Source organism: Pseudarthrobacter sp. O4 (assembly GCF_050157025.1).
Taxonomy (GTDB): domain Bacteria; phylum Actinomycetota; class Actinomycetes; order Actinomycetales; family Micrococcaceae; genus Arthrobacter.
Genome location: NZ_CP189591.1, coordinates 2,214,904 through 2,270,160 on the forward strand (window position 1 = coordinate 2,214,904; position 55,257 = coordinate 2,270,160).

A 55,257-nucleotide genomic window follows, 5' to 3' on the forward strand; every position below is an offset into this window, starting at 1 on the left:
CACTTAATGCGTTAGCTACGGCGCGGAAAACGTGGAATGTCCCCCACACCTAGTGCCCAACGTTTACGGCATGGACTACCAGGGTATCTAATCCTGTTCGCTCCCCATGCTTTCGCTCCTCAGCGTCAGTTAATGCCCAGAGACCTGCCTTCGCCATCGGTGTTCCTCCTGATATCTGCGCATTTCACCGCTACACCAGGAATTCCAGTCTCCCCTACATCACTCTAGTCTGCCCGTACCCACCGCAGATCCGGAGTTGAGCCCCGGACTTTCACGGCAGACGCGACAAACCGCCTACGAGCTCTTTACGCCCAATAATTCCGGATAACGCTTGCGCCCTACGTATTACCGCGGCTGCTGGCACGTAGTTAGCCGGCGCTTCTTCTGCAGGTACCGTCACTTTCGCTTCTTCCCTACTGAAAGAGGTTTACAACCCGAAGGCCGTCATCCCTCACGCGGCGTCGCTGCATCAGGCTTGCGCCCATTGTGCAATATTCCCCACTGCTGCCTCCCGTAGGAGTCTGGGCCGTGTCTCAGTCCCAGTGTGGCCGGTCACCCTCTCAGGCCGGCTACCCGTCGTCGCCTTGGTGAGCCATTACCTCACCAACAAGCTGATAGGCCGCGAGTCCATCCAAAACCACAATAAAGCTTTCCACCCCCCACCATGCGATGAGGAGTCATATCCGGTATTAGACCCAGTTTCCCAGGCTTATCCCAGAGTTAAGGGCAGGTTACTCACGTGTTACTCACCCGTTCGCCACTAATCACCGGTGCAAGCACCGGGTCATCGTTCGACTTGCATGTGTTAAGCACGCCGCCAGCGTTCATCCTGAGCCAGGATCAAACTCTCCGTTGAAGTAAAACAAAAACAGACACAACCAACACCCCCGGGAAAACGGGACGCGAAGGCTGCACAAAATTTGAAACCAGCCAAAAACACCAGACCACACCACGGGGTGGCGGGATCCGGCAAATTCAACCAATCCATATAAACAAATTGGTATCAACAAACTTGGCACACTATTGAGTTCTCAAACAACAGACACACCCGGCACCACCACGACTTATCCAGTCGAGGATCGCTCCGGAGCAACTTTTCAAACTTACCCGGTTCCAGCCCCCGACGCAAATCCCGCTTCCAGGACCACACCAGCAACCAAACCGACCCCACCCGAACCCGCAGCGCACAAAACGCCAACCAGATCCTGGCTTGAAAATTTTAGGGGATTGGCCGCCTCCGGTTCCCAGCATTTCCGCTGGTCTCCCTCGTGGCGACTTAGAAAACAATACACCCATCCAACCCCCACCGCAACTCGGCACTCTCACCGCTCTGTTACCAATCGGCCGCCACCCGAAGGAGTCCGCTGGCTTAAGCTCAGGAAGGGCCGGCAACCAAACGGTTGCCGGCCCTTCTCAAGCCACTGGCTTCAGGAGTCCTGAATTACCAGGAAGACTTCGTGATGCCCGGGAGCTCACCGCGGTGAGCCATATCGCGGAAGCGAACACGGGAGATGCCGAACTTCTGGAAGGTACCGCGCGGGCGGCCATCGATGATGTCGCGGTTACGCAGACGTACCGGTGAGGCGTTGCGGGGCAGCTTCTGCAGGCCGAGGCGAGCAGCTTCGCGTGCTTCGTCGGTTGAGTTGGGATCAACCAGGGCCTTCTTCAGTTCGAGGCGCTTTGCAGCGTAACGCTCGACGATGACTTTACGCTGTTCGTTCTTAGCGATCATTGACTTCTTAGCCATGTGTTTAGCGCTCCTCTCGGAATTCGACGTGCTGGCGGATTTTGGGGTCGTACTTCTTCAGAACCATGCGGTCCGGATCGTTACGACGGTTCTTGCGCGTCACGTAGGTGTAACCCGTGCCCGCGGTCGACTTGAGCTTGATGATCGGACGTACGTCCTTGTCCTTAGCCACTAGAGCTTCACTCCTCGTGCCAGGATGGCGGCTACGACTACGTCGATGCCACGCACGTCGATGGTCTTGATGCCACGTACAGAGACCTGCAGGGTGACGTTACGGCGCAGGGACGGAACCCAGTAGCGCTTCTTCTGGATGTTCGGGTCGAACCGGCGCTTATTGCGGCGGTGCGAGTGCGAAATGCTGTGTCCAAAGCCCGGCTCGGCTCCGGTCACCTGGCAGTGTGCTGCCATGACGACTCTCCTCAAAATAAATGAAACGGTTGGCGGAGTTCCCGCTTAACCGTGCGACAGGCAGCGTCCGCATCCAGCCCCCACCGTGGTCGGTGGCCCGCAGAGTTCAGGCAGACGGCACAAACCGGCTGTTTTCCTCACTGCGGCGAAGATTGTGGGCCACGGGCACTGGCAGCGGAACCTTTCGGAAAGCCACTGCGAAGTGCCGGGATACTGGGCGAATACAGGAGTGCACGCAACTTGAGCCCCTAACTACCGGCCATCGGGACTGTCATTTCTGCAGACACATCCCGCCAACCGGAGCAATTGCACACGCTCCGCGCCACCTAGCGCCTACCAAGTCTACGAGCTAGGCGAATTAAAGACCAATCCGGCGTTGTGGGGTGTATAAGGGCCCCGCCGCAAACCCCGGTCAGTCACATCGGCACCCTAGCCGTTTCACAGCCAAATGATAGGCAGGGAGCGGACTCTGGAGTCATGAATCCACCACTCCAGTCGACTGTTGCGGCCGGACCCCGAGCCCCGGGTGTGACAAACCGTCCACCCGGCTCAGCCGACCCTTTCCGGGCACAGTCCCGCCGAAGGTTACTCAGGGCGGATGTGCTGACCGTGCTGGCGTGGGCCTCCGTTGCCGGCGCCGTGGCGTTGTGGCTGGCCGACGGCGGCGCTTCCGGGTTCTCGAGCCTCTCCGGATCCTTCACAGCAGTTGGAATCGTCGCCGGACTTGCCGGCATGGACCTCGTCGTGCTGATGCTGCTCCTGGCGGCCAGGATCCCGGTCATCGACACCACAGTCGGCCACGACCGCGCCCTCGAGTTCCACCGCAAACTCGGGAAGCCGGCCCTGTACCTCCTGCTGGCCCACGGGATCCTGATCGCGTCAGGCTACGGAATGGCCGAGGGCTTGGACCCCGTCAGCGAGGCAGTGGCCTTATGGGTGCTCGTTCCCGATATGTGGCTGGCATTTGTGTCTGTCGCCCTGTTCGTCGCCGTCGTGGTCACATCCCTCGTAGGTGTCCGACGCCGGTTCCCCTACGAATTCTGGTACGCCGTCCATCTGCTGACCTATGCCGCCGTCCTGACGGCGATCCCGCACCAGTTCAGCGTCGGCGGCCTGTTCGCCCAAGGCACCTGGCAACGCTGGTACTGGCTCGCCCTCTGCATTGCCACCGGCGCCGCACTCCTGCACTACCGCGTCCTGGAGCCGCTCGTGGCCACGTTCCGGCACCAGCTGACGGTGAGCCGGGTGGTTCCGGTGACCCCGGGCGTCGTCAGTATTGAGATGAAGGGGCTCCACCTCCGTGACCTCGCGAGAAGCGGCGGCCGATTCTTCATCTGGCGGTTCCTCGCTCCCGGCCTGTGGTGGCACCCGCATCCCTTCAGCCTCTCCGCAGAACCCGTACAGTTCGACGCTGCGGGAACCGGGGTGCTGCGGATCACCGTCCGCAATCTGGGCCACGGCTCGAGCCAGCTGGCTGCCGTGAAACCAGGAACCAAGGTGGCGGTGGAGGGCCCGTACGGGCTGTTCAGTACCGCGGCCCGCAGCCGTAGCCGGGTGGTGATGATCGGTGCCGGAATCGGGATCACGCCGCTCCGCGCCCTGCTTGAGCGCACCCCGTTCGAGCCCGGCAACGCCACGGTCCTGCTCCGCGGCCACAGTGAGGCCGAGCTGTACCTCGGCGAGGAAATCCTCGAACTCTGCCGGCAACGCGGGGCCACACTGTTCCACCTGACCGGGCCACGGCCCGCGGGTGGACCAAGCTGGCTTCCGGAGACCGCCGCCGGTGCGGGGCATCGGCTGGCCAGCTACGTGCCGGATGTTTCCGATTCCGACGTATATATCTGCGGTCCCGCAGCCTGGGCCCGTAGCGTCCTCCACGACGCCCGCGCGGCCGGTGCCGGCGAGGAACAACTCCACTACGAAAGGTTTGACTGGTGAGAATACGCGCAGCGGTTTCAGCAGCACTCGCGTCCGCCGGAATTCTTCTCGTGGGCTGGCAGTCCGGCGCACAGATCGCCGAAACGGGAAGCACCGCCACCGGCACCTCCGCCGGCTCGGACGGCAGCACGGGAACCACGTCCGGGTCCAGTTCTTCTAGCGGCACCGGGTCCTCGGGCTCTTCCGGCTCGCCACGCGCCGATGGCAGCGCCGGGGCCGCAGCGAAAGCGGCCGGAACGTACGACGGCGCCGTCGTCCAGACCCGCTTCGGCGCAGTCCAGGTGCAGATTACGGTGCAATCCGGCACGATCACGGACGTAACGGCGCTCCAGCTGACCGACGCGGAACGAAAGTCCGTGCAGATCAGCAACCGGGCTGCACCCCTGCTTCGGGCCGAGGTCCTCAAGGCTCAGTCCGCGAGCGTGCAGACCATCAGCGGCGCCACGGCGACAAGCGTCGCCTACCTGAATTCGCTCCAGGCGGCCCTCGATGCAGCGAACCTCTGAGCTCGAGAACCCGGGCGTGACAGACCCCGCCCTGAAAGCCAGGACCTTCGGCTGCATGGGTACGGTCATCAGCCTGACGATGCCGTTCAATGCCGGCCACGCTGGAATTGTTCCCCGAACGAACGGGACCGAACACCCGATCGATGCGGCCGCCGCCGCCGTCGAACGGGTGTTCGCCGGGCTGGACGAAACATTTAGCCTTTACCGCCCGGCGGCAGAGGCAAGCAGGCTGGCTCGCGGCGAAATCACGCTGCGGGAAGCATCCCAGCAGGCGCGGGACAGGTATGCGGAGGCCGCCGGCTGGCGGCTGTTGACGGCGGACGCCTTCACTCCGGAACGGCCGGACGGGGTGCTGGACCTGTCCGGGATCATCAAGGGCCACGCAATCCAGCAGGCGGGCGACACGATCCGGACATCGGGGCTCCGGGACTGGTGCCTGAACGCCGGCGGCGACGTCCTGGTGAGCGGCTCCCCCGTGCCGGGGTCACAGGTGCCGTGGCAGTCCGGGATTGTCGACCCGGAGGACCGGACAGCACTGCTATCAGCTTTTCCGCTGGGCGGTTGCAGCCGTTTCCCCGCGCTGGCGACGTCCGGCTCCGCAGAGCGCGGGAACCATATCTGGACCGCCGGAGCGGGCCGGTCCGCATTCCGGCGGTCCGCATTCCTCCAGGTGTCGGTGGCAGCCGCGGACATTGTCACCGCGGACGTGCTGGCGACGGCGATCGTGGCCGGCGGACGCCCGATGCTGGACCGGGCCACGGACGAGTGGGACGTGGAAATCCTCGCTGTGCTGGGCGACGGCGGACTGCTCGCAACCCCGGGGTTCCGGGCCTAGAGGTGAGCGAGCCGGGCGTACCGCGGCGCCAGTCCGTCGCCGGAGGACTTGCCCGTGACCCGGCGGACCACCCACGGCCCGGCGAATTCGCGGACCCAGCGGGCGTTTGCGCGGATCGTCTCGGCCCGGTTCAGTTCCGGCACCGGCGTCATCGGCGGGACGTCGATCGAGTGCTCGTGCTCGAGGACGGAGAGGACGCGTTTGGCCATGTTCGCGTGGCCGGCCGGGGACATGTGCATCCGGTCGGTGGCCCACATGCCCCAGTCGTAGTACTCGCTGAATCGCCAGTAGTCCACCAGCAGGGCGCCGTGGTCGCCGGCGATTCCGCGGACCAGTTCGTTGTAGATGGCGGTGCGGCCGCGCGTGGTGCCGAAGATCTTCGAGCCGCGGGAGTCGAAACCGGTGAACATCACCACGGTGGCGCCGGTGGCCTTGAGCTTGCGGATGCCGGCGTCGTAGTCCACCAGCAGGTCGTCGATGTCGACCTTGGGCCGGAGGATGTCGTTGGCGCCGGCGTAGATGCTCACCAGCGTGGGTTTGAGCGCGACGGCGGCATCGACCTGCTCGGCCATGATCTGCCGCAGTTTCCGGCCGCGGATGGCAAGGTTCGCGTACCCGAAGTCCGGATCGGCGGCGCCGAGCTGCTCGGCCGCCCGGTCCGCCCAGCCCCGGACGCCGTTGGGACGGGCGGGGTCGTCGTCGCCGACGCCTTCCGTAAAGGAGTCTCCAAGGGCTACATAGCGGGACGTGAAATCCATGGACCCAGTCTGCCAGCAGTTGCCCCAAGCAAACAAAGCAGGGCAGCAAAGCAGGCGCCAACACAGCCGGGCAAACAAAGCCCTACTCCCGGATCCGCACCGCCGATTCGCGCAGGTAGTGCTCCACCCTGGTGTAGGCGTCCCGGGTGAGCGCCTTCCACAAGGCGATGGCCAGCCGCGGGTTGCTGCCTTCCAGTTCTGTGATCGCCTCGGCGCTGAGCACCATCACCCCCACCGCTCCGACCGCCCTGACAGTGGTTTCCTGCCGGCTGCCGCTGCCGAGCGCGAGCTCCCCGAAGGTCATGCCCGCGCTGAGGGTGTTGAGTTTAACCCGCTCCGCGGTGGGTCCCGGGGAGGTACTGCTGACCTTGCCGGAGGTGATGAAGTAAACCCCGCCGAACCGCAGTCCGACGCGGCGGATGACGTCGCCGTCGTCGTACTGCTTTGCCGTCATGAGCGCCGCCAGGGCCTCGGCGTCCGCCACGTCCAGCGGAGCGAGGGCGGGCGAGGCAGTCACGGGGACGTGGTCCGGCAGCAGCAGCTGGGTCCCGTAGCGCTCCAGCAGGCGGTTTTCGCAGTATTCGACGGCGGCGCTCCGGGTGGCGAACGACGGAACCCCGGGCCCGTCCGCTCCCGGGTACTCCTCCAGCGATGCCGCCACCGAGCCGTCCGTTTCGACCAGCACGAGCTCGCGGCCCGCATCGGCCATCCCCTGCCGGGCCAGGGCCAGCATCCGCAGGGCGACTTCGCTCACCTGATCCGTTCGGCGCAGGTCCAGGACGGCCAGTTCGACGTCGTCCTCGAGGTCGCTGAGTTCGCGCACCATGGATTCGGTGCCGGCGAAGAGGAGGTCGCCGTTGAGCTCGATCACCCGGGCACGGCCGCCATTCGCGCGGAGGACATCGGCGGCTTCGTCGTTGCGGCGGATGCCCGACGGTGTCTCGGTGACGTCGTAGGCGGCGAGGATGGCGGAGCGGCCGGTCCGGGCGGCCCGGACAAAGTGCAGTTCCATGTCCCGGGACAGCCGCTGCGCCGTCGCCAGGCCGCGCACGCTGCTGCCGTGTTCATCCAGCGGCGGGGAGTAGACCGCCAGCCCGACCTGCCCTGGCAGGACCGCGATGATCCCGCCGGCCACCCCGCTCTTGCCGGGCATGCCGACGCTGCTGATCCAGGCACCGGCGTCGTCGTACATGCCCGAGGTCATCATCACCGACAGCACACGCTCCACCGGGCCGATCTCCAGGACCCGCTTACCGCTGAGCGGATTCCGGCCGGCGTTGGCGAGCGTAGCGGCCATGATCGAGAGGTCCAGGCAGTTCACCAGCACCGAGCACTGGCGGAAATAGTCCTCGAGGACCGGCGCGGGGTCGTCCTCGATGATGTTGAAGGAGCGCAGCAGGTGGGCCAGGGCCGTGTTGCGGTGGCCGTGCTTGAGTTCGGATTCGTACACTCTCTCGCTCACCGAGAGCTGCCGGCCGGCGAAGGCCGAGTACGTGCTGAGGATCCGTTTGAAGCCGGACTGGCCGCCGGAGCCCTTGATCAGGGAGGTTGCCGTCAGGGCGCCGGCGTTGATCATGGCATTCGCCGGACGCCCGGTACCCTCGGCCAGGGAGATCTCGTTGAAGGAATCACCCGACGGCTCGACGTCCACCTTGGCGTCAACAACCTCATCGCCCAGGTCCTCCAGGGCCAGTCCGTAGGTGAAGGGCTTGGAGATCGACTGGATGGTGAACTCCTCACGGGTGTCCCCAACCTCGTATACCTTCCCGTCCACGGTGGCGAGTGCGATGCCGAAGTTGTCCGGATCGACATTCGCCATCGCCGGAATGGTGCTGTAGGGCTTGCCGTCCCTGAGCTGGGCTATCTCGGCGTGGATCTGGCGCAGGTAGCTCTGGATCGGCGATTCCATAGGACCAACACTAAGCGACGCCGTGCGGCGGGCCCGCGGCTGACCTGCCGGCCGGCTTACTGCCCGCCCTGGTCGCTCTCGCGCAGGATCCAGTGGTCGTCGTCGAGGCGGGCCACGATTTTCTCGCCGATCCGGGCGAGGTCGGCGACGTCTTCCTCGCTGAGGGCATCGAGGAACAGCGAACGGACGGCCTCGACGTGGCCCGGGGCGAGCTGTTCGATCGTGACCATTCCGGCGTCGGTGAGGTGCGCGGTCGTGACCCTGGCGTCCCCGGGGTGCGGGCGGCGCTCCACCCAGCCACGGTTCTGCAGCTTGGTGACCACATGCGAAAGCCGCGACAGGGAGGCGCTGGTGCGCGCGGCGAGTTCGCTCATGGGCAGGAACCGGCCCTCGGTCTCGGACAGCATCGCCAGCACGTTGTAGTCGAAGAGGGAGAGCTTCCCCGCGTTGTGCAGCTGCGTGTCCAGGGCGGCGGGAAGCAGCGTGTTGATGCTGAGCTGGGCCAGCCAGGCCCGGCGTTCGTCGGCGTTCAGCCAGCGCGGTTCGGTCATGGCTCCATTCTAGGAGACGTGAAGCTTGACAGTTCAACCTCGGGGAGCCGCTTCCTTGGCTCCGCCCGGGGGCTCCGCCCGGGTGGGTGCCGCGGGCAGGCGGTAGGCTGACCGTATGTACGTAGTCTCCCTGACCTATAAGGTCCCCGACGAGATCGTTGAATTCCATCTTCCGGCGCACGTGACGTGGCTGCAGAAGGCCTTCGACGACGGCGTCTTTATGGTTGCGGGGCGCAAGATTCCGCGCACCGGCGGGCTGCTGCTCTCCAATGCGGACCGGGCGGTCCTGGATGCATCGCTGGCCCGGGACCCGTTCTACGTCAACGGGGTGGCCCACTTCGAGGTGATGGAGTTCCATGCCAACCGGGTAGCCCCGGGCTACGAGAACCTGCTGGACAGCCCGGCTTAGTCCGCAGGTATTCTGTCGGTCAGTTTCTTCAGGCCTTTCCGGGGAACCCTGACCGGCTCCGGCCAGCGCGGGCTCAGCTCGTCGCCGAGGGTGACGCCGCGGAGCTTGCGTCCGAAAAGCGGCAGCACCCAGTCGTGGACCCAGCGGCGCTGCCGGCGTTCCCAGTCCCGGAGCCCGAGCTTCGCGGGCGCCTCCCGGTCCTTGAGCTTGAACTTGTGCCGCACGCCGAGCTGGTCGAGGACCTGGCCGGCGAGGTATTTGTGGCCCGCCGTGGACATATGCAGCCGGTCCGAATCCCACATCCGGGGATCGTGGAACGCGTCAAAGCACCAGTAATCGACCAGTACGGCCTCGTAGCGGGCCGCCACTTCGCGGACGCGCTGATTGTAGATGGCGTTGCGCCTCTTCAGCGGTTCAAGCAGGGGCGAGACCTTGACGTCAAAGCCCGTGAACAACACCACCGTGGCCCCGCTCGCGGCCAGCGTGGCGACGAGGGTTTCGTAGTCCTTCATGAGGGCGTCGACGTCGGTCCCGAAGTCGAGGATGTCGTTTCCGCCCGCGTACAGGGTGACGAGCGTCGGTTCCATTGCCAGCGCCAGCTGCAGCTGCTCGGCGATGACGTGCCGCAATCGCTTGCTCCGGATTGCAAGGTTGGCGTACTCCCATCCCGGCTCCGCCTTGGCCAGCTTCTCCGCCACCCGGTCCGCCCAGCCGCGCACCCCGTTGGGCAGCCGGGGGCTGTAGTCCCCCACCCCCTCGGTAAAGGAATCCCCCAGGGCAACATAGAGCCGCCGCCCGCCCGGGCCCGGGTTCAGAAGGTTCTCGGCCATGGCGACACGCTATCCCCCCCGAACGACGTCGGGGTTAACAAGCGGGGCACGGCAGGTGAGCCGACCGGTAAGCCGCTGCGGGGCACAACAGGTGAGCCGACCGCACGGCCGGCCGGTGCTTTGCGAAGGAGCGCATCGCCGACCAAAGCCGAACGAGGCCGCCAGCGGCCGAAAGAGGCGTCGGAGGTGTCTAAGCGACGGCAAAGCAGCGGTCGCGGCCGGAAGCCCGGAAGGACCGCGGCCGCAACCTCCAGGCGTCAGAGCTCGGCTTTCCCCTGCCGCCAGTACCCCATGAAGGCGACCTGCTTCCGGTCGATCCCCACGTCCCGCACCAGGTAGCGGCGCAGCTCCTTGATGGCCCCGGCTTCGCCGGCAATCCAGGCGTAGAACGGCATCGCCCCGGCCGGCTTGTCCGGATTCCGGCTGGCACCGAGTGCGGCGGAATCCATCCGGGCCGGGGTTTCCCACAGAATGTCCTGATCCACGTTGACGTCCTCAGGCTCCGGTCCGGCAGCGTTGCCGGTGGTCTTGATGCCCACCCAGCCGGGCACGGGCACGGCGGCGCGGACCGCTTCGCCCAGCAGTTCGCCGTGCGGACGCGAGCGGCCGATTGCCGCACCGCGCGCCAGCCAGGTGATCTCGACGTCGGCGGCAGAGCTGAGGTCCTGGAAGTCACCGGCCTCCGGGACTTCCAGGATGGCGTGCCCGCTCATGTAGGCCGGGAGGCTTTCGAGGATGGCGCCGATCGCCGGAACAGCAGTTTCGTCCCCGGCGAGCAGCACGCGCTGGGCCAGGCCCGGCCGCCATTCGATGCCGGAGTAGGTTTCCGCGGTGACGCAGTGGGCCGCCCGGTTGTTGGGTCCGATGAGCGTGAGGGCATCCCCCGGCTTGGCCGTCAGCGCCCAGTTTGCGGCGGGACCGCCGTTCCCCGAACCGTCGAAGTGCAGCACGAAGTCGACGTCGATTTCCGGGTAGACGGCGTCGAGTCGTTCCCGCCGCACGGTGTAGGTGCGCATGGATCCCCGGGTGGCCGGGTCCATGGCGAGCCATTCCCGGTACCAGCCGGACTCCGCCATCCGGAATTCCGGCAGCGGCACCTGCGTTCCGTCCGCGGCCAGTGAGAGAATCATCAGCTTGACCCGTAGATCCAGGGTGCTGCCGTGGACACCGAAGCCGCGCAGCGAGTAGCCGCCGAAGGTGATCCGGCGGAAGTTGGGGCTCAGCTCCTGGACTGCCGTGACCTGGACATCGAACGCCAGCGTCATCGGTTCGGTGGCCGGTGCGGATATCACGGAGGCGGCCGCGCGGGCCGGGCTGTTGTTGACTGCGCTCATGGGACCAGCTCCAGGGTTGTGGGTACGGTATGCGGGGACTCGGCATGGTGGCGGCCGAGGGGAATGATCAGCGGGGTTCCGGACACCGGGTCCGGGACCACGCGGGATTCGAGTCCGAATACGTCGCGGATCAGCTCCTCAGTGACCACCTCGAGGGAGGTGCCCTCGGCCACGATCCGTCCGGCTTTCATGGCGATGACGTGGTCCGCGTAGCGGGCGGCGAGGTTGAGGTCGTGCAGCACGATCGCCACCGTGGTGCCCCGACGGCGGTTCAGGTCGGTAATGAGGTCCAGCACTTCCACTTGGTGGGCGAGGTCAAGGTACGTGGTGGGCTCATCCAGCAGCAGCACCTCGGTTTCCTGTGCCAGGGCCATCGCAATCCACACCCGCTGGCGCTGCCCGCCCGAAAGCTCATCGACGTTCCGCGCCACGAGATCCAGCGTCTCCGTGGCGGTGAGCGCGTCGTGCACGGCCCGCTCGTCGTCCGCCGACCGGGATCGGAAGAAGCCCTGGTGCGGGTAGCGGCCGCGGCCCACGAGGTCCCTCACCGTGATCCCGTCCGGTGCCGTCGGGTGCTGCGGGAGCAGGCCGAGGGTCCGGGCGACCTCGCGCGCGGGGCGGCTGTGGATGTCCTTCCCGTCGAGGGTGACCATGCCGGAGGCGGGCTTGAGCAGCCTGGACAGGCCGCGGAGGAGGGTGGATTTCCCGCAGGCGTTGGCGCCGACAATCATGGTCACCCGGCCCGCCGGGATGCCGGCGGACAGCCCCTCGATGATGGTGCGCTGACCGTACTTGAGCGTCAGGGCTGAGGCGTGCAGAGCGGCCATCTCAGGCATCCTTTCGGTTGGACGTGACGAGGAGCCACAACAGGAAGGGCGCGCCGAGCGCACCCGTGACCACACCGACCGGCAGGACGGTGCCGACCAGCAGCAGCGGGGCAATGTTCGCGGCGAAGTAGTCTGCCGCGAGGACGATCAGGGCACCGACGAAGGCCGACGCCGGGAGGCTGGCTTTCCGCGTGAAGCGGCGCGCTATGGGACCGGCCAGGAAGGCAACGAACGCCACGGGGCCGGCCGCGGCGGTGGCGACTGAGGCGAGGGCGACGGCGGTGGCCACCAGGCCGAGCCCGGCAGGACCCACGCGGATGCCGAGCCCTGCGGCGGCGTCGTCGCCGAGCTCCAGGATCCGGAGCGGTCCGGCCAGGACAACGACGGCGGGCACCAGGACCAGCAGTGAGAGGCCCAGCACGCCGGCACGGTCCCACGTGGCGGAGTTGAGCGAACCATTCAGCCAGATCAGGGCCTCGGCCGCGGTGCGGATGTCGGTGCGGGTCATGAGGAAATTGACCACGGCGTTCAGCGCGGCGGCGATGCCGATGCCGGCCAGGATGAGGCGGCTGCCGGCGGCGTTGCCGCGGTTGCCGCCGCCGGATCCGAGGGAACCGCTCCTGGAAATTCCGTAGATTGCTGCCGCGACCCCCAGTGCCCCGCAGAGCGCGGCTCCGGAAACGGCCGCGCCCGATGCCCCGAAGATGACGATCGCGGTGACGGCGGCGGCGCTGGCCCCGTAGCTGATGCCGATGACGTCGGGGCTCGCCAGCGGGTTGCGCAGCATGGTCTGGAACACGCCTCCGGACAGTCCGAAGGCAATGCCGATCAAGGTTCCGATGACGGCCCGCGGCAGTTTGTTTTCCATCACGATGAAGCTGGCGCCAGGGATCTTCGGGCCGCCAGTGAAGTGTGCCGCCAGAATCCTGAAGAAGTCTGGAACGGTCACGGTGTAGCTGCCCAGCAGCACTCCCGCGGCAAAGAGGGCCACCACGGCGAGGGCCAGGGCGGCGGTGCGGACTGGCAGAGTCCGGCGCAGGGCTGGCCCCGGCAGGGAGGCGCGAGCGGACACTAGGGGCCCGGTTTCTGCGGATTTCGGGGCCTCAAGTGCCCGCTCGCGCTCAGCGGTGGAGAGGTCGGGGGTGCTCACAGCCCGGCCCCCTTCCCGCGCCGGACCAGCCACACGAACACCGGGGCACCGACGAGGGCCGTCATGATCCCGGCCGGGACCTCGCCGGGGAGCAGGATGACGCGGCCGGTCACGTCGGCCGCCAGCAGCAGAGCCGGGGCAAGAATCATCGACAGTGGCAGGATCCAGCGGTAGTCCGGGCCGGTCAGGAAGCGGACGGCGTGCGGAACGACCAGGCCGACGAAGCCGATGGGGCCCGCGAGCGCCGTGGCCGAGCCGCACAGCAGGACCACGCCCAGGGCGGTGATGCCCCGGACCACCCCCACGCGCTGGCCCAGGCCGCGGGCAATATCGTCGCCGAGGGCAAGGCTGTTCAGGATCCGGCCGGTGCCAAGCACAATCACCGCACCAAGCGCGAGGAACGGCAGCCCGGGCAGGACGACGGACCAGTCACGGCCCGCGATCCCGCCGACCTGCCAGAACCGGAACCGGTCCAGGGTGTCCTGGCTGGAGACCAGGATGACGTTCATCAGCGAATACAGGCCGGCGCTCAGGGCCGCGCCCGCCAGGGCGAGTTTGACCGGCGTCGCGCCTTCCCGGCCCATGGACGCAATCAGATACACCACGACGGCGGCCGCCGCGGCGCCGATGAACGCGAACCAGATGTACCCGGTCAGGGATGAGACGCCGAAGACGTAGATCCCGGTGACCACGGCCAGGGCGGCGCCGGCGTTGACGCCGATGATGCCGGGGTCCGCGAGCGGGTTGCGGGCGACGCCCTGCATGGCGGCACCCGCGAGACCCAGGGCTCCGCCTGCCAACAGGCCCAGGACAGTGCGCGGGATCCGCGCGTGGATGACGGCGTGGTTGCCGTCGGCGGGGTCGAACTGTGTCAGCGCCTGCCAGACAGTGCCCAGGGGAACCCCCCGGGCACCGACCGTCAGCGACGCTGCGCAGACCAGGACAAGTACGACGACGGCGGCCAGCAGCCAGGCGGCCTGCTTTCCGGCCTCCCTTTTCTGCGCGCGAACGGGCAGTTGCGGCCCCATTTCGGGCGTTTTCAGGGCCTCAAGTGCCCGTTCGCGCGGGGTGAGGCGGGCCGAAAGTGCGCTGAGGGCACTGCCGGCGGGCGCCGTCGTCGTACTTTTCGTCATGGAAGCGTACTTACTTCACCGCGGCTGTGACGTTATCCGCTGCGTTCGCCAGCTGCGGCAGGAACGTGTCCAGCGACCACGGCAGGCTCAGGGGCGAGGAAGCGGAGATGGACAGGGTCAGCGTGTTGTCCGAGTCGGCGACCAGGGCGCCGTTCTTGATGGCCGGGATCTGGCCGAGCAGCGGGTCGGCCTTGATGGACCCGGTGGTGGCCGCGTCCGGGACCCAGGTGACGAAGACGTCCGAGTTGAGCTCGTTGGCCTTTTCAGCGGACCACGGGATGAAAAATTCCTTGGAGCCCTTCGAGTTGTCCTCCACAACGGACGCCAGCTTCATGCCGATTTCGGTGAGGAAGCGCGGACGGTTGTCGTTTGCGGTGTAGACGTTGACGCCGTCGCTCTTGTCCGGTTCCAGGTTGCCGTAGATGAAGGATTTGCCGGCGATCTGCGGGTATTTGGAGACCCTGTCCTTGATGGCGGCCTCGGTGTCGGAGACCAGCTTGGCGGCTTCGGCTTCCTTGCCCAGGGCGTTACCGATGATGGCGGTGGACTCCTGCCAGGGCGTGCCGTAGGCCAGCTCCGGGTGCGCCACGACGGGTGCGATTTCGCTGAGCTTCTTGTAGTCCTCTTCGGTCAGGCCGGAGTAGGCGCCCAGGATGACGTCCGGGTTCAGCTTGGCGATCTCGGTGAAGTTGATGCCGTCAGCCTCGGAGAACTGGACCGGGGCCTTGTCCGTGCCGAAGCCGGCGCCGAGCTTTTCCAGCGCGGCGTCCTTCCACGGCGTGGAGCCTTTGTCGTTGCCGCCCCATTCATTCTTGGGGACGCCCACGGGAACCACTCCGAGGGCGATGGCGACGTCGTCGTTGACCCAGGAAACAGTGACAACGCGCTTGGGCTGTTCCTTGATGGTGGTCTCACCGAAGACGTGCTTGACGGTGACCGGGAACTGCGAGCTGGATGACGTGCTGGCGGCCGAGGAGCCCGCGGAGGCGGAGCCGGCGGGGCCCGTGGAGCAGGCGGTCAGGGAGAGTGCGGCTGCGGCGAGGACGGCCGTTGCCTTGCCGGCTGTCTTGAGCAGGGCGCGGCGGGACGGGCCGGCGGTCAGGCCGCGGCGGCCTGCGCCCGGGCCGGAGAAGAGGGGGGAAGTCACGGAACTCCTTAGGTGAGTGATGCAAACCTAAGTAAGGCTAGCCTATCCTACGGCTAATTAAGCAAGGTTAGCGTAACGTAATTGTCTCCATCGCACTCCCGAAGGGGATTCCCGGCCCCAGCAGTGGGCAGCCACACAGCGCCAGGTGTTGATTTCAGGGGGTGAACGATGGTTCACTCGAAGGAGTAAACGAGCGTTCACCACCCCGGAACCGCCGTCGCGCAGCAGGAGGCTCCCGCCCATGACACAAAACAGCACCCGATCCCTGTCCCCGGGAGCCATCACCGCCGTGCTGGCCCTCAGCGGAACCCTTGTCGCCCTGATGCAGACTCTCGTCGTGCCGCTGCTGCCGGACTTCCCCCGGATCCTCGACGTCACCTCCGACGACGCCTCATGGCTGGTCACCGCTACCCTGCTGTCCAGCGCGGTGGCCACACCGATCGTTTCCCGCAGTGCCGACATGTACGGCAAACGGAAAATGATGGTGGTGTGCCTTGCCATCATGGTGGCCGGCTCCGTCATCGCCGCGGTGGGCGGCTCCTTCCTGTGGCTGATCATCGGACGGGCCCTGCAGGGCTTCTCAGCGGCCCTGATCCCCGTTGGCATCAGCATCATGCGTGACGAGCTGCCGAAGGAAAAAATGGGATCGGCGGTGGCACTGATGAGCGCCACACTGGGGATCGGCAGCGCCATGGGCCTGCCGCTGGCCGGGCTGCTGTACGAAAGCCTCGGCTGGGAATCGATCTTCTGGGTGTCCGCCGGCGCGGGCGCCCTGCTGCTCCTGGCCGTGGTGCTGGTGGTGCCGGAGTCCCGCGTGCGTACGCCGGGCCGGTTCGACTACCTCGGCGCGGTGGTGCTCTCGGCCGCCCTGGCGTCACTGCTCCTGGCCATTTCCAAGGGAGGCTCGTGGGGCTGGGGATCGGAGCCTGTGCTGCTGCTGTTCTGTGCCGCCGCATTGCTCCTCGCGGCGTGGGTTCCCTATGAACTCAAGATCGGTCAGCCGATGGTGGACCTGCGCACATCCGCCCGCCGCCCCGTGCTCCTCACCAACCTGGCCTCGCTGCTGATCGGCTTTGCCATGTTCGCCAATATGCTCCTCACCACCCAGCAACTCCAACTGCCTGCCTCCACCGGCTACGGGTTCCAGCTGAGCGTCGTCACCGCGGGCCTCTGCATGGTCCCGTCCGGGCTGGCCATGGTGCTATTCGCACCGGTCTCAGGCGGCATCATCAGACGCTTCGGCGGACAAACAGCCCTCATCGCCGGTGCCGCCGTCATGATCGCGGGATACGTGGGGCGCGTCTTCTTCTGGGACTCAGTCGTCTCCGTAATCATCGGCTCCACCGTCGTCAGCATCGGCACAGCCATTGCGTACGCCGCAATGCCCACGCTGATTATGGGAGCCGTACCGATCACGGAAACGGCGTCGGCCAACGGGCTCAACAGCCTCGTGCGCTCCATTGGAACCTCGACGTCGAGTGCCGCCGTCGCCGCCGTCCTCACGTCAGTGACGCTGACTGCTGGAGCTGTCCGCCTTCCGTCCTTCGAAGCGTTCAGGGACGTGTTCTGGATGGCGGCCCTGGCCTCGACGGCATCCATCGCCGCGGCCGTCTTTATTCCCCGCGCCGCGGCCACCCCCAAAGCCGCAGCCCCGGCCACGGCCGCGCATGAACTCGTGGTCCAGGGCCGCGTCCTGACGGCGGCACACCGCCCCGCGACTCCCGCCGTCGTGACTGTGCTGCAGACCACGGGCGAGCCGGTGGACTGGAGCAGGGTGGACAGTGACGGCAACTACTCGGTGGCGCTGCCCGGCGCGGGCAAGTATCTGATGGTGGCCAACGCCGCCGGCTGGGCGCCCATGGCGGAAGTGTTCGACTTCGACGGCCGTACTCTTCAGCAGAACTTCCACCTGGACAACCGGCTGGAGCTCGACGGCGTGGCCAGCGTCGGGGGGACACCGGTCCCCGGCGCGGTGGTCACCCTGCTCCAGGCCACCGGCGAACACCTCGCCACCACGCTTGCCGACGCGGCGGGCAGGTATGTGTTGCCCCTTCCCGTGGCGGGGCGCTACATCGTGACTATGCTTCATCCCGTGACACATCAAGCCGCGGCCCGCAAGCTCGCCGTCGATAACCGCTCCCTTGCGGCCGATCTCGACGCCGACCCCCTCCGCGCGGAGCCGGTGCACGCGTGAGCAGCCCGAGCCATGCCGCTATCCTCGACGCCGCCGGCCGGCTCTTCGGCGAGCGCGGATACCGTGCCGTGACGGTGCGTGACATTGCCGCCGACGCCGGAGTGTCTGCCGCCCTGGTGATGAAGCTGTTCGTCTCGAAGGACAAGCTGTTCGCCGCCGCGCAGCCGGACGAATCGCTGCTGACGGACCTGGACGTCCCGGCGTCGGAACTCGGCAGCGCCCTGGTGTTCCGTGTCCTGATGCGGCGGGAACGCGGGATGCAGGAGCCCTGGGCCATGATTCCGTTCACCATCCAGGACTCACCGGATCCCGACGCCGCCCGGGGAGAAACGCGCGAACGGTATCTGGCCAGCATTGCGGGCCTGGTCGGGGACTCAACGCCGGACCGCAGGTTCGCCTCGACAGTGATCGCCCTGATGACGGGATTCGGCGAAACCGTCCGGGCGCTCGGGCTGTTCGACGGCTGGGACTTCGACGAGCTCGTGGCGTACTACGGGGCGATCGTCCAGGCCCAGATCGACGCGTGCCAGGCCGCACGGCCCTGACCGCCCCTGGATTCGGCTCCCCCTCAGCTCCCGCAACCCAAACGCCGACGCCTCCTCACATCAGGTGAGGGACCGTCCGGGGTGGTCAGCGGAGCACGATGTCCACGGGATTGGCCTCGGATCGCCATAGACCCTCGCCGCCCGGGCGCGGCCCGATCACCGGAGCCGTGAGCACACCGGAACGGTTGGTCCGCTTGTCCCGCAGGATCTCGGTGACCGATCCGAGGTGCCGGGAAAGGTCGATCACGTTCTCCGGGGCGGCCAGGAGCAGCTGGAAGCCGAACTCGTGCAGCGCCTTGATGCCGGCGCCGGCGAATTCCTCCGACGCCAGCACGAAGGCCTCGTCCATCATCACAGTCCCGTACGTGGTGAACCCCTGCTCGGCGATCCCCAGCTGGTAGCTGAGGGCCGCGGCCATGATGAACGCGGTGAAGCGCTGCCGCTCGCCGCCGGACATGGAGCCGGTGTCCGCGTGCATAAAGACATCTGTTCGTTTAAAGACATCTGTTCGTTTGCCGTCGCGCGGGCCCTGCACTTCGCGGTGCTCCTTGCACTGGATGAAGAGGTGCCCGCGGACGTCCAGCACGTCGGCACGCCAGCGCCGGTCCTCCGGGGTCTGCGAACCGAGCCGCTTCACGAGTGTTTCGAGCGACTCGTACCGGTTGGTGAGCTCGGCGTCGTCGTCCGTCTCCGAGCCGGGCGACGTCCCGGCGCCCCTCACCGGCCGCGCGTGCCGGACCTTGAGCGCGTTCTGGATGGCGTCCTTGAACTGCTTGGCCGTGGCCGGCAGGGTCTGCTTGATGTCAAGTTCCAGGAAGCTGCCCTCGTGGAAGTTCACCCCGGACAGGATGCCGTTCAGCGGCAGGATGCGGCTGGTGATGGACCGGCGCTCCTCGTCCAGCAGGTGCAGCAGCGTGCTGAAGGATTCGTGGGTGCGCTGGTTGAAGAACCGCCGGAACTCGGCCTCCTGCGCGGGCAGGCCGTCGCTGACAATGGCGTGGTAGCGGCCCTCGAACTCGCCCGCCGCCCCGATCGAGGTGCCGTGGTCCGCGGAGATGGCCGTGCCCCATTCGCGCACGAATCCCTCGAAGATGCGGGTGAGCCGCTCCGAGGTGGCCTGCCCGCGGGATTCGGCCGCGTGCAGCTCGGCGAGCAGCCGGGTCCGGACCTGGTTGGCCAGGTTGTCCAGCTCGTGCATCTCCACGACGTCGCCGAACCCAGCGAAGTACGGTTCCAGCGCGGCGGCGGTGGCGTCCGACGGCGGCGACTGCGCCACGCGCGTGCGCGCCGCGTCCAGCAGCGAGTCAGCCGCCGTCAGCTGCTGGTCCAGCGCCTTGTATTCGCTCTGCAGGACGGCCGCGGCCTCTGTACTGGACTGGTGCTTCTGCCGCGCTGCCTCGATGTTGGCACGCAGCGGTTCGAGGTCCGCCTGCGCAGCGAGGGCGTCCTTGAGCCGCTGCTCGATTTTCGCGAGCTCAGCGCCGGCGACGGCCGCCGAGACCTGCTCCCACGGGCGGTGGTCTTCGGCAATCCGGCGCAGCGCGTCGAGCTGCCGGGTCATGCCCTGGTGCGATTCTTCCCGGCTCCGCGCCAGTTCGGCGGCCTTGGCGAGCTCCTGCTGGAGGTCCTCGACCTGGGCTGCGACGAGCTCCAGCTTGGAGGCGTTGTCGAAGCCGAGGACGTAGTCCTGCCGGCCGGTGAAGCGGTCGTCCTTTTCGACGGTGTGGCGGTTGCGCTTGACCACCCCGCCCAGGCTCAGGCCCTTGTCCAGCCGGGCGAGCTCGTCAGGGTCCTCGACGCAGGGGTAGGCAAAGTCGAGGGCGATCCGTTCGCGGATCCACTCGCCGGCTTCCCCGGCCGGTCCGGCGGTGAGGATGTCCAGCTTCCCCAGCAGGTCGCCGTCGGCCGCGTTCTCCAGGGCCAGCGCCCCGCCGGCGAGCGGCTTGGAGACATCCACGGCGCGAAGTGCGCCCCGGACGGTGTTGTCGTTGAGGTAGCGGGTGACGGCGGCGAAGTGCTCGCCCGGGACCAGAAGCGTGGTGGCGAGGTTCCGCAGCGCGCGCTCGGCAGCCGGCCGCCACTGTTCCTGCCCGTCGGCGAGGTCGATCAGCTCGCCGCCGAATGGCATCCGCTCCTCGGGAATGCCGGTGGCGGCCGCGATGGCGCTCCGGTTTTCGATGCTCGACGGCGGCAGCAGGGACTTGCGCGTCTTCAGCGAGACGAGCTCCTGCTGGGCCGCGGCGAGTTCGCGTTTCCTGGTGGCGTGGCCGTCGAAGGCCTCGAAGCGCAGCTCCTTGAGCGCTTCGGAATCGTCGTGGAGCTCGGCCGAGCGTGCGGCCGCGTGCTCGTGGGCCTGCTCCCAGCCGGCCGCCGTCCACTCGAGTTCCAGTCCGGCGTCGGACAGCGCCTTGCGGGCCGATTCCTCCACTTGCTGGCGGAGCTTGAGCCCCACCCGGGCGTTCTCAAGCGACTGCTCGATCGCCGAGATCGCGTTGCCGCCCTGGTTGTTGTAGTCCGCCTCGAGCTGGCGCAGCTCCTTGGCCAGGCCGTCGCGGACCCCGCGTTCGGCGCCGAGCTCCTTGGCCTTCGCCTGCGCGAGGTCCTTGAACCGGGCAAGCGTTGCCTCGTGCACCGTGACGGCCAGCTGCTGCTTGTAGGCCTCGAATTCCTCCCCGCCGAGGTCCCGGAGCCGGTTCGCGTCGAGCAGGGACTGGGCGTATTCCTTGTTCAGGCCCGGGACCGGTGCCAGCTGGTCGCGCTGCTGCCGGACATCCTCGAGGCGCTGCCGGATGGACATCAGGTTGCTGAATTCCTCGACGACGTCGTCCGCCGCCGCCAGCGTGGCCGGGGCATCCAGCACCTGGTCGCGGAAGAAGGTGTTGACGCTGCCGCCCAGGCCCTTGCCGGCCTGAATCACGCGGAGCAGCGGGAGTGCCTGGTCCGAGTTGATGCCCAGCAGGCGCCGGAAGCGCTCGGCGAACGCCTTGTGGACGTCGAAGATCTGGGCGTCCGGGAAGATGGCGTCCAGGGCCGCCTTCGTGAAGCGCTTCCCGGCAATGCCCTCGATCGCGGCCAGGTCCAGCGGCGTGTTGTCGATCATGTAAAAACGCCCGACGCTGGACTCCGTGCCGTTCTTGGGCAGGTCAAACAGCGCCGACACCGTCACTTTCGTTCCGGCGGCGTTATCGAACGTCAGCGCGACGGCGGACCAGGTGGCGCCGGGGCGCTGGAAGGCACTCGCCGAACCCTCGCCGACGGCCTTGTCCCCCACCTTGCCGCGCATGTAGGTGAACGTGGTCCGCTTGTCCTCGACCGCGCCGCCGGCGCGCTGGGCCGCGGCCTCGTTGGAGCGCGGCCGGGCGTCGAAGACCCGCAGCATCGCGTCGAAAAGCGTGGACTTGCCGACGCCGGAATTGCCGGTCAGCAGGGTGCCGTTGCGGTCCACGTGCATGGTGTGGGCGCCATGGAATGTGCCCCAGTTGACCACCTGCACGAGTGCCAGGCGCATCTGGCCGGGGTTGGTGAGCTCGCCCATCGGCAGCATGGTTGCGATGCTCACTTGGCTGCCTCCGCTTCGGTGGTTGCGTCGGTCGTGGTTGCCTTTGACTCCGCAGCCGATGCCGCCCCCGCCCCTTCGCCGGACAGCAACCGTCCTTCGGACGATGCTGCCGGCTCCGACAGGCCCGATGCCACTCCCTGGGCGGCATCGGCTGCTTCGTCGTTGTTAAGGTCACCATCACCGTTAAGGTCACCATCACCGTCGTCGTCAGTGTCGTCCGCGTTCCCGGTGGTGTCGCCGTCGAGCTCCAACAGCGGCTCTGTGCCTGACGGGTCGGTGGCGGCGGCCATCAGGGCTTCGATTTGGGCGGGGATGTCGCCGATGTTTTCGAAGGGGAGGGCCAGCGGGAGGGCGTTGGAGATGGTGTAGACCTCGTCCAGGCCGGTGGTGAGGAGGAGCTGGCGGGCCAGGAGCTTGGTGACGGCGCGGTTGACGACGTCGGAATCGCGCAGCGCGTCCTGCTGGCCGGAGGGCTGGTAGTGGGCCACGAGCTCGGCGATTTCCTCGCGCGTGATCGTGGGGTCGGTCTGGGCTGTGACGTGGCGGTCCAGGAGCAGGCGCAGGCGCAGCAGGACGATGGTTTCCACCCGGCTGAGGGCGCGCTGCTGGCGCAGGATGCTGGAGCGGGTGCTGCCGCCGATCGCCTCGGGGTCCACGGGCCGCAGGACTGCCACCTTGCGTTCGTGGTCCAACTGCAGGGTCAGGAAGAGCTCGGACAGGCGGCTGCGCAGGATCAGCTGGTTGTCCAGCAGCGTGGTCCACAGCTTTTCGTCCCGGCCGCCGTCGATGTACGGGCCTTTGAGGAGTTTCACGAGGGCCTGGCGGACCTTCATCGGGAGCACGCCGGTGTCCCCCGGGAAGAGCGCGGCGCCGTCCACGAAGGTGTCCCGCGGGGTGACCGTGAACGGGTCGGCGTGGACGTGCTGGGCAGGCTCCGCACCATGTGCTTCTTGGGAAAGTTCAGTCATCTTCAATCCTTCTTGAGCGTGACCACTGGCAGGTACGCGGTGCGCGTGGAGCCGTCGATCTGTTCGAAGTCGAGGGTGTTCCAGGCTCCGCGGTCGAAGCCGGCGCCCTCGTGGAGGGCGTGGGAAAGCAGGGCGCGGATGGAGTTGATGTGCTGTTCCCCGGCCGGCAGCTGGGACCAGGCCACCGCCAGCGTTGACGCCCCCGCGACGGCGGCCCGGATGGCCTGGGGTTTCGCCTTGCCCGTCCGCGGCGAGCGCACCCGGTCCGAGTCGCTGAACGCGATGGGATCGGCAAGCTTCGGCGGCGCGGCGAACTCGTCCGGGTCAAAGAGCTTGACCATGGACAGGGACTCGAAACCGGCGTTGAACAGCACCGGGCCACGGACCAGTCCGGGACGTTCGCGCTCGTACGGCAGGGTGCGGATGGCCTGCTCGGCCTCACGGAGCACCTTCCGGAGCCGGACCGACTGGCGGAAATCGTCGCTCTGGACGTAGGTGTTGAGGCTCTCGCTGAGCTTGCCGTAAATCCGCTGGATCTGGCTGTGCTGGGTGCGGAGTTCAGCCACGAGGTTCTTCAGGGTCTCGCGTTCCTCGTGGCTGAGATCATCGGCGAACTGCCGGCTGAGCACCTCGCCGATCGCGGAACGGAAGCGCAACTGCTGCTGCGGATCCTCCAGGAACGCCGTGAAGGAGCGGAACGTCCTGCCCTCGGGACTCTGCCGGAGCCGTTTGTCCGCTTCCAGCACCTGGGCCATCGTGGCGCCCTTGCTGAGCGACTCCTCGATGATCTGGTTGCGGAGCTCCCCCACCAGCTCCTCGATCCGGTCACGCATCTTCTTGTAGTCGGCGGGCAGGCTGGCGGCGAGGTCCAGGATGTTGCCCGCGGCCTCCACGGCCTCGTCGTCGTCGAGCAGGCCGTCGAAGTCGCCGGAGCTGATGTCCTCGATCAGCTGGCGGCGTTCGCCGATCTCCTCCTCGAGGGACTCCAGCCGCGCGCTCTGGTCCGGATTCGTCTCATTGGCGAGCTTTTCGACGTCGCCCAGCAGCGTCCCGAGCCGGGAACCGTTCAGGGTGGAGCGTTCGCTGGAGAGGCTGTCCAGGAACGCGAGGACGCGGGCCGCGGGTTCGGTGACTTCGTAGACGATCTGGCCGGACTGGTTGCGCCGGGTCAGGAAGTTCTTCCGGGTCCACTCATCACCGAAAGACTTCCCGTTGGCCGACCCGCCCAGTCCCGGGTCCTGGCGGCGGAGCTGCTCAAGGAAGGCGTCGACGTCGGCGTGGAACTGCTCCAGCGGGAGCTGCGGCCGGGTGCGGGTGAAGGAGGCCTGCAGCACGGCGATCACCCATGGTGCGGAGCGGGTGAGTGCCCAGGCCGGTCCCTTGGTGAGCAGTTCGAGGTCCCGGAGGCGGGCGCTGATGGCGTCGGCCGAGGACACGGCGGAGCGGGACACGCATTCTCCTTCAGCTGCCTTGGGGGTCTTGGTGGGCAGCGGATACGAAAAACTGCCAGCTACAAGGTTAACGCAGGCCTTCGCTTTGCATTCATCGTTGTCTGCTGTCCGGTTCAGGAGCACACTATTTACACCACATGAGAGGAGACAGTCATGCGCAAGAAAACGTTGCTGATCACCGGGGTGGCGGCGGCCGCCGTGGTGCTGGGCGGGGCGACGGTGGCGGTCGCGGCAGCTAGCACGCCGGCCGGCCCTGCGGGCAGTTCGATCCGGGTGCAGAACCTCATCGGCCCCGAGCGGGACGACGATTCGGACGTTGGAGACGACGATTCGGACAACGGTCCAGCGCTGAGCGCTGCCGACTGGGACAAGGCCGCGAACGCCGCACTCGCCAAGGTCGGCCAGGGCCGGGTGAGCGAAGTGGAACGCGAAAACGAGGGCGGCTCTGCCTACGAGGTGGAGGTGCGCCTGGACAACGGTTCCGAGGTCGAAGTCCAGGTCGGTGCGGATTTCCAGGTCCTGAACCAAAGCGCCCCCGAAGCCGACGACGACTGACCGGTTCCGCGGGCCACAAGTCACGGGCCGTGAGGCTTCCGCAACCGCTCCGTGACCTACGCCCCGGTAGCATTTCGATCCCATATCAAGAGTCCCGGCTCGCCCCGAGGACTCTGGTTGACCGCGTCTCCTGCACCCTACGCTCAGCGTACTGATTCAGCCGAAGCGATGGTGCAGGAGGAAGAATGCAGTTTGACCTAAGCGCAGTGGAAACGGGAACCATGGTGTTCATCGGGACTCTCGTTTTTGCCCTGGTGATCACACTCTTCATGATGACGGCGGCCTTCACCGCCCTGGTACTGGTGGGCGTCGGACGCCTCGCCTGGCTGGTCGCGGCAAATATCCTGCTGGGACTGGTCCACGGCCTCAACCACGCGTGGGACCGGCTGGTCCACCACGCCTCCACGGTGGAGCTGCCCGGTGATCTCGCCGGTGACTTCGCGACTGACTTTATGGGCCAGCCGGCCCCTAGCACGGGCACTTACCCGCGGGTAGTATTGCGGGACAGCTGAAGGGTCCTCCACCCACGGCGGATCCAGCGCTCAAGCCGGTCACCCGGTTAGAGGAGATGCCCGATGAGCTCCGCCGTCGAAAATCCAGCCACTGAAAATCCCTCAACCGACGGTCCCGCGGCGGACGGCCCGGTCCCGCCGGGCGCCATCGGCCCGGAGGCCACGGAGGCCGATGCGCGGGCCATCACCGAGGCAGCCCGCGAGACGAGCTGGGACAGGCCCAGTTTCGCCAAGGGGCTGTATCTCGGCAGCTTCGACCTGAGCCTGATCCACCCGTGGCCGGAAGCCCCCGCGGACGACGTCGAACGCGGCGAAGCGTTCATGGCCCGCCTGACCGCCTACTGCCGGACGATGTCCGGGCGCACCATCGAGCGCCACGCGCTGATCCCGGACGAGTACCTCAGGGGCCTCGCGGAGCTGGGCGTTTTCGGGATGAAGATCCCCCGCGACTACGGCGGTCTGGGCCTCTCCCTCGTCTACTACGGCCGGGCGCTGGCCCTGCTGGGCTCGGTCCATCCCAGCCTGGGCGCCCTGCTCTCAGCCCACCAGTCCATCGGCGTCCCCGAACCGGTCAAGGTATTCGGCACCCCGGAACAGAAGCAGGAGTACCTGCCCCGCTGTGCCGCCGGCGCCATCACCGCGTTCCTCCTCACCGAGCCCGACGTCGGCAGCGACCCGGCCCGGATGGGCAGCACCGCCGTCCCCTCGGATGACGGGGAGTCGTATGTCCTGGACGGCGTGAAGCTCTGGACCACCAACGGAGTGATTGCCGAACTCGTCGTCGTCATGGCGCTCGTCCCGGCCCGCACCGATGCTGACGGCACGGTCCACAAGGGCGGGATCAGCGCCTTCGTGGTGGAGATGGACTCGCCCGGCATCACAGTGGAAAACCGCAACGCCTTCATGGGGCTGCGCGGCATCGAAAACGGCGTGACCCGCTTCCACCAGGTCAGAGTGCCGGCGGCCAACCGGCTGGGGCAGGAGGGCCAGGGCCTGAAGATCGCGCTCACCACCTTGAATACCGGCAGGCTCGCTCTTCCTGCGCTCTGCGTAGCCTCCGGGCGGTGGAGCCTGAAGATAGCCCGCGAATGGTCCAATGCCCGCACCCAGTGGGGCCGGCCGGTAGGCAAGCATGAGGCCGTGGGCAAGAAAATCGCCTTCATCGCCGCCAGCGCCTTCGCCCTGGACGCCGTGTTCGAGCTGACTGCCGAGCTGGCCGACGCCGGACAGAAGGACGTCCGGATCGAGGCGGCCCTCGCCAAGCTGTGGTCCACGGAGATCAGCTGCCGGATCGCCGACGAGCTGGTCCAGATCCGCGGCGGCCGCGGTTTCGAGACGGCGGACTCACTTGAGGCCCGCGGCGAGCGCGCCGTGCCGGCCGAACAGCAGCTGCGTGACCTCCGGATCAACCGGATCTTTGAGGGGTCCTCGGAAATCATGAAACTGCTGATCGCACGGGAGGCCGTGGACGCGCATCTGGCGGCGGCGGGGGACCTCGCCTCGGAGGATGCCAGCCTGTCGGACAAGGCGAAGGCCGCAGTCGGGGCTTCCGGTTTCTACGCCAAGTGGCTGCCCAAGCTCGTCGCCGGCGCCGGGATGGACCCGCGTTCCTACAGCGACTTCGGCCGGCTTGCGAAGCAGCTGCGCTTCGTTGAGCGGTCCTCCCGTCGGCTGGCCCGCCAGACCTTCTACGGGATGGGCCGCTGGCAGGCCAAGCTTGAGCACAAGCAGGCGTTCCTGGGTCGGATCGTGGATATCGGGGCCGAGCTGTTCGCGATGGCTGCCTGCTGCGCGCGCGCGGAGATGCTGCTGCGTACCGCGCCGGAGCGGGGCGCGTCAGCTTTCGAGCTCGCCGAGGCGTACTGCGAGCAGGCCCGTGTCCGGGTGGACGAATACTTCGACCAGCTGTGGAGGAACACGGACGACGGCGACCACGTGCTTTCCCGCAAGGTGCTGGACGGCGACTACGTGTGGCTTGAGGCCGGCGTGCTGGACCAGTCCGAGGGCACCGGACCGTGGATTGCCGACGCCAGCCCGCGGGCCTCGGTGAAGGAGAACCTGCACCGGAACTACCGCTGAACCGGGCTTCGGACGCCCCGCTGCCACCACAGTTGAATGGTAAGCACCCTTGCTAACCGGCTATTCAGCGTGGTTAGGTGGACATGAGACCTCCACCCCGGTCTCCGCCTTGCGGCGCCGGTTCAAACCATGAATCCGGGTCAGTCAGTGAAAGCGAGCAATCCTCATGAGCAGCACAGTAGGCCCCGAAAATCGATCTCCCCGTCGCAGCGAGGACGGGACGCCCTCCCAAGACGCCCGGATTCACGACGCACGCGAGGCCGCCCGGCACGACGCAGTACGCAAGGACGCCGTCAGCAGCGAGCCCATCCGGGATGAGCCCACCCGCAACGGCCGGACTGACGACACCCGGGCCTTCCCCACAGCCCCGGCGTCCGGCGCGGCAACATCCCGGATGGACACTCCCGTCCACGGCGAGAAGCCCATGCCCCCTGGCCAGGCCCACGACACCCGAACAGACGCGATCCGCGACGAGGTACCCACCCGCGAGACCGTGGTGGCCCGTGAGAGGGAGCAGTTTGGCGGCATCCAAATCGGCTCGGCGTTCTTCGGCTGGCTTGCCGCTACCGGTACCGCCGTGCTGCTGACAGCACTGGTCGCCGCGGCAGGAACCGCCGTCGGACTCGCCACGAACACCAGTGTCAACGAAGCGGTCAGCGGCGGCAACGAGACCGTGGGACTCATCGGTATCATTGTGCTGCTCGTGATCCTGTTCGTGGCCTACTACTGCGGCGGGTACGTGGCCGGGCGGATGGCGCGCTTCAATGGCGCCAAGCAGGGCTTCATGGTGTGGGTCTGGGCCATCATCGCCGCAGTCGTGGTGGCAATCCTGGGCCTCGTAGCCGGCCAGAAATACAATATCCTGGCCAATCTGAACAGCTTCCCGCGGATCCCGGTCAACGAAGGCCAGCTCAGCACCATGAGCATCATCGCCGCCGTGGTGATTGCTGCGGTTGCCCTGCTCGGCGCCGTGCTGGGCGGCCTTGCCGGAATGCACTTCCACCGCAAGGTGGACCGCGCCGGCTTCAGGCCGGTGGAAACTGTCGAGGACCGCTAGGCCGGCGGCATCGCGAAGCGTCCGGATCCTGCCGGACGCCGTCGCGTCAGGCTGCCCAGAGGGCATCCAGGTAGTACCAGCGGCGATCCACCCGCAGGAAACGGCTCGTTTCGTGATGGATGCCGCGCTCGCCGTCGTGCCGGAAGTGGGCCTTGAACTCGACGGTCCCCTCGCTGTCCAGCGGGCCTCCCCGGCTGGTGGAGACGATGTCCAGGCGGCGCCACCGCATCTCCGGATCCAGTTCCAGCCCGGCCGGCCGGGTATCGGGATGCCAGGTCCGCAGTAGGTACGCGGCGTCCAGAACCACAAAGGCGCTGTAGCGGGAGCGCATGAGCTGTTCCGCCGTCGGCGCCTCAGCCTCCCCGCGGTGGAAACGGCCGCAGCAATCGCTGTACTGCTCCCCCGAAAGGCACGGGCAGTTCCCTTCAAAGGTGCTGCGGCGCCGGTGGGCGTCCGGCCCGGGAGTGGTGGAAGCAGGGCGCGTCACGGGGTGTCCTTCCGGCAGGCCGGACGACGCCGGCGGGGGCTTGTTCCGACTATAGACGCAGGTCTCCGGGGCCGGTCCGTGCCCCGGACGGTAACAGCTTTGAAACGTCTTGGCGGACAACGGTGATCCCTGCGTGTCCGGGGAAAAAAGTCCGTATGGTTAGGAGGTGCTGTTGCCCGCCACGAACTTTACGGCGGGGACGACGCTGCAGGCCAGATTGGAGAGGTGAAGTGGAAGATCCGACAACCATCGCCATAAACCTGACCTTCCTCGGGACCCTCGGCGTGGCGTTCGTCATGTTCCTCGGCCTCTTCGTCGTATTCGTCGCCACGCTGGTGTTTGCCGGCGTCGGGCGGCTGACGGTCTTCATCGTCATGGCCATCGCAGGCGTCCCGGCCAGCCTCGCGAACCCGGCACGTCCCGCGAGCGCCAGGCAGCCCACGTCTTTCGCGAAGTCTTCCAAACTTCCCAAGCCGGCCCGGTCCGCCCGGAAGGAAGCCCCGCAGTTGTCGCCGGAGTGGGCCGCCGCCGTCGCGCGGGCGGATGCACGCGCCGCCGCGAGGTCCAAGGCCGCAGCAGCCCCGGCCGTCAAGGTCTCCGTCCGCGACCTTCCCAGTCCCACGGCTCCGGCGCGGGACATCACGAAAGTAGCTCCGCTCGTGGAATCGGCCACGGACCGGAATGGCGAGCTCAACTCCGTCGCGCGGGCCTTCAAGAAGCCGCCGATGCCCGTCGCGAAGTCCCTGCTGGACACCGGCTCGCTCGTTTCCTTGCGCGGGCGGCCACCGCTAGGAACAGACAAGCGCGCCCCGCAGGCCCAGGAGCGCAAAGCCGGCTGAGCCCTTACCCCGGGCTGGCAAGTCCGATACGGTGAAACCCATGGAATTCAGATACCTCGGGGCCAGCGGCTTCAAGATTTCGGAAATCACCTTCGGCAACTGGCTCACGCACGGCTCCCAGGTGGAGAACGACGTCGCCACCCAGTGCGTCCGGGCAGCGCTCGACGCCGGTATCAGCACCTTTGACACAGCGGACGTTTACGCGAACACGGCTGCGGAGACCGTGCTGGGCAAGGCCCTCAAGGACGAGCGGCGGCAGTCGCTGGAAATCTTCACCAAGGTATTCGGCCCCACCGGCCCCAAAGGCCACAACGATCTTGGCCTGTCCCGCAAGCACATCATGGAGTCCATCGACGGCTCGCTGACCAGGCTCCAGACGGACTACGTGGACCTGTACCAGGCCCACCGCTACGACTACGAGACCCCGCTCGAAGAGACCATGCAGGCCTTCGCGGACATCGTGCGGCAGGGCAAGGCGCTCTACATCGGCGTCAGCGAGTGGACGGCCAGCCAGATCCGGGACGGCCACGCCCTGGCCAAGGACCTCGGATTCCAACTGATTTCCAACCAGCCGCAGTATTCGATGCTCTGGCGGGTCATTGAGGCCGATGTGATCCCCGCCTCCGAGGAACTGGGCGTCTCCCAGATCGTCTGGTCTCCGATGGCGCAGGGCGTGCTGAGCGGGAAGTACCACCCGGGCAAGCCGGCGCCGGAGGGTAGCCGCGCCACGGATGCCAAGGGCGGCTCCAAGATGATCGAGCGCTGGATGTCCGACGAGGTCCTCAGCGGCGTGCAGCAGCTCAAGCCGATTGCCGAGCAGGCCGGGCTCACCATGGCCCAGCTGAGCATCGCCTGGGTGCTGCAGAACAAGAACGTGGCGTCCGCGATCATGGGCGCCTCCCGGCCGGAGCAGATCGAGAAGAACGTGGCGTCCGCCGGTGTGAAGCTGGATCCGGTCATCATGGATAAGATCGACGCCGCCATCGGCTCATTGGCGGAGCGCGACCCCGCGCAGACCAAGTCGCCCGCCTCGCGGGAGGCCTAGGCCATGGCATCTGCTCCTGAACTCGCCGTCACCGGTTCCACCGGGTACCTGGGCGGGCTGGTGGCCCACGAGCTGGCCGACGCCGGCAGCCCGCAGCGGCTGCTGGTGCGCGACGCCGGCCGGGCACCGGAGCTGGAGGGCGCCGTTCCGGTGGTCTTCACCTACGCGGATTCGATGCTCGCAAAGGCGGCCCTCGAAGGGGTGAAGACGCTCTTCATGGTCTCCGCAGCCGAAGCCGAGGACCGGCTGCAGCAGCACCACACGTTTGTAGACGCGGCGGCCGCCGCCGGCGTGCAGCATATCGTCTACACCTCGTTCTTCGGGGCGGCGCCCGACTCAATCTTCACCCTGGGCCGGGACCACTACGCCACGGAGGAGCGGATCAAGGCCTCCGGAATGGACTACACCTTCCTGCGGGACAATTTCTATCTCGACTTCCTGCCGCTGCTGGCCGGGGAAGACGGCGTCATCCGCGGACCCGCCGGGGACGGCGTGATGGCCGCCGTCGCGCGTGCCGACATCGCCCGTTCCGCCGTTACCGTGCTCCGGGACCCGGCCCTGCATGTGGGCAGGACCTACGACCTCACCGGGCCTGAGGACATCTCGCTGGCTACGGCCGCTGAAGTCCTGACCGCAGGAACCGGCCGCACCATCACCTTCCAGAACGAAACGCTCGTGGAGGCCTACGCCTCACGGGCGCCCTACGGCGCGCCGCCGTGGCAGGTGGACGCCTGGGTGAGCACCTACACCGCGATCGCCGCGGGTGAGCTCGCCGGCCCGACGTCGGCGGTGCACGAACTCACCGGCCGCGAACCGCTGGGCCTGGCCCAGTTCCTGGCCGAGTCACACACGCTCTAGGCACGCCACGGCGGCGGCCCGCGGCAGCCCGCCCCGCGGCGCGCCGGCTGGCCCAGTATTGACGGCATCCGGGCTCCGGCGTAGACCTTAAGGCAGATGACACCGGCCAAAACCGGGCTGGTCCGGAGCAGAATCGCAGCACGCCATGCCGAAGCAGATGTCCAGACACTCCTCCATCCTGAAGACCCCTCGCCGCCAGGCCCAGAAGCTCACGCCGCATCCCGGCGAACCGAGCCACGGGCCGCTGACGGCTGAGGAGCTCCAACTCGCCGTGCGGAACCATTCGATGCCACTCGAGGCGCTGCGGAATGACACCACACCGGCCGGGCTGCACTACCTGCTGAACCACTTCGACATCCCGTTCATCGACGCGGACCACTGGCACCTGCGGATCGGCGGCGCCGTACAGCGGGCGTTCGAACTGAGCCTCAGGGCGCTCCGCCGGGCACCGAGCATCACTGTCCCGGTGACCCTGGAATGCGCCGGCAACGGGCGCTCCCTGCTGCGGCCCCGTCCGCTCAGCCAGCCCTGGGTGCTGGAGGCGGTCGGCACCGCCACCTGGACCGGCGTCCCGCTGGCCTACCTGCTGACCCAGGCGGGCGTGGAGGACGACGCCGTGGAGGTCGTGTTCACCGGCGCGGACACCGGATTCCAGGGCGGCGTCCGCCAGCAGTTCGCCCGCAGCCTGCCGATCGCCGAGGCCCTCCGGCCCGACGTCGTACTTGCCTACGGGATGAACGGCACCGCGCTGCCGCCGCAGCACGGGTACCCGCTCCGGCTGGTGGTCCCGGGCTGGTACGGCATGGCGAGCGTCAAGTGGCTGACCTCGATCAAGGTGGTGACCAAGCCTTTCGACGGGTTCCAGCAGCAGGTCGCGTACCGTTACCAGCAGGACGCGGACGACGCCGGTACCCCGGTCACGTGGATCAAGGTCCGCTCGCTGATGGTCCCGCCGGGGGTACCGGACTTCTTCACGCGGAGCCGGATCCTGCCCGCCGGACCGGTAATGCTGACCGGCCGGGCCTGGTCCGGGCAGGGCGCCGTGCAGCGCGTCGAGGTGGGGATCGACGGCAAGTGGGCACCGGCCCAGCTGGAGCACCCCGCCGCTCCCTTCGCTTGGTGCGCCTGGTCGATGCCGTGGGTGGCTGACGCGGGCGAACACGAGCTGTCCTGCCGCGCCACGGATGCCAGCGGTGCGACGCAGCCGCTGGAGCAGGTGTGGGACTACCAGGGGATGGGCAACAACGCGGTGCAGCGGATCCAGGTGAGCGTCGAGTAGCTGTTCCCTGCTGAACCTCTTCCTTTCCATGCTCGCCGGGCTGCAGGGTGCCATCCTGCTCATCGCCGCCAAGCGCCAGGATGCGATTGCCGCCGCGATGGCGCAGCACGACTACGACACGGACCTGCAGTCCAAGGCCGGGAGGCCCCGGGCGGTGACAAGCCGCGCTAGTAGTCCACGATCGCGCCGGCGGAGATATTGACCGTGGCGTCGGTGATGGCCCCGGCTTTGTCCGAGGCGACGAAGCACGCCACGCTCCCGACGTCGGCCAGGGTGGCGGTGCGGTTCAGGTGGGCGGCCTTGGCGATCTCCGCCACGATCTCCTCACGCCCCTCGGCCTGCCAGGGAATCGTCTCGATAATGCCGCCGGAGACCATCGTGACCACCCGGATGCCGTGCCTTCCCAGCTCAAGGGCCCATTGCCGGCGCAGGCCCTCCATCGCGTCCAGGGCCACCTTGAAGCCCCCCAGTCCGGGCAGGGTCTGCGGCCCGGAGCCGCCGAACATCAGCACGACGCCGGAGCCCTGCTTGATCATGTGCGCGGCCGCGGCACGGGTGGTGAGGAAATGCGTGCGCGTGGCCAGGGTCACCGGCTGGGTGAAGTCGTCCACGTCAATCTCCATCAGCGGCTCCTGGATGTCGCCAAAAGAGATGACGTTGAAGGAGATATCGATCCGCCTGCTCTTCTTGGCCACCCGGGCGACAAACGCGTCGACCTGCTCTTCGTTGAGGGCGTCGACGACGGCGGTCTCCGCCTTGCCACCGTCCTGGTGGATGTCCCGGGCGACTTTTTCCAGCGGCGGTTCGGTGCGCCCGGCGAGGTGAACAAAGGCGCCCTCTGCCGCGAAGGCCCGGGCCACGGCCCCTCCGATGGCGCCGCCCGCACCATAGATCAGGGCGGTCTTGCCCAGCAGCAAACCGTTTCCCGGCACCTGGACGTTCTGCATGGTCGCCTGCCTCCTGCTGCGGAGTGGTAAATTCCCTCAACTATGTTCTCGCCGGGGCGCGGTGGCAAGGGGCAGGAGACGCTAGGGCCGGGGCGGGGTTCCGGGCCCGGGTTCAGGCCCAGGTTCGGGTTCAGGCGAGCCGTCCGGTTCCACGTGACCGCCCGTTCCCTCATGGTCCTCCGGGCCGGCGGACGCCGCTGGCCCGGCGGGAGGCCCGGCGGGAGGCCCGGCGTAGGGAAGCGCCTGGGCATCCGCCGGATCCACTGGACCCATGTCCAGCTGGAACGGCGGGTATTCGTCCCGCATCAGGGCCGCGTAGGTGACCACACGGTAGATCCAGCGGTTCAGTCCCAGCAGTAGGTCAAACAGGCCGCGCGAGTATTGCCCCGTGAAGAGCAGGATGACGCCGGCGATGAACACCAGCAGCCCAAGGAGCGAAATACCAACACCCTGCTGCACCGAGTCGCCGTCGCGCACCACCCACGTCCGTGCCGTTCCCGTCAGCACGCCGATGATGAGCAGATGCGGAATGGCCAGCAGCCAGGACTTCACCAGCACCAGGCCCCGGGACAGCCCCTCGGGATAGTCGACGTCGAAGTCCGCCGGGTAGTCCGTGCGGGCGAGGGTGAACGGCGGGTAGCGGTCCGTGCCCAGCGCGCCGTAGGCGTAGTAGGACACCCGCCAGTTCCAGCGGATGACGCCGACGCTGAAGTTGAACAGCGAGCGCGGATAGCGGCCGGTGAAGAGGATGGCGAACCACGCCGCGATGGTGACCACGATGAAGGCGAACCAGAGGAAGAACAGGAGGATGAAATGCGGGATGGCCAGGAACCATTTCACCAGCCACAGCCAGCGGGACAGATTGGGGTCCAGGTAGGCGTTGAGTCGTGCCGGATACACCACCGGGCCGGCGCCGGCCGGGGCACCCGCCGGATAGGGCTGGGCTGGATAGGGTTGCCCCGCGGGTGGCGGCATCCCGGAACCCTGCGCCCGATATCCCTGGGTCCGGTACGCCTGCTGTTGCCCATGGCCCTGCGCCCCGTAGGGCTGCCCGGGATGGCCCGGGCCGGACGGCGGCGGTCCGGCGCGTCCCAGTCCCGCTGCGCCGGCCACGATCAGCGGCACGCCGACGGCGAGGAGCACAATCCCGCCGATCAGCAGACCGAGGAAGATCGGCCAGAGCAGGTCGGAGCGGGCGCCGGCGCGAAGGTCAACGGCCACCGGTGTGCTGGCGTCTGCATTCATGATGACGACGGCCCAGTTCCCGGACCGCAGGTTCCATTGGAGCTCTTGGGCCCCCAGCCCGGTGGCCGATGCTGTCCAGAAACTTTGATCGGCCGGCCGCGGCGGGGTCTTGGCGCCGGGAACGTCGCGGTACTGCGCGCGGAAGGGGGAGAATCTGACCTCGATGAACTCGGTGTGCTTTACGTCGGCCAGATAGGCCGCCACATCGGCCTGCGGGGCGATCCCGATGAAGATCGCCTTAGCCGCATCGGCCGCGGAGCCCCGGATCATGATGCTGCCCGGCACGTTTACAGGACCCGCCTCGGGGAAGCGGCCGTCCGTCATGACGTCGAGGCGTGGAGAAGTGAGGGCGTACGAATCGGCAGCGTAACGTTCCGAGGGCGTACTGAAGAACCCGTTGTCGCGCTGCTGGTAGTTGGCCCACCCCGCGGCGCCGGCACCGGCCAGCAGCCCCAGGCCCAGGAGTGCGCTGAGCGTGCCCAGCACGAGCATGACAATCCGGCCTGGTCGCATGACCGCCGTCCTTTCACAAGTTCCTTTTCAGGACTCCCGGTTCAGCCTGGACGCTGTCTCACCCACCCGCAGACGTCAGGAGGGCCCGCGCCCAGGCCGTGGCCTTCCCAATCTCGCCGCTGCGCAGGGGTCCCTCGGTGCCCTTGACATAGAAAGGCATGGGTTCGGAAACGATCTCGGCGCCGCCCGAGCGGAGGGCATGGGTCATCTTCTTCGCGGCATCCCCGTGGATGAACATCCGCACGCGGGTGTCGAACGCGGCCGCTTTGACCCCCTTGAGCGGGCCGTTCCCGAGGGCCGAGAGCAGCTCGGTGATTTTCGGCGTCGGACGCCAACCGTTAATGGGACTGCCGACCACCAGGAGGTCCCCCGCGGCGAGCACGCCGGGATTGAAATCCCCCACCGGGACTGCCGTGGCCTGCAGCCCGTCGAGTGCGTCCGTGATCGCCTCGGCTACCGACTTCGTGTTCCCGTAGGCGGAATCGTAGACAACATGGGCTTTCATGCGATCTCGTTGGTTCTGATGATGCTTGGGGGGGTCCACGATCCGCAGGCGGCAGGGCGTCACTGAGGCATCGATTCCGGAGGACAGCAGGGACAGCCGTGCGCGTTCACGGAGTTCCTCGATGGCGTCGGCTGTCACCCGTGCGTGGGCAAGATCGATCACGATTTCGTGGTCGGGCAATTTGGTGCTGACCCGGCGGCAGACGACATACAGGGCCCGGATGTTGGCGGCCGACACGACACCATGGACCTCGATCCGGGACGTCTCCAAGTTGTCGTCGATCCGGACTGTCACTTTCAGCCGGGGAGTCCTGGCGTGGGCGTCCATTAGCCCGCCAGTGCGCAGATGAGAGCGGTCTTGGATCTCGAGTGGTTTTCTTTGTACATTCATGGCCGTGGTCTCCTGCTATTTCCTGCCGACGCGGGAAAGTGCGAAGCGCCATTTCCTTCCCCAAGGTTCCAGCGAGACCGGTACTGCGTTACAAAAGGCGGTTCATCCCCAATGGCCGTGCAGGAACCGCCCCAAATCCAGCATGCGGTGTGCTTGCGACCCGGGTAAGGGGCGAAAGTCCCTTGTCCGGCGGCGTGCGGTCGGGGCGCTGCGGCGAGTCCGGATTGGTGCTGGGCGTTCCGGCGCCTAGCCTGTTTCCTATGCCTGAGACGCCTGCCGATGCCGTGACCGACCTCGTTCTTGCCGCCGTGCGGTTCCCCGGCGAATCGGCGCTGCGCGATGTCCACGTGCTGGAAGGTTTGGTTTCGAGGATCGCTCCGGCCGGGGAGCTGCCCCGTGTCCCCGGATCCCGCGTGCTGGACCTGGACGGACGGTACGTCATCCCGGGGCTCTGGGATGAGCATGTCCACATGACCCAGTGGGCCCTCGCCACCAACCGGATTGACCTGTCCAGCGCCGCCTCGGCCCGCGAGGCGGCCGACGTCGTCCGGTCGTATGTCGCGGACCACGGCCCTACAGAAGGCAACAGCGACGCCGGCGGCGGCCTGGCCGTGGTGGGCGTCGGCTTCCGGGACGCCGTCTGGGGCGATGTTCCCAGCCTGGACCTGCTCGACGGCGTCACCCGCGGCCGGCCGACCGCCCTGCTCAGCCACGATCTGCACTGCGTCTGGCTCAACAGCGCGGCGGCTAAACGCTTTAACGTGCCGGTGGACGAGTCCGGGCTGCTCCGCGAGGAGCCGGCCTTTGAACTGACCCGCGAGCTGGGCCGACTGCCCGACACAGTGGTGGATGCCTGGGTCCGGGAATCCGCGCAGGCAGCGGCCGCGCGCGGCATCGTGGGGATCGTCGATTTCGAGATGACGTGGAACCCGGATGTGTGGCTGCGGCGGGTGGCGGGCGGCTTCGGCTCCTTCCGGGTGGACGCCGGCATCTACCCGCAGGACCTGGACCGCGCCGTTGCAGAAGGCCTACGCACCGGGCAGGTGCTCGACGGCGGGGCGGGACTGCTGCGGGTGGGCCCGCTCAAGGTGCTGATCGACGGCTCGCTGAACACCCGTACGGCGTACTGCGTGGACCCGTATCCGCACGGCGGCCGCGGCCTGCTCACGGTGAGTGAGGCGGAGCTGCTGGACTTGCTGGTCCGCGCCCGGGAGTCCGGCTTTGTTCCGGCGGTCCACGCGATCGGCGACGGCGCCAACGAGGTGGCCCTGAACGCGTTCGCTGCCGCCGGGGTCCGCGGAAGGATTGAGCATGCCCAGTTTGTCCGCAGCCAGGACTTCGTCCGCTTCGGCGAGCTGGGCCTGACCGCGAGCGTCCAGCCCGCCCACGCCCTGGATGACCGTGACGCCGCCGATTCGAACTGGGCAGGCCGCACCGACAGGGTCTTCCCGCTGCGGTCCCTGCTGGCTGCCGGCGCCACGCTGGCGCTCGGTTCCGATGCCCCGGTGGCGCCGCTGGAGCCCTGGCTTGCCATGTCCGCGGCCACCACGCGGGCGCGCCAGGACGGGCGCGGGCCCTGGCATCCCGAGCAGGCCCTCACCCGGCCGGAAGCCCTGACCGCCTCAACCCGCGGGCGGGGAAGAATCATGCTTGGTGACCCGGCTGATCTCGCGGTGCTCGACGGCGACCCGCTGGAGGTGTCCGATGCGGTGTTCGCGGCGATGCCGGTGGCCGCGACACTCGTGGCGGGGCGGTTCACGCACGGCAGCGGTATCTAGCTCTAGCGGCCCTTTGGCGGTTAGTTCCCCTTGACGCGGGCCTGGACCAGGTTCGCGAACGGGAGGCGGCCGAACTCCTCCCGGAAATCGGCGTGGTACCCGGCCTCGGCCGGGTTGAGCTCCGCTGCGGGAAGTTCCTTCCACGCGATGATCAGCGATCCTGCACTGGCGAGCTGCCAGATCAGCCGGCCGTCCCAGTGCCCCGGCGGCTTGCCCTTGCCGAAGTCGACGAACTCCTGGATCTGTCGGCGGAGCCCGCGGTTGCCCTTACTGCCGGGGCCGGCCTTCCCGACGTAGAGGACGTCGGCGTCGTCGACCCATTCGGCGGCGAGCGCCGTTACCTGCAGGGACGGGTCCTTCTTCTTGAAGGTCCCCGCCGTGCTCTTGGCCAGGAACCGCGGCTCATAACCTTCGGGCCGCAGCACCGCGAAGATCCCGGGCTTCTGCGGGATCCGGTTGATTTCGAGGTCCGCCAGCGTCCTGAAGCCGGTGAACCCGTCCCGTTTCAGTGACTGTCTGTTGATCGGCATGGGTTCCTTGGATCGGGGCGCGGGGCGTTTCCTAGAAGCTTACGGATACGCAGGTTCGGTGGCCGCTTTAATGTCGGTGGTCCCGGAGACACTTTAAGTGTGGACGGCGAGCAGGGGCCCAAAGTGGCTTCGAAAGCAGCGGTTGGTGCGGCGGTTACGGAGATGATCCGTAACCTGGCTGACGCACGGCCGGCCGCGGACGGTGCCGGGATGATTGACCAGCTCCGTAAACTCGAGGATTTGAAGTCCGCTGCGGCCGCGCTGCAGGCCCGGATCGCCGTCGCCTTTGATGTGCGGCAGCGCCGTGACCAGGCCCGCGCGGGCGTGCCGGCCGAGCAGCTGGGCGCTGGCATCGCGGCGCAGATCGCCCTCGCCCGCCGGGAATCACCAGCCAGGGGCAGCCGGCTCCTGGGTCTGGCCAAGGCGCTCGTCACCGAGATGCCGCATACCCTCGCCGGGCTGGAGACCGGCCAGCTCAATGAATGGCGGGCCACACTGCTCGTGAAGGAAACCGCCTGCCTGTCCGCGGCCGACCGCTGCGCCGTCGACGAGGAGCTGGCGCCCGACGCCGGGACGTTCAGTGGAGCAGGCGACCGTGCGGTTGTTTTCGCGGCCCGGTCCGCCGCCTACCGACTGGATCCGCGGTCCGTTGCGGACCGCGCCAGCCACGCCGCCGCCGAGCGCCATGTCAGTCTCCGCCCGGCGCCCGACACCATGTGCTATCTGACTGCTCTCCTCCCAGTCGCCGAGGGCGTGTCCGTCTATGCGGCGCTCACCCGGGACGCCGACGCTTTCCGTTCCGACGGAGACCCCCGCTCGCGAGGCCAGCTCATGGCCGATGCGCTGGTTGAACGCATCACGGGGAAGGCACGTGGAATCAGAGGCATCGAGATCCAGCTCGTTATGACCGACCGCACACTGTTCCAGGGAGACAGCGAACCCGCCCGGCTTCCGGGTTACGGCATCGTCCCCGCCGGGTGGGCCCGGGAGATCCTCGTCGCGGATCAGAACCAGGACCAGGACCAGAACCAGCCCATGAACGTTTGGCTCCGGCGGCTCTACACCGCCCCGGGCACCGGAGACCTCGTCGGGATGGAATCCCGGGCACGGCTCTTCCCGCCCGGGCTGCGCCGCTTTGTCCAGGCCCGGGACCACACCTGCCGTACGCCGTATTGCGACGCCCCGATCAGGCATCTGGACCACATCCTCCCCTGGCGCAGCGGCGGCACGACCACCCACCTCAACGGCGCCGGGCTCTGTGAAGCCTGCAACCACACTAAGGAAGCGCCCGGCTGGAGCGCGCACCCCCGGCCGGGGCCACGGCACACGCTCCAACTAACGACGCCGACCGGGCACAGCTACCAGTCCACAGCCCCGCCGTTACCGGGACCTCCGTCTCCCGAAACAGCAGCGTTCCAGCACCGGCGCGAACTCCGGCACCTCGCCAAGGTGCTCAAGCACGCCAGACCTCGAGCAGCGGCAAGGGCAGCGGCCGCGGCCTGAGACCCTGCTGAATTCGCCGGCCGGCCGGCTACCGCCCGAACCACGACTCGGCCAGTGACGCGTCAGCCTCCAGGGTGTAGTCACCGGCCGAGTGCCCGAGCGCCAGGCGGTAGCTGCCACCGGTGTTATGCCACTGCCCGCGGCCGGTGTCGTAGGATGCCGGCGGCCGCGGATCGACGTTAAGCGAGACGGTCCGTGATTCGCCGGGTTCGAGGTCCACGCGCTCGAAGCCGAGCAGCCGCATCCGGGTCCCCGCAGGATCCTCGAGGAGGTAGAGCTGGGGCACATCGGCCCCGCGTCGCGGCCCCGCATTGGTGACGGTGAACTCGGCACGCACCCCGCCCCGGTCCTGCACTGTCAGGTCCGCATAGTCGAACCGGGTGTAGCTGAGCCCGTGGCGGAAGGGGAACAGGGGTTCCTGCCCGGTCTTCGCGAACCAGCGGTAGCCGACGTCGGATCCCTCGCTCATCGGGACGTCGTCCGGGATGAGCGGAACCCGCAGCTGCCACAGGCGTACAATAAGTTGTACGCAAGGAGGACTCCATGAAAACACTCACGTACTCCCAGTCACGCGCGCATTACAAGGAGACCCTCGACGCGGTCACCGACGACCGCGAGGAGGTCGTTATTACCCGCCCGGGAAAAGAGGACGTCGTCATGGTGTCCCGGTCCGACTACGAATCGCTGCGGGAGACGGCCTACCTGCTCCGCAACCCGGCCAACGCCCGACGCATCTTGGGCTCGATAGAAGAGCTGGAATCCGGCCGTGGTGTGGTGCGGGATCTAGCTGAATGAGGCTTGTCTGGTCCGAGACGTCGTGGGAAGACTACCTTTGGTGGCAATCCCAGGACCGCAAAATCCTTAAACGGATCAACGCACTCATCAAAGACATTGCGCGCAACGGCAATGAAGGAATCGGAAAACCTGAGCCGCTCAAACACGGATTCCACGGCTACTGGTCCCGCCGCATCACCGACGAGCACCGACTGGTCTACAAGTTCGCCGAGACGCCCGGCGGCGTCGAAATCTTGATTGCGGCCTGCCGCTACCACTACGGAAACTGAGTCGCCGACTCGTGGCTAGGGTGGACTCGTAGCCGGGTGCGCCTTAAACGAAAGGCCTGCAGGTGCCTTCGCGATCTCGCTATGGAGATGGCTCGGACACTTACATGTCCTGAACGACCCAACTAAATCAGATGGCTACCTGCAGGCGCTTTAAGCGTACGCCCGGCGATCGGCCATGACCAGTGGTTGTCTGCCTCTTGGGCCGGCGTCGCGGATCGGCGCCGTCAGCGCCCATCCTGCGACCCAAACCGCCCCTCAAAAAACGCCCTCGCGCCCAAAAGCGTAGAGTGGAACAAGACGCCTGATTCTGGACGCCGAGCGCTGAGGGAGAAATCGTGACGATTGACTGGGACGAAAAAAAGGCCCTGCTGCAGGAACCGAACATCGCCGCCGTAACGCAGCTTTGCGACGAACTGATGGAAAAGAAGCCGGGGTCGGTCGTCCCCTACATCGATCCCGTCCATGACGAGGACGAGTGCCGGATCGTCAGCCTCCACATCGCCCCGGGCAAGGGCACCGAGTCGGGCTTCGTCTCCCACTTCAACGACGACGAGGCTGCCCGCCGCGCCACCTCCATCTACGACGCCGTCGAGCTCGACCCCCGCTACGTGATGCCGTGGAACGCCTACCCCTGGGTCCGCGACCCCGAGCTCCCCTCCGCCCTGAACGTCCAGGAGAAGACGGACGGCCTGCGGCCCTTCCGCCAGTTCCTCAAGATCAACAAGCGCGTCTCGGCCGTCATCGCCCACGGCGCCGACGCCCACGCCTTCCTGACGCTCTTCGAGAAGACCTACCACTCGTCACTGAAGAACCGCGGCGTCAAGATCTACAAGGCCACGGCCCTCGGCGGCCGCGCCTTCGCCGTCTCGGCCGCCAAGCAGGACGAGCTCCTGGCGAAGAACGTCGAGGTCTACAAGGACGCCATGCAGCGGGCAGGCATCCAGCACCTCTAAGGCCGCCGGGCAGACGCCCGACGCCGGCAGTCACCGCCGCCGTCAGCCTCACCCCTCGAGCAGCCTGCGCCGGTGCTTGAGCTCCTTGATCCAGGCCCGGGTGACCATCTCCGGAAACGGCGAGCCGTCGGTTGGTTGACGCGAACGCGGTGCCCGCCTCCAGGTCCGCCAGCAGCGGCCCGGACGCCTTCAGTGCGAGCTCCAGCAGCTGCACCGCCGCCCGTTCGATCAGCCCCAGCCCCGTGGCCCAGGCCAGGAAATGCCGGCGCGAGATCCCGGTCCGCTTGCCGTCCAGCGTCAGGGCGAGCGTCTTGTCCCCGTAGACCATCGTGGAGGGGATGTCATACACCGGGGCGATGGACCACTCCCCCGAGGGCTGCTGCACCATGGACACGTTCTTGGCATGCAGGTCCCCGTTCCCACTCAGCCACGCGAACGCCGCCTGGATGGCCAGGTTCCGCAGTGCCGGAAGCGGCGCCGCACAGTAGTCGGCGAGCCCCCGGGCCACCGTCCCGTACCCCACGTTGTACTTGTCCGCCGGGTACAGCCCCAGCACCTGCGCCCCGTCCTCGACCCCGAGCCGCCGCACCGCATCATGCGCCGCGCCCCACCCTTCCACTTCAGAGAGGGGGATCCGGTCGAAGCGCTCCACCAGCAGCCCCGCCCGGCCCGCGACGTCACGGATCAGCTGCACCCGGCTCAGCGGGATCCGCAGCCTGGCCGCGTAGCGGAACATCACGAACTCGTTCTCCACCACGTGCGGGAACTCGGGCGCGTTGAGCTTAAGAATGAACCGCCGGCCCGCCCGCGCCACCGGCACGGAGATCACCCCGGCGGAGAGCTTGTCCTGCACCCCGGCGAGCGCCACCGGATCGATCAGGCCCGAGTCCCCCAGCAGCGCGTCGAAATCCCCCGGCGTCTTCGGATCAAGCTGCACCGCTTGCTCAGCCGGGTCCAGTTTCTCCCCGTGGCCCACGATCTGCACGTCACCCACCGGGTTCGCGTCGGCCGCGATCAGCAGCGAGAGCTCGTCATCCACACTGGTCTTCACGGACCAGCGCAGCGCGTTCAGCCTCCTGCCCTCCGGCAGCAGCCCGGTGAAATACGGCGGCGCGGCCCCCGCGGCGGAGAGCACCGGTTCTGCGGACAGCGGCAGGGAACTAGCGACGGCGGGGCCGCCCGACGCCAGGTACGCCGGGAGATAGCTGAACCTGGTTCCGCCGCCGTGCCGCTCCAGCCTGGCAGCCAGCACCCCGGCCTTGTAGACGTCCGCGACGCGGTGCCTCATGGCCGGGGCTCCCCGGGCCCTTCGGCAGGTTCGACGGCGGGCGTCTCAATGGCGGGCGTCTTGTAGGGGGGCAGCGTGCCTTCCTTTGGTCCACCTGCCGGAGACCCGCCGGCGAGTGCCCGGGCGGCGGAGCTGGTCCGGGCGGCCAGCTGCAGTTCGAGCCCGAGCGTGCCCAGGAGTGCCAGCAGCGAGTCCAGCTGGACGCTGCGCTTGCCCTGCTCGACGAACCGGACGAACCGTTCGGACACCCCGGCAAGCTCGGCCAGATCGCGCTGGCCTAAACGAAGCGTCGCCCGGCGTGCGCGGACTGCCGCGGCAAGCTGGTTGGAGAACAATTCAGCCAAGGCGCCTCCCTCCGGCGATGCTGCGCCTGCCAGCGACGACATGAGGTACGATCGTGCCGTTTTCACTGAAATTCAAGTCTAGTCCCGCGAACCGCTCCTGTATAAGGCTCATTCCGGTACGAACGTGCCGGAAGTTGCCGTACCAAGTCCCGCGGCCGGCCGTCCTACGTTGACACCGCCCTGTGATCCATGCCATATTTTTAGCGTGAACCTGTCAGACAGCCGGACAGCAGGACAGCCTGCTACCACCTCCCCGCCCCATCAGGGGACCGGCGCGCCCGGCCAGCCGCTGGCCCGCCTGAGCGCTGCCGAAGCAGTCTTTAACGCCCTCCGCGCGGACATCGAATCCGGAAAGGTGGAGGTGGGCGCCAAGCTCAGTTCCGAGACCGCCCTCGCCCAGCGCTACGGTGTGAGCCGCTCGGTAGTCCGCGAGGCATTGCGCTCCTGCAACGCCCTGGGCCTGACCGTCACCATGACGGGCAAGGGAACGTTCGTCGTGGCCCACCAGGTGGCCAAGGACCTCGTCCTGGGCCACTACTCCGCACGGGACCTCACGGAAGCCCGCCCGCACATCGAGGTACCCGCCGCCGGACTCGCCGCGCAGCGCCGCACGCCCGAGGAACTGGAGACCCTCCGGGCCATTGTGGCTGCCATGTCTGCGGAAGACGATCCCGAAGCATGGGTCAGCCTCGACTCCAGCTTCCACGCAGCCATCGCCCGGGCCAGCGGCAACAAGGTCTTCGAAAATGTGGTGGCCGATATCCGCGAAGCTCTGGCCCATCAGTCAGAAACCCTCAACATGGTGGCCGACCGTCAGTTCGCATCGGACCATGAACACCAGCGCATCCTGCAGGCCATCGAAGCCGGCAACGCCGCCGAGGCCCGCGCCGCCATGAGCGAACACCTCCACGCCGTAGGCGTGGCCCTCGATTCCATCCTCACCCAGTAACCGCCAGCACCCAGTCAACATCTCAAGGACTCCATGCCCTTCCCTGCCTTAGCCGAAAACGCCGCCGCCCTGGAGCTCAACAGCCTCCCGCGGCACGTTCCCCTGGCCGCCCAGATCCGCGACGGGCTCGCTGAAAGCATCCACTACGGCTCGCTGATCGCCACCGCCGCGGAAGCCACCGGCACCCGCACCCTGTTCTCCGCGGGCGATCCCTTGGTGCCCTTCTACCCGCGCTCCGCGCTCAAGCCGCTGCAGGCCGTGGCCATGGTCCGGGCCGGACTGGACCTGCCCGCCGACCTCCTGGCCCTCACCGCCGCCAGCCATTCCGGCGCGGCCATGCACCGCGGCGGCGCCGCCCGGATCCTGGAGATCCACGGCCTCACGGCGGCAGACCTCGAAAACAGCACCGACCTCCCCTACGGCGTCAGCGAGCGCGAAGAATGGCTCCGCCGCGGCGGCGTGCCCACGCAGCTGGCCCAGAACTGCTCCGGAAAGCACGCCTCCATGGCCGCCACGTGCGTCATCAACGGCTGGCCCGTGCAGGGGTACCAGGATCCCGGGCACCCCCTGCAGAAGCTCGTGGCCGGCACCGTCAGTGACCTCACCGGCGAAGTCCCTTCCCGCACCAGCACCGACGGTTGCGGCACGCCGCTCTTTGCCCTGACCCTCCGCGGGATGGCCCGGGCGTTCGGCCGGCTGGCCTCGGCGGAAGTGCACAACCACGCTGCCCCCACCGAAAGCCCGGAAGCCGCCGTCGCGCACGCCATGCGCCGGCACCCGGAAATGGTGGCCGGTGAGGGCCGCGACGTCACTGAGCTGATGCGGCTGGCGCCCGGAATCCTTGCCAAGGACGGCTTCGAAGGCGTCCAGCTGGTGGGTCTTCCGGACGGCCGCGGCGTCGCCGTGAAGATTTCCGACGGCGGAGACCGCGCCCGCATGCCCGTCACCGTCCGCGTCCTGGAGGCGCTCGGCGTCGACACCGCGCCGCTGGAGGGCATCGCCACCGGCACCGCCCTGGGCGGAGGCCGCCCTGTGGGCGAGCTAACGGCCACCGATTTCCTCTTCCCAGCCTCCCCTGACACTGCGACCCAAACCGACGCCGACGAAGCCCTTTGAGGACACCCATGACTGCCGCCGCTGCCAGCTCCGCCTTCCGCTCCGAACACGACCTCCTGGGCGACCGCGACGTCCCCGCCGGCGCCTACTGGGGTGTCCACACGCTCCGCGCCGTGGAAAACTTCCCCATCACCGGCCAGCCGCTGTCCACCAACTTGTACCTGGTCCGGGGACTGGCAGCCGTGAAGCTGGCAGCCGCCCGCACCAACCGCGAGCTCGGGCTCCTTGACGCCGAACGCGCCGACGCAATCGAGCGCGCCTGCCAGGACATCCTGAACGGCAAGCTCAGCGAGCAGTTCGTGGTTGACGTCATCCAGGGCGGCGCCGGGACGTCGTCGAACATGAACGCGAACGAGGTCATCGCGAACCGGGCGCTGGAAATCCTGGGCCACCCCAAGGGCGACTACGCCCGCCTGCACCCAAACGACCACGTCAACCTCAGCCAGTCCACCAACGACGTCTACCCGACGGCCGTGAAGCTGGGCACCATTTTCGCCGCCCGGGAACTGCTGGAGGCCCTCACCGAACTCGAAGAGGCCTTCGCCGCCAAGGCCGTGGAGTTCCGCACCGTCGTGAAGATGGGGCGCACCCAGCTGCAGGACGCCGTCCCCATGACCCTGGGCCAGGAATTCGGCAGCTACGCCGTGACCATCGGCGAGGACCGGCTGCGGCTGGCCGAGGCGGACCTGCTGATCCACGAGATCAACCTCGGCGCCACGGCGATCGGCACCGGGCTGAACGCCCCCGCCGGCTACGCCGAGGCGGCCTGCCGGCACCTGGCCGAGATCACCGGCCTGCCCCTGGTCACGGCCGTGGACCTCATCGAGGCCACCCAGGACGTGGGCGCGTTCGTGCACCTCTCCGGTGTGCTCAAGCGCGTGGCCGTGAAGCTGTCCAAGATCTGCAACGACCTCCGGCTGCTCTCCTCCGGCCCGCGGGCCGGCTTCGGCGAAATCAACCTGCCCGCCGTGCAGTCCGGCTCCTCCATCATGCCCGGCAAGATCAACCCGGTGATCCCGGAGGTGGTCAGCCAGGTGGCCTACGAGGTCATCGGCAACGACGTCACCATCACCATGGCCGCCGAAGCCGGGCAGCTCCAGCTCAACGCCTTCGAACCGATCATCGTCCACAGCCTTCACAAGAGCATCTCCCACCTGGAAGCAGCCTGCCGCACCCTGACGGTACGTTGCGTCCGGGGCATCACCGCCAACACGGAACGCCTCCGGCTCACGGTGGAACAGTCAATCGGCCTGGTCACAGCGCTGAACCCCCACCTTGGCTACGCCACCGCAACCGCCATCGCCCAGGAAGCCCTCGCCACCGGCAAGGGCGTTGCAGAGCTGGTGCTCGAACACGGCCTCCTCACGGCCGAGCAGCTCGAAGACCTCCTCAGCCCGCAGCGCCTCGCCAACCTGAGCAAATAGACAAAGGACTCCCATGACCCAGCCACAAGCGGCCGCCACACAGACGCCGGCCATTACCGACCACACCGTTCCGGTGCATGCCCACGCCTCCGAAGCCACCCTCCACGTCGAGGATGAGGGCTACCACAAGGGCCTCAAACCCCGCCAGGTCCAGATGATCGCCATCGGCGGTGCCATCGGCACCGGGCTCTTCATGGGTGCCGGCGGCCGGCTGGCCACGGCCGGCCCCGCCCTGGTCATCAGCTACGCCGTGTGCGGCTTCTTCGCGTTCATGATCCTCCGCGCCCTCGGCGAACTGGTGATGCACCGGCCCTCATCGGGTTCGTTCGTCTCCTACGCCCGCGAATTCTTCGGCGAGAAGGCGGCCTTCGTCACCGGCTGGCTGTACTGGCTGAACTGGGCCATGACCGCGATCGTGGACATCACCGCCGTCGCGCTTTACATGAACTTCTTCAAGAAATACTGGGCTCCCATCGCGGATGTGCCGCAGTGGACCTGGGCGCTGGCCGCCCTGGTCCTGGTGCTCGGCCTGAACCTGATCTCCGTGAAGGTGTTCGGCGAACTCGAGTTCTGGTTCGCGCTCATCAAGGTGGTTGCCCTGGTGACCTTCCTGCTGGTCGGCATCTACTTCGTCGTCTTCGGTACTCCCGTGGACGGCCAGCAGGTGGGCTTCAGCCTGATCGCGGACAACGGCGGCATGTTCCCCAACGGCCTCCTGCCCGCGATCGTGGTCATGCAGGGCGTGGTGTTCGCCTACGCCTCGATCGAACTGATCGGCACGGCCGCCGGCGAAACCGAAAACCCGGAAAAGATCATGCCCAAGGCCATCAACACGGTCATTGTCCGAATCGCGGTGTTTTATGTCGGTTCCTTGGTACTGCTCTCGCTCCTGCTCCCGTACACGTCCTACAAAGCAGGCGAAAGCCCGTTCGTCACGTTCTTCGGCTCCATCGGGGTGGAGGGTGTGGACGCCATCATGAACCTGGTGGTCCTCACGGCGGCGCTGTCCTCCCTCAACGCCGGCCTCTACTCCACCGGCCGCATCATGCGCTCCATGTCGGTCACCGGCTCGGCCCCCAAGTTCGCCGCCCGCATGAACAAGGCCGGCGTGCCCTACGGCGGCATCGCCCTCACCGCGGCAGTGGCCGTCCTCGGCGTGGTGCTGAACGCGCTTGTTCCGGCTGAAGCGTTCGAGATCGTGCTGAACGTCGCGTCCCTGGGCATCATCAGCACGTGGGGAATGATCGTACTGTGCCAGATGCAGCTCGCAAAGCTGGCCAAACGCGGCGAACTGCTGCGTCCTGCTTTCCGGATGCCAGGGGCGCCCGTCACCGGCTGGATAACGCTGGCCTTCCTGCTGGCGGTGCTGGTCCTGATGGCCTTCGACTCTCCCGTGGGCACGTGGACCATCGCCTCGCTGGCGGTCATCATCCCGCTGCTGATGCTCGGCTGGCGCCTCTGCCGGGACCGCGTTATGGAACTCGCCGCGGTCCGCGACGGCTTCACCGGCCCCTACCCGTTGGTGGCCAACCGGCCCGTCCGCGGCGCCGGGGACGAGTAGCCTCCCCGGCACAGCATTCCGTAGTGCCCGACGGCGGCACCTCCGGTTCTGATCGCATGGAACCAGGCGGTGCCGCCGTCGGGCGTTTCCAGGCGCACATCCTGTTGGCACAATGGTGGGGACTGGACGCGAATCAGCAAAAGCGCGCGCAGCATCCCTACCGGCACCTTGCAAAGGAAGTATTCCGATGGGCGCGTTCATCGACGGCATCCTGAACGTCAGCCCGGCCGTGGCATACACTCTGGTGGCGTGCCTGGTTTTCGCCGAGGACGCCCTGTTTGTCGGCTTCGTTATTCCCGGCGAGATTGCAGCGGTGCTCGGCGGTGTGATCGCCAGCCGGGGAGAGGTCGAACTGTGGCTCATGATGCTCCTGGTCATTCTCGCAGCGGTGCTTGGTGACACGGTGGGTTATGAGATCGGCAGGCACTTCGGACCGCGGTTGCCGGACCTGAAGATCCTGGACCGGCACCGTGCCAGAGTCACGAACGCCCAGGAATTCCTGCGCCGCCGCGGCGGTCCCGCCGTGTTCCTGGGCCGCTTCGTTGCCGTCTTCCGCGCCGTCATGCCCGGCCTGGCCGGCATCTCACGGATGCACTATCCGCGGTTTCTGGCCTTCAATGCCGCGGGAGGGGCCGTCTGGGGCGCCGGATTTGTCCTTCTCGGATTCCTGTCCGGCCATTCCTACGAGGCCGTCGCCAAGACTGCCGGGCGGGACATCGCGGCCGTGGTGGCTGTTCTCGCCGTCGTGGCCGTGATCATCTGGCGCGTGCGCGCCGCCCGACGGGAACGGCAGTCCACAGAAGGGGCTGATTCTTAGCCGAGGCCGCGCACCAACGTCCCGCGTCATGCAACCCCACCGCAACCTGTCGTGCTCCCGGTTCGCATATGCTCAGCGGACAGGCTCAACTTGGCTCAGCGACGAACCACCCGGGAGACACCACATGACCAACTGGCGGATCAGGGATTTCCATTCGGCCGATCTTGACGGGATCCTGCATCTGTGGGAGTCCCTCAAGGCCAGCAACGTCGAGCCGGTCTACGCGCTTTCCGAGGTGCTCGCCTCCTGCGAAAAGGACCACGCCGTCGTCGCGGTGCAGGGCGATCAGCTGGTGGGCGCCGCCGTCGGACGGGCCGCGCACGACCAGGGCTGGATCGTCTTCCTGGCCACCCTCCCGGAATCCCGCGGCCGCGGGATCGGCACCTCGCTGCTTGCCGCCGTCGAGAACCGGATGGCCCCGCACGGGCTGAACAAGCTCTCCGCGCTGATGCCGGAATCCGAAACCCGGGTGGAGGCGTTCCTGAGCCGCGGTTTCGTCCTGAAGAAGAACCTGCGCTACTTCGAGCGGAAAATCCCGGTCCAGCGCCAGGAACTCGAGCCGCTGAGCCAGCTCGGCGGCCGGATCCTGGCCCGCGACCTCTGGGAAAACGTGGCGGGCATGCGGAACGAGAAGGAACTGCTGGAACGCCGCCTCGTCCTGCCGCTCGCCGAGGCGGACCTCGCCGACGAATACGGCGTGGTGCCGCCGCGCGCCGTCGTCCTCTTCGGCCCGCCCGGCACCGGCAAGACGACCTTCGCGAAAGCGATTGCCTCCCGGCTGGAGTGGCCGTTCGTGGAGGTCTTCCCCTCCCGGCTGGCCTCCGACCCCAAGGGGCTGGCCGGTGCGCTGCGCGAGACGTTCCTGGAGATCGCCGAACTGGAGCACGCCGTCGTGTTCATCGATGAGGTGGAGGAGATCGCCTCCCAGCGTTCCGGTGAACCGCCGTCGCCGCTGCAGGGCGTCACCAACGAGCTGCTCAAGATCATCCCGGCATTCCGCGAACAGCCCGGCCGACTGCTGGTCTGCGCCACCAACTTCATCCGGGCCCTCGACTCCGCGTTCCTGCGCCATGGCCGCTTCGACTACGTCATTCCGATCGGCCTGCCGGACCGCCAGGCCCGCGAGGCCATGTGGCAGCGCTTCATCCCCGCCACCGTGGTGGACGACGTCGACGTCGAGCTGCTCGTGGACCGCGCCGAGGGCTTCTCCCCCGCGGACATCGAGTACGCGGCCCGCAGCGCCTCCCAGCGGGCGCTGGAAAAGGCGGTGTACGACGACGGCGGCGCGGCATCCGGGGGCAATGCCTCAGTCCGCGAGGCCGTCCGGAAGGGCCCGTCCACCCAGGACTACCTCGATGCCATCGCGGACACCCGGACCACGGTCAGCGACGAGGTCCACCAGCAGTTCCTCGAGGACATCGACGACCTGGGCCGGGTGTAGCCGGAAACCGTGATCCTGTTTCTGACGATTGTGAGCGGTCTGGCCTGGACGGTGGTCTACGTCGATGCCATCCGGATCGGGTTCAGGGACAAGAGCTACGCGATCCCGGCCGCCGCGCTCGGGCTGAACTTCGCCTGGGAGGCCATCCACGCCACACGCTCCGTCGCGACGGGGATTACCGCCCAGGGTGTCTTCAACATCGCGTGGGGGCTGGCCGACGTCGTGATCGTGTACACCTTCCTGAAGTTCGGCCGCTCCGAGCTGCCGGGCTGGGTGACGCGGAGGCTGTTCATCGGCTGGGCGCTCCTGCTGGGCGTCGCATCCTTCGGCGTGCAGCTGCTGTTCGTCGTCGAGTTCGGCTGGGGGGACGCTGCCCGCTACGCGGCCTTCCTGCAGAACCTGCTGATGTCCGGGCTGTTCCTCGCCATGTTCGTCGCCCGTGGCGGCTCCCGGGGCCAGACCCTGCTGATCGCCGCGGCCAAGTGGATCGGAACCCTTGCGCCCACCGTCGTCTTCGGCTGGTACGGCAACTCGCCGCTGATCCTGGGCGTCGGAATCCTCTGCAGCATCTTTGACCTGGCCTACATCGGCCTGCTGTGGCGGGCACGGTCCGGTCCGCCGGCACGGCCCGTTACGGTGGCCCCGACGGACTACGCCTCCGGGGCGTCGTCGTAGGAGAGGTTCTCGTAGTCCGTGTGGTCCGCCTCGTCGAGCCTGTCGTCCAGTTCCTCGAGCAGCCACGGGTTGACCCGGGCCAGGATCTTCCGGGTTTCCTCGACCGGGACTGCGGCGTAAAGCACCGGGCGGGCTTCGTCGTACCGGGTGACCGGCGGCTTCTCCGGCCACTTCTCGGCCAGGGCCTTGACCCGTTCCGGCAGCGAGTTGTGCGCGTTGTCCGCGATTTTGACCAGCGTGGCGTCGTGGTCCTCGGCGATGTACCGGATGCCGGCCTGGTAGTCGTCCGGGTTTTCGTGCAGGCGCTTCGTGACGCGCTCGATGATGTCCGCGGCCCGCTCGGAGACGCCCATGTCCAGCAGCGCCTGCCGGGTCATCGGGGTGTCCTCGGCGATGTCGTGCAGGTAACCGGCGATCCGGATGTCGTCGTCGAAATCCGCCAGCGCATCCCCGACGGCGAGCACGTGCTCGCGGTAGGGCCGCTTGAGCTTGTCCTTCTGGCGGTTGTGCGCCACTTCGGCAAGGATTTTGGCCGTCTCAACGGTGAATTTCGATTGAGCGGACTGCTGTTCCGGAGGGCGTGCTTCCGTGAATTCAAGTTCAGACATGCTTCCAGACTACGGGTCCGGCATGCTCGGCGAATTCCCGAACCTCTCAGTATTTCCGCAACGCATCCATGGCGCGGGTCGGCTCACGGCCCCGGGGCGTCGGCTGCCCAGACCGTCTTGCGGAGGATAGCCCGGAGGGAGGCCACCTCCTGGGCTGTAAGCATGCTCAAATGCGCAACTTCCGCCGCCTGGGCCGCTTTCTGGGCAGCGGCGTGGATCCGACGCCCCTCGGAAGTGGCGGTCACGAGTTTCTGCCGGCGATCCGAGATCCCTGGTTTCCGTTCCACCAGGCCGCGCTGTTCGAGTTCGTCGATGAGGGCCACAATCTGGCTGGGGTCAAGGCTGAGGAAGTCCGCCAGTTCCCGCTGGGTCGGTCCCAGATTGCCGCACGCCAGCGCCAGCACGGAATAGGAACGTTCCTTCAGCCCGAACTCCGCCAGGGCGGCATTGTTAAGCAAGGACCCTGCTGCGTGCAACTTGGCCAGCAGGAAGCCCACATCGTTGCTGATGGTGGATTCCGCCAGTCGCGTGGACGGCTCGCCGGCGCCTTCGATGCCGTCATTTACCTGAAGTGTCATGGTGCCTTTCGGGTGCGGAGCCGGCTAGGTCGTTGATTTATTCAATGATCGCACTGTTGCCGCGCTCGCGAAAGTTGTTTGCCTGGCTGACGAACCAGTCCATCGCCTCGGGGTTGGCGAGAGCCTGCACGGGGGAGTCGCTTCTTCCCGCTGCCGGAGCGCGCTTAACTTTGGATGCAGAAATAAATGATTGACATTTTCAAGGATTTGGTTTCTTATTGAACCAGTAGAGGGAGACGGGCGTCACACGCCGACTCCTTAGGAGATCCGCCGCAAGGCGCAGTGCAAAGGAGCGGCCATGAGCCTGTCAGGGAAAGTAGCAATCGTCACCGGAAGCGGCCGGGGCCTCGGCCTGGCCTACGCCCGGGAGCTCGCCCGCCGGGGCGCCGCCGTGGTGATCAACGACGTCGACGCCGAGGTGGCCAACGAAGCGGTCCGCACCATCGAGGCCGACGGCGGCCGTGCAGTCGCCGTCGTCGCTCCGGTGGGAAGCACCGAAGCCGCCAAGCAGCTCGTGCAGACCGCCGTCGAGACCTTCGGCCGGCTGGACATCCTGGTCACCAACGCCGGCATCCTGCGGGACAAGTCCCTGCTGAAGATGACGGATGAGGACTTCGACCTCGTGATCAACGTCCACCTGAAGGGCACCTTCACCTGCGCCCGCGAAGCGTTCGGCTACTTCAAGGAGAACGGCATCGCCGGCCGCATCATCACCATCGGCTCCCCCACCGGGCAGCGCGGCAACTTCGGCCAGACCAACTACGCCGCCGCCAAGGCCGGAATCGTTGGGATGGTCCGAACCTGGGCGCTGGAGATGAAGAAGGCCGGCGTCACCGCCAACGCCGTGATTCCGGTGGCAGCCACCGCCATGACCAAAACCATTCCGTACTTCCAGAAGGCCGTGGAAGCCGACGAGCGCGGCGAGGCCATGCCGGACTTCTTCCGGCACGAACTCGGCTTCGGAACGGCCGACGACGTCTCGGGACTCATCGCCTTCCTCGCCTCCGACGCGGCGGCAGGCATCACCGGCCAGGCCATCGGAGCCGGCGGCGACCGGCTGCAGATCTGGACGCACCCGGAAGCAGCCGTTACCGAGTACCGCGAGGGCGGCTGGGGCTACCAGGACCTCGTGGAAAACTTCGACCGGCTGTTCGGCGACAGGCTGCAGAGCGTGGGCGAGGAATTCCTGCCGCTCCCCGAAGACCTCAAGCCCGAAGCCGCCCAGCCTGCAGCAACACAGGCGCGCTGAGATGGCAGCCACCCGCTACGAGCTGGGCATCGACGTTGCAAAGCTCGACGCGATCGACATGCACGTCCACCTCGAAGTGGACGGCCACGGCCACCAGTCCCTGCCGCCGGCCCTGACCGAGGCCTCCGCGAAGTACTTCAAGGCCGAGGACCGCACCCCGTCGCTGGACTCCATTGCTGAGACCTACCGCGGACTGAACATGGCCGCCGTCGTGTTCACCGTGGACGCCCGCACCCAGCTCAAGCACGAGCCGAACAGCATCGAGGACCTCATCGCCGGCGCCGCCCGGAACAACGACGTGCTGATCCCGTTCGGCAGCGTGGACCCCCGGACCGGCGCCGACGCCATCGAGGGCGCCAAGCACCAGGCTGTGGAGCTGGGCGCCCGGGGCTTCAAGTTCCACCCCAGTTTGCAGGGCTTCGACCCCTCCAGCGAGCAGTTCTACCCGCTCTGGGAGACCCTGCAGGAACTCGGGCTGCCCGCCATCTTCCACACCGGCCAGAACGGCATGGGCGCAGGACTCCCCGGCGGCTACGGCATCAAGCTGGGCTACTCCAATCCGCTGCTACTGGACGCGGTGGCGGCGGACTTCCCGGAACTGCAGATCATCATGGCCCACCCGTCCGTGCCGTGGCAGGACGAGGCCAACTCGATCGCCACGCACAAGTCCAACGTGTACATCGATCTCTCCGGCTGGTCCCCGAAGTACTTCCCGGAGTCCCTGGTGAAGATGTCCAACTCGTTGCTGCAGGACAAGGTCCTCTTCGGCACCGATTTCCCGCTGATCACCCCACAGAAGTGGCTGGGCGCCTTCGCGGACCTTCCGCTCAAGGACGAGGTCCGGCCCAAGATCCTCAAGCACAACGCTG

Annotated in this window: 51 protein-coding genes, 1 rRNA gene and 3 pseudogenes (2 of these 55 cut by a window edge); 29 read left to right on the plus strand and 26 right to left on the minus strand. The window is 67.4% G+C overall.

All coding sequences use genetic code 11. The features are described from left to right. From ACQCSU_RS10175 to rpmB, 4 genes are all read right to left on the minus strand, one after another. A 16S ribosomal RNA gene (locus ACQCSU_RS10175) occupies nucleotides 1-856 on the minus strand; it reaches 670 nt to the left of the window's first position. A gap of 585 nt (nucleotides 857-1,441) precedes the next feature. Then, on the minus strand, nucleotides 1,442-1,747 hold the full coding sequence (rpsN, locus tag ACQCSU_RS10180; RefSeq protein ID WP_043485315.1) for a 30S ribosomal protein S14: 306 nt from the start codon (nucleotides 1,745-1,747) through the stop codon (nucleotides 1,442-1,444). Between the two features lie 4 nt (nucleotides 1,748-1,751). Further along, nucleotides 1,752-1,919 carry a 50S ribosomal protein L33 gene (gene rpmG, locus ACQCSU_RS10185; protein WP_013602737.1) on the minus strand — a complete coding sequence of 56 codons (168 nt, stop codon included), beginning with the start codon at nucleotides 1,917-1,919 and terminating at the stop codon, nucleotides 1,752-1,754. Next, nucleotides 1,919-2,155 carry a 50S ribosomal protein L28 gene (rpmB, locus tag ACQCSU_RS10190; RefSeq protein ID WP_426979592.1) on the minus strand — a complete coding sequence of 79 codons (237 nt, stop codon included), beginning with the start codon at nucleotides 2,153-2,155 and terminating at the stop codon, nucleotides 1,919-1,921. Before rpmB ends, rpmG begins: the two co-directional genes overlap by 1 nt. 477 nt (nucleotides 2,156-2,632) lie before the next feature. Between rpmB and ACQCSU_RS10195 the strand changes: the two genes are divergently transcribed. Genes ACQCSU_RS10195 through ACQCSU_RS10205 form a run of 3 tightly spaced genes read left to right on the plus strand, consistent with a single transcriptional unit; the run spans nucleotide 2,633 to nucleotide 5,434 of the window. Beyond that, nucleotides 2,633-4,093 (plus strand): ferredoxin reductase family protein, encoded by a 1,461-nt coding sequence (locus ACQCSU_RS10195; protein WP_426979593.1) that lies wholly within the window; start codon nucleotides 2,633-2,635, stop codon nucleotides 4,091-4,093. Further along, nucleotides 4,090-4,599: an FMN-binding protein gene (locus ACQCSU_RS10200; RefSeq protein ID WP_426979594.1), complete on the plus strand. Its 510-nt coding sequence runs from the start codon at nucleotides 4,090-4,092 to the stop codon at nucleotides 4,597-4,599. The genes ACQCSU_RS10195 and ACQCSU_RS10200 overlap by 4 nt, the downstream gene beginning before the upstream one ends. Nucleotides 4,600-4,654: 55 nt before the next feature. After that, nucleotides 4,655-5,434, plus strand: a complete 780-nt coding sequence (locus ACQCSU_RS10205) for an FAD:protein FMN transferase (protein ID WP_426979758.1) — start codon at nucleotides 4,655-4,657, stop codon at nucleotides 5,432-5,434. Here the strand turns inward: ACQCSU_RS10205 and ACQCSU_RS10210 are convergent. The 3 genes from ACQCSU_RS10210 to ACQCSU_RS10220 all read right to left on the minus strand — a co-directional run bounded on the left by ACQCSU_RS10210 (nucleotide 5,431) and on the right by ACQCSU_RS10220 (nucleotide 8,652). Then, on the minus strand, nucleotides 5,431-6,192 hold the full coding sequence (locus ACQCSU_RS10210) for an SGNH/GDSL hydrolase family protein (RefSeq protein ID WP_426979595.1): 762 nt from the start codon (nucleotides 6,190-6,192) through the stop codon (nucleotides 5,431-5,433). The genes ACQCSU_RS10205 and ACQCSU_RS10210 overlap by 4 nt on opposite strands. 82 nt (nucleotides 6,193-6,274) lie before the next feature. After that, nucleotides 6,275-8,101 (minus strand): glutaminase A, encoded by a 1,827-nt coding sequence (gene glsA, locus ACQCSU_RS10215; protein ID WP_426979596.1) that lies wholly within the window; start codon nucleotides 8,099-8,101, stop codon nucleotides 6,275-6,277. Nucleotides 8,102-8,157: 56 nt separating this feature from the next. Then, on the minus strand, nucleotides 8,158-8,652 hold the full coding sequence (locus ACQCSU_RS10220; protein WP_426979597.1) for a MarR family winged helix-turn-helix transcriptional regulator: 495 nt from the start codon (nucleotides 8,650-8,652) through the stop codon (nucleotides 8,158-8,160). Nucleotides 8,653-8,767: 115 nt separating this feature from the next. Here ACQCSU_RS10220 and ACQCSU_RS10225 point away from each other — a divergent pair, with 115 nt between their 5' ends. After that, nucleotides 8,768-9,061 carry a YciI family protein gene (locus ACQCSU_RS10225; protein WP_426979598.1) on the plus strand — a complete coding sequence of 98 codons (294 nt, stop codon included), beginning with the start codon at nucleotides 8,768-8,770 and terminating at the stop codon, nucleotides 9,059-9,061. Here the strand turns inward: ACQCSU_RS10225 and ACQCSU_RS10230 are convergent. The 6 genes from ACQCSU_RS10230 to ACQCSU_RS10255 form a co-directional block, all read right to left on the minus strand. Then, the gene (locus tag ACQCSU_RS10230) at nucleotides 9,058-9,891 is read right to left on the minus strand and encodes an SGNH/GDSL hydrolase family protein (protein WP_426979599.1); all 834 of its coding nucleotides are present in this window, start codon (nucleotides 9,889-9,891) and stop codon (nucleotides 9,058-9,060) included. The genes ACQCSU_RS10225 and ACQCSU_RS10230 overlap by 4 nt on opposite strands. Nucleotides 9,892-10,148: 257 nt before the next feature. After that, nucleotides 10,149-11,225: a siderophore-interacting protein gene (locus ACQCSU_RS10235; protein ID WP_426979600.1), complete on the minus strand. Its 1,077-nt coding sequence runs from the start codon at nucleotides 11,223-11,225 to the stop codon at nucleotides 10,149-10,151. Continuing rightward, entirely contained in the window at nucleotides 11,222-12,052 is an 831-nt protein-coding gene (locus tag ACQCSU_RS10240) for an ABC transporter ATP-binding protein (RefSeq protein WP_426979602.1), read from the minus strand. The genes ACQCSU_RS10235 and ACQCSU_RS10240 overlap by 4 nt, the downstream gene beginning before the upstream one ends. Before the next feature lies 1 nt (nucleotide 12,053). Then, nucleotides 12,054-13,124, minus strand: coding sequence for a FecCD family ABC transporter permease (locus ACQCSU_RS10245; protein ID WP_426979759.1), 1,071 nt, complete (start codon nucleotides 13,122-13,124; stop codon nucleotides 12,054-12,056). Nucleotides 13,125-13,198: 74 nt separating this feature from the next. After that, a complete protein-coding gene (locus ACQCSU_RS10250) occupies nucleotides 13,199-14,230 on the minus strand; it encodes a FecCD family ABC transporter permease (RefSeq protein ID WP_426979760.1) in 1,032 nt (343 codons plus the stop codon). Between the two features lie 115 nt (nucleotides 14,231-14,345). Further along, nucleotides 14,346-15,482, minus strand: coding sequence for an iron-siderophore ABC transporter substrate-binding protein (locus tag ACQCSU_RS10255; RefSeq protein ID WP_426979603.1), 1,137 nt, complete (start codon nucleotides 15,480-15,482; stop codon nucleotides 14,346-14,348). A 241-nt stretch (nucleotides 15,483-15,723) separates the two neighbouring features. Between ACQCSU_RS10255 and ACQCSU_RS10260 the strand changes: the two genes are divergently transcribed. Next, a complete protein-coding gene (locus ACQCSU_RS10260; protein WP_426979604.1) occupies nucleotides 15,724-17,676 on the plus strand; it encodes an MFS transporter in 1,953 nt (650 codons plus the stop codon). Next, nucleotides 17,673-18,221 carry a TetR family transcriptional regulator gene (locus ACQCSU_RS10265; RefSeq protein ID WP_426979605.1) on the plus strand — a complete coding sequence of 183 codons (549 nt, stop codon included), beginning with the start codon at nucleotides 17,673-17,675 and terminating at the stop codon, nucleotides 18,219-18,221. The genes ACQCSU_RS10260 and ACQCSU_RS10265 overlap by 4 nt, the downstream gene beginning before the upstream one ends. Before the next feature lie 85 nt (nucleotides 18,222-18,306). On the opposite strand, the gene ACQCSU_RS10270 is transcribed toward ACQCSU_RS10265, so the two are convergent. The 3 genes and pseudogenes from ACQCSU_RS10270 to ACQCSU_RS10280 form a co-directional block, all read right to left on the minus strand. Beyond that, nucleotides 18,307-21,780: an ATP-binding protein gene (locus ACQCSU_RS10270; RefSeq protein WP_426979606.1), complete on the minus strand. Its 3,474-nt coding sequence runs from the start codon at nucleotides 21,778-21,780 to the stop codon at nucleotides 18,307-18,309. Between the two features lie 194 nt (nucleotides 21,781-21,974). Continuing rightward, nucleotides 21,975-22,748, minus strand: a pseudogene (locus ACQCSU_RS10275) (DUF4194 domain-containing protein); the annotation flags it as partial. A gap of 2 nt (nucleotides 22,749-22,750) precedes the next feature. Next, on the minus strand, nucleotides 22,751-24,199 hold the full coding sequence (locus tag ACQCSU_RS10280; protein WP_426979607.1) for a DUF3375 family protein: 1,449 nt from the start codon (nucleotides 24,197-24,199) through the stop codon (nucleotides 22,751-22,753). A 153-nt stretch (nucleotides 24,200-24,352) separates the two neighbouring features. Between ACQCSU_RS10280 and ACQCSU_RS10285 the strand changes: the two genes are divergently transcribed. From ACQCSU_RS10285 to ACQCSU_RS10300, 4 genes are all read left to right on the plus strand, one after another. Continuing rightward, nucleotides 24,353-24,754: a PepSY domain-containing protein gene (locus ACQCSU_RS10285; protein ID WP_426979608.1), complete on the plus strand. Its 402-nt coding sequence runs from the start codon at nucleotides 24,353-24,355 to the stop codon at nucleotides 24,752-24,754. A gap of 185 nt (nucleotides 24,755-24,939) precedes the next feature. Next, entirely contained in the window at nucleotides 24,940-25,266 is a 327-nt protein-coding gene (locus ACQCSU_RS10290; RefSeq protein WP_426979610.1) for a hypothetical protein, read from the plus strand. Between the two features lie 63 nt (nucleotides 25,267-25,329). After that, entirely contained in the window at nucleotides 25,330-27,345 is a 2,016-nt protein-coding gene (locus ACQCSU_RS10295; RefSeq protein ID WP_426979611.1) for an acyl-CoA dehydrogenase family protein, read from the plus strand. A gap of 166 nt (nucleotides 27,346-27,511) precedes the next feature. Continuing rightward, the gene (locus ACQCSU_RS10300) at nucleotides 27,512-28,402 is read left to right on the plus strand and encodes a hypothetical protein (protein ID WP_426979612.1); all 891 of its coding nucleotides are present in this window, start codon (nucleotides 27,512-27,514) and stop codon (nucleotides 28,400-28,402) included. Nucleotides 28,403-28,448: 46 nt separating this feature from the next. On the opposite strand, the gene ACQCSU_RS10305 is transcribed toward ACQCSU_RS10300, so the two are convergent. Continuing rightward, nucleotides 28,449-28,889, minus strand: a complete 441-nt coding sequence (locus ACQCSU_RS10305) for a YchJ family protein (RefSeq protein WP_426979613.1) — start codon at nucleotides 28,887-28,889, stop codon at nucleotides 28,449-28,451. Nucleotides 28,890-29,119: 230 nt separating this feature from the next. Between ACQCSU_RS10305 and ACQCSU_RS10310 the strand changes: the two genes are divergently transcribed. The 5 genes and pseudogenes from ACQCSU_RS10310 to ACQCSU_RS10330 all read left to right on the plus strand — a co-directional run. Then, nucleotides 29,120-29,728, plus strand: a complete 609-nt coding sequence (locus ACQCSU_RS10310; protein WP_426979614.1) for a hypothetical protein — start codon at nucleotides 29,120-29,122, stop codon at nucleotides 29,726-29,728. A 40-nt stretch (nucleotides 29,729-29,768) separates the two neighbouring features. Beyond that, nucleotides 29,769-30,773, plus strand: a complete 1,005-nt coding sequence (locus ACQCSU_RS10315; protein WP_426979615.1) for an aldo/keto reductase family protein — start codon at nucleotides 29,769-29,771, stop codon at nucleotides 30,771-30,773. Nucleotides 30,774-30,776: 3 nt separating this feature from the next. Continuing rightward, nucleotides 30,777-31,631 carry an SDR family oxidoreductase gene (locus ACQCSU_RS10320; RefSeq protein WP_426979616.1) on the plus strand — a complete coding sequence of 285 codons (855 nt, stop codon included), beginning with the start codon at nucleotides 30,777-30,779 and terminating at the stop codon, nucleotides 31,629-31,631. 145 nt (nucleotides 31,632-31,776) lie between these two features. Continuing rightward, nucleotides 31,777-32,910 carry a sulfite oxidase gene (locus tag ACQCSU_RS10325; protein WP_426979617.1) on the plus strand — a complete coding sequence of 378 codons (1,134 nt, stop codon included), beginning with the start codon at nucleotides 31,777-31,779 and terminating at the stop codon, nucleotides 32,908-32,910. 7 nt (nucleotides 32,911-32,917) lie between these two features. After that, nucleotides 32,918-33,046 (plus strand): annotated as a pseudogene (locus tag ACQCSU_RS10330) (DUF1003 domain-containing protein); the annotation flags it as partial. A 31-nt stretch (nucleotides 33,047-33,077) separates the two neighbouring features. Here ACQCSU_RS10330 and ACQCSU_RS10335 read toward each other — a convergent pair. The 3 genes from ACQCSU_RS10335 to ACQCSU_RS10345 form a co-directional block, all read right to left on the minus strand. Further along, the gene (locus ACQCSU_RS10335) at nucleotides 33,078-33,857 is read right to left on the minus strand and encodes an SDR family NAD(P)-dependent oxidoreductase (RefSeq protein WP_426979618.1); all 780 of its coding nucleotides are present in this window, start codon (nucleotides 33,855-33,857) and stop codon (nucleotides 33,078-33,080) included. A gap of 81 nt (nucleotides 33,858-33,938) precedes the next feature. Beyond that, the gene (locus ACQCSU_RS10340; RefSeq protein ID WP_426979619.1) at nucleotides 33,939-35,615 is read right to left on the minus strand and encodes a DUF4389 domain-containing protein; all 1,677 of its coding nucleotides are present in this window, start codon (nucleotides 35,613-35,615) and stop codon (nucleotides 33,939-33,941) included. A 58-nt stretch (nucleotides 35,616-35,673) separates the two neighbouring features. Beyond that, on the minus strand, nucleotides 35,674-36,510 hold the full coding sequence (locus ACQCSU_RS10345; protein WP_426979620.1) for a flavodoxin family protein: 837 nt from the start codon (nucleotides 36,508-36,510) through the stop codon (nucleotides 35,674-35,676). 260 nt (nucleotides 36,511-36,770) lie between these two features. Between ACQCSU_RS10345 and ACQCSU_RS10350 the strand changes: the two genes are divergently transcribed. After that, nucleotides 36,771-38,288 (plus strand): amidohydrolase family protein, encoded by a 1,518-nt coding sequence (locus tag ACQCSU_RS10350; RefSeq protein ID WP_426979621.1) that lies wholly within the window; start codon nucleotides 36,771-36,773, stop codon nucleotides 38,286-38,288. Nucleotides 38,289-38,308: 20 nt separating this feature from the next. Here the strand turns inward: ACQCSU_RS10350 and ACQCSU_RS10355 are convergent, their stop codons facing one another. Further along, on the minus strand, nucleotides 38,309-38,818 hold the full coding sequence (locus tag ACQCSU_RS10355; protein ID WP_426979622.1) for a hypothetical protein: 510 nt from the start codon (nucleotides 38,816-38,818) through the stop codon (nucleotides 38,309-38,311). A 162-nt stretch (nucleotides 38,819-38,980) separates the two neighbouring features. Between ACQCSU_RS10355 and ACQCSU_RS10360 the strand changes: the two genes are divergently transcribed. Beyond that, nucleotides 38,981-40,321, plus strand: a complete 1,341-nt coding sequence (locus tag ACQCSU_RS10360) for an HNH endonuclease (protein WP_426979761.1) — start codon at nucleotides 38,981-38,983, stop codon at nucleotides 40,319-40,321. A gap of 28 nt (nucleotides 40,322-40,349) precedes the next feature. On the opposite strand, the gene ACQCSU_RS10365 is transcribed toward ACQCSU_RS10360, so the two are convergent. Beyond that, the gene (locus ACQCSU_RS10365; protein WP_426979623.1) at nucleotides 40,350-40,790 is read right to left on the minus strand and encodes a fibronectin type III-like domain-contianing protein; all 441 of its coding nucleotides are present in this window, start codon (nucleotides 40,788-40,790) and stop codon (nucleotides 40,350-40,352) included. A gap of 74 nt (nucleotides 40,791-40,864) precedes the next feature. Here ACQCSU_RS10365 and ACQCSU_RS10370 point away from each other — a divergent pair, with 74 nt between their 5' ends. The 3 genes from ACQCSU_RS10370 to ACQCSU_RS10380 all read left to right on the plus strand — a co-directional run bounded on the left by ACQCSU_RS10370 (nucleotide 40,865) and on the right by ACQCSU_RS10380 (nucleotide 42,338). Continuing rightward, on the plus strand, nucleotides 40,865-41,116 hold the full coding sequence (locus tag ACQCSU_RS10370; protein WP_426979624.1) for a type II toxin-antitoxin system Phd/YefM family antitoxin: 252 nt from the start codon (nucleotides 40,865-40,867) through the stop codon (nucleotides 41,114-41,116). Further along, the gene (locus ACQCSU_RS10375; RefSeq protein ID WP_426979625.1) at nucleotides 41,113-41,385 is read left to right on the plus strand and encodes a Txe/YoeB family addiction module toxin; all 273 of its coding nucleotides are present in this window, start codon (nucleotides 41,113-41,115) and stop codon (nucleotides 41,383-41,385) included. Before ACQCSU_RS10370 ends, ACQCSU_RS10375 begins: the two co-directional genes overlap by 4 nt. Before the next feature lie 335 nt (nucleotides 41,386-41,720). Beyond that, nucleotides 41,721-42,338, plus strand: a complete 618-nt coding sequence (locus ACQCSU_RS10380; RefSeq protein WP_426979626.1) for a uracil-DNA glycosylase — start codon at nucleotides 41,721-41,723, stop codon at nucleotides 42,336-42,338. A 268-nt stretch (nucleotides 42,339-42,606) separates the two neighbouring features. Here ACQCSU_RS10380 and ACQCSU_RS10385 read toward each other — a convergent pair. Both ACQCSU_RS10385 and ACQCSU_RS10390 read right to left on the minus strand, forming a co-directional pair. Then, a pseudogene (locus ACQCSU_RS10385) lies at nucleotides 42,607-43,626 on the minus strand (type II toxin-antitoxin system HipA family toxin); the annotation flags it as partial. Further along, nucleotides 43,623-43,970, minus strand: a complete 348-nt coding sequence (locus tag ACQCSU_RS10390; RefSeq protein WP_426979627.1) for a type II toxin-antitoxin system Y4mF family antitoxin — start codon at nucleotides 43,968-43,970, stop codon at nucleotides 43,623-43,625. The pseudogene ACQCSU_RS10385 and the gene ACQCSU_RS10390, both read right to left, overlap by 4 nt. Nucleotides 43,971-44,175: 205 nt before the next feature. On the opposite strand from ACQCSU_RS10390, the gene ACQCSU_RS10395 reads away from it, so the two are divergent. The 7 genes from ACQCSU_RS10395 to ACQCSU_RS10425 all read left to right on the plus strand — a co-directional run bounded on the left by ACQCSU_RS10395 (nucleotide 44,176) and on the right by ACQCSU_RS10425 (nucleotide 51,953). Then, nucleotides 44,176-44,919 (plus strand): FadR/GntR family transcriptional regulator, encoded by a 744-nt coding sequence (locus ACQCSU_RS10395; RefSeq protein WP_426979628.1) that lies wholly within the window; start codon nucleotides 44,176-44,178, stop codon nucleotides 44,917-44,919. 33 nt (nucleotides 44,920-44,952) lie between these two features. Continuing rightward, entirely contained in the window at nucleotides 44,953-46,035 is a 1,083-nt protein-coding gene (locus ACQCSU_RS10400) for an asparaginase (RefSeq protein ID WP_426979629.1), read from the plus strand. A gap of 8 nt (nucleotides 46,036-46,043) precedes the next feature. After that, a complete protein-coding gene (locus ACQCSU_RS10405; RefSeq protein ID WP_426979630.1) occupies nucleotides 46,044-47,459 on the plus strand; it encodes an aspartate ammonia-lyase in 1,416 nt (471 codons plus the stop codon). 13 nt (nucleotides 47,460-47,472) lie between these two features. After that, nucleotides 47,473-49,020, plus strand: coding sequence for an amino acid permease (locus ACQCSU_RS10410; RefSeq protein ID WP_426979631.1), 1,548 nt, complete (start codon nucleotides 47,473-47,475; stop codon nucleotides 49,018-49,020). 187 nt (nucleotides 49,021-49,207) lie between these two features. Next, the gene (locus tag ACQCSU_RS10415; RefSeq protein ID WP_426979632.1) at nucleotides 49,208-49,837 is read left to right on the plus strand and encodes a DedA family protein; all 630 of its coding nucleotides are present in this window, start codon (nucleotides 49,208-49,210) and stop codon (nucleotides 49,835-49,837) included. Between the two features lie 124 nt (nucleotides 49,838-49,961). Beyond that, nucleotides 49,962-51,278 (plus strand): ATP-binding protein, encoded by a 1,317-nt coding sequence (locus ACQCSU_RS10420; RefSeq protein ID WP_426979633.1) that lies wholly within the window; start codon nucleotides 49,962-49,964, stop codon nucleotides 51,276-51,278. 9 nt (nucleotides 51,279-51,287) lie between these two features. Continuing rightward, nucleotides 51,288-51,953 (plus strand): hypothetical protein, encoded by a 666-nt coding sequence (locus ACQCSU_RS10425; protein WP_426979634.1) that lies wholly within the window; start codon nucleotides 51,288-51,290, stop codon nucleotides 51,951-51,953. Here the strand turns inward: ACQCSU_RS10425 and ACQCSU_RS10430 are convergent. Beyond that, a complete protein-coding gene (locus ACQCSU_RS10430; protein WP_426979635.1) occupies nucleotides 51,929-52,561 on the minus strand; it encodes an HD domain-containing protein in 633 nt (210 codons plus the stop codon). The genes ACQCSU_RS10425 and ACQCSU_RS10430 overlap by 25 nt on opposite strands. Nucleotides 52,562-52,644: 83 nt before the next feature. Next, nucleotides 52,645-53,139 (minus strand): MarR family winged helix-turn-helix transcriptional regulator, encoded by a 495-nt coding sequence (locus ACQCSU_RS10435; protein WP_426979636.1) that lies wholly within the window; start codon nucleotides 53,137-53,139, stop codon nucleotides 52,645-52,647. 298 nt (nucleotides 53,140-53,437) lie between these two features. Here ACQCSU_RS10435 and ACQCSU_RS10440 point away from each other — a divergent pair, with 298 nt between their 5' ends. Then, a complete protein-coding gene (locus tag ACQCSU_RS10440; RefSeq protein ID WP_426979637.1) occupies nucleotides 53,438-54,388 on the plus strand; it encodes an SDR family NAD(P)-dependent oxidoreductase in 951 nt (316 codons plus the stop codon). Between the two features lies 1 nt (nucleotide 54,389). Continuing rightward, nucleotides 54,390-55,257: the 5' portion of an amidohydrolase family protein gene (locus ACQCSU_RS10445; RefSeq protein ID WP_426979638.1), read on the plus strand. The gene runs 26 nt beyond the window's last position; 868 of the gene's 894 nt are visible here — the first part of the coding sequence; its start codon is at nucleotides 54,390-54,392; the stop codon falls past the right edge of the window.

What these genes read in the sequence shown, in the direction of transcription:
- ACQCSU_RS10205 (WP_426979758.1), top strand. Translation starts at nt 4,655, where the DNA reads ATGGGTACGGTCATCAGCCTGACGATGCCGTTCAATGCCGGCCACGCT.
- ACQCSU_RS10365 (WP_426979623.1), bottom strand. Translation starts at nt 40,790, where the DNA reads ATGAGCGAGGGATCCGACGTCGGCTACCGCTGGTTCGCGAAGACCGGG.
- ACQCSU_RS10285 (WP_426979608.1), top strand. Translation starts at nt 24,353, where the DNA reads ATGCGCAAGAAAACGTTGCTGATCACCGGGGTGGCGGCGGCCGCCGTG.
- ACQCSU_RS10250 (WP_426979760.1), bottom strand. Translation starts at nt 14,230, where the DNA reads ATGGGGCCGCAACTGCCCGTTCGCGCGCAGAAAAGGGAGGCCGGAAAG.
- ACQCSU_RS10370 (WP_426979624.1), top strand. Translation starts at nt 40,865, where the DNA reads ATGAAAACACTCACGTACTCCCAGTCACGCGCGCATTACAAGGAGACC.
- ACQCSU_RS10260 (WP_426979604.1), top strand. Translation starts at nt 15,724, where the DNA reads ATGACACAAAACAGCACCCGATCCCTGTCCCCGGGAGCCATCACCGCC.
- rpsN (WP_043485315.1), bottom strand. Translation starts at nt 1,747, where the DNA reads ATGGCTAAGAAGTCAATGATCGCTAAGAACGAACAGCGTAAAGTCATC.
- ACQCSU_RS10325 (WP_426979617.1), top strand. Translation starts at nt 31,777, where the DNA reads ATGCCGAAGCAGATGTCCAGACACTCCTCCATCCTGAAGACCCCTCGC.
- ACQCSU_RS10400 (WP_426979629.1), top strand. Translation starts at nt 44,953, where the DNA reads ATGCCCTTCCCTGCCTTAGCCGAAAACGCCGCCGCCCTGGAGCTCAAC.
- ACQCSU_RS10295 (WP_426979611.1), top strand. Translation starts at nt 25,330, where the DNA reads ATGAGCTCCGCCGTCGAAAATCCAGCCACTGAAAATCCCTCAACCGAC.
- ACQCSU_RS10195 (WP_426979593.1), top strand. Translation starts at nt 2,633, where the DNA reads ATGAATCCACCACTCCAGTCGACTGTTGCGGCCGGACCCCGAGCCCCG.
- ACQCSU_RS10315 (WP_426979615.1), top strand. Translation starts at nt 29,769, where the DNA reads ATGGAATTCAGATACCTCGGGGCCAGCGGCTTCAAGATTTCGGAAATC.
- ACQCSU_RS10210 (WP_426979595.1), bottom strand. Translation starts at nt 6,192, where the DNA reads ATGGATTTCACGTCCCGCTATGTAGCCCTTGGAGACTCCTTTACGGAA.
- ACQCSU_RS10435 (WP_426979636.1), bottom strand. Translation starts at nt 53,139, where the DNA reads ATGACACTTCAGGTAAATGACGGCATCGAAGGCGCCGGCGAGCCGTCC.
- ACQCSU_RS10405 (WP_426979630.1), top strand. Translation starts at nt 46,044, where the DNA reads ATGACTGCCGCCGCTGCCAGCTCCGCCTTCCGCTCCGAACACGACCTC.
- glsA (WP_426979596.1), bottom strand. Translation starts at nt 8,101, where the DNA reads ATGGAATCGCCGATCCAGAGCTACCTGCGCCAGATCCACGCCGAGATA.
- ACQCSU_RS10410 (WP_426979631.1), top strand. Translation starts at nt 47,473, where the DNA reads ATGACCCAGCCACAAGCGGCCGCCACACAGACGCCGGCCATTACCGAC.
- ACQCSU_RS10225 (WP_426979598.1), top strand. Translation starts at nt 8,768, where the DNA reads ATGTACGTAGTCTCCCTGACCTATAAGGTCCCCGACGAGATCGTTGAA.
- ACQCSU_RS10220 (WP_426979597.1), bottom strand. Translation starts at nt 8,652, where the DNA reads ATGACCGAACCGCGCTGGCTGAACGCCGACGAACGCCGGGCCTGGCTG.
- ACQCSU_RS10290 (WP_426979610.1), top strand. Translation starts at nt 24,940, where the DNA reads ATGCAGTTTGACCTAAGCGCAGTGGAAACGGGAACCATGGTGTTCATC.
- ACQCSU_RS10345 (WP_426979620.1), bottom strand. Translation starts at nt 36,510, where the DNA reads ATGAATGTACAAAGAAAACCACTCGAGATCCAAGACCGCTCTCATCTG.
- ACQCSU_RS10415 (WP_426979632.1), top strand. Translation starts at nt 49,208, where the DNA reads ATGGGCGCGTTCATCGACGGCATCCTGAACGTCAGCCCGGCCGTGGCA.
- ACQCSU_RS10350 (WP_426979621.1), top strand. Translation starts at nt 36,771, where the DNA reads ATGCCTGAGACGCCTGCCGATGCCGTGACCGACCTCGTTCTTGCCGCC.
- ACQCSU_RS10340 (WP_426979619.1), bottom strand. Translation starts at nt 35,615, where the DNA reads ATGCGACCAGGCCGGATTGTCATGCTCGTGCTGGGCACGCTCAGCGCA.
- ACQCSU_RS10355 (WP_426979622.1), bottom strand. Translation starts at nt 38,818, where the DNA reads ATGCCGATCAACAGACAGTCACTGAAACGGGACGGGTTCACCGGCTTC.
- ACQCSU_RS10440 (WP_426979637.1), top strand. Translation starts at nt 53,438, where the DNA reads ATGAGCCTGTCAGGGAAAGTAGCAATCGTCACCGGAAGCGGCCGGGGC.
- ACQCSU_RS10430 (WP_426979635.1), bottom strand. Translation starts at nt 52,561, where the DNA reads ATGTCTGAACTTGAATTCACGGAAGCACGCCCTCCGGAACAGCAGTCC.
- rpmB (WP_426979592.1), bottom strand. Translation starts at nt 2,155, where the DNA reads ATGGCAGCACACTGCCAGGTGACCGGAGCCGAGCCGGGCTTTGGACAC.
- ACQCSU_RS10375 (WP_426979625.1), top strand. Translation starts at nt 41,113, where the DNA reads ATGAGGCTTGTCTGGTCCGAGACGTCGTGGGAAGACTACCTTTGGTGG.
- ACQCSU_RS10320 (WP_426979616.1), top strand. Translation starts at nt 30,777, where the DNA reads ATGGCATCTGCTCCTGAACTCGCCGTCACCGGTTCCACCGGGTACCTG.
- ACQCSU_RS10240 (WP_426979602.1), bottom strand. Translation starts at nt 12,052, where the DNA reads ATGGCCGCTCTGCACGCCTCAGCCCTGACGCTCAAGTACGGTCAGCGC.
- ACQCSU_RS10300 (WP_426979612.1), top strand. Translation starts at nt 27,512, where the DNA reads ATGAGCAGCACAGTAGGCCCCGAAAATCGATCTCCCCGTCGCAGCGAG.
- ACQCSU_RS10335 (WP_426979618.1), bottom strand. Translation starts at nt 33,857, where the DNA reads ATGCAGAACGTCCAGGTGCCGGGAAACGGTTTGCTGCTGGGCAAGACC.
- ACQCSU_RS10230 (WP_426979599.1), bottom strand. Translation starts at nt 9,891, where the DNA reads ATGGCCGAGAACCTTCTGAACCCGGGCCCGGGCGGGCGGCGGCTCTAT.
- ACQCSU_RS10420 (WP_426979633.1), top strand. Translation starts at nt 49,962, where the DNA reads ATGACCAACTGGCGGATCAGGGATTTCCATTCGGCCGATCTTGACGGG.
- ACQCSU_RS10235 (WP_426979600.1), bottom strand. Translation starts at nt 11,225, where the DNA reads ATGAGCGCAGTCAACAACAGCCCGGCCCGCGCGGCCGCCTCCGTGATA.
- ACQCSU_RS10360 (WP_426979761.1), top strand. Translation starts at nt 38,981, where the DNA reads ATGATCCGTAACCTGGCTGACGCACGGCCGGCCGCGGACGGTGCCGGG.